At 46.0% G+C, this 56044-nt stretch carries 54 protein-coding genes and 1 pseudogene (2 of these 55 only partly in view); 33 read left to right on the top strand and 22 right to left on the bottom strand.

The window, feature by feature from the left end:
- Positions 1-84, bottom strand: partial view of a cysteine synthase A gene (cysK, locus tag ACIGBN_RS07690; RefSeq protein WP_396664609.1) — the start only. It extends 882 nt beyond the left edge of the window; 84 of the gene's 966 nt are visible here — the first part of the coding sequence; it begins with the start codon at positions 82-84; the stop codon falls past the left edge of the window.
- A gap of 195 nt (positions 85-279) precedes the next feature.
- On the opposite strand from cysK, the gene hrpA reads away from it, so the two are divergent.
- The 3 genes from hrpA to ACIGBN_RS07675 all read left to right on the top strand — a co-directional run bounded on the left by hrpA (position 280) and on the right by ACIGBN_RS07675 (position 6191).
- Positions 280-4155 (top strand): ATP-dependent RNA helicase HrpA, encoded by a 3876-nt coding sequence (gene hrpA, locus ACIGBN_RS07685; RefSeq protein WP_396664607.1) that lies wholly within the window; start codon positions 280-282, stop codon positions 4153-4155.
- 27 nt (positions 4156-4182) lie between these two features.
- The gene (locus ACIGBN_RS07680) at positions 4183-5322 is read left to right on the top strand and encodes an MlaA family lipoprotein (RefSeq protein WP_396664605.1); all 1140 of its coding nucleotides are present in this window, start codon (positions 4183-4185) and stop codon (positions 5320-5322) included.
- A gap of 173 nt (positions 5323-5495) precedes the next feature.
- Complete coding sequence (locus ACIGBN_RS07675) at positions 5496-6191, top strand: aspartate/glutamate racemase family protein (protein ID WP_341566991.1); 696 nt, start codon at positions 5496-5498, stop codon at positions 6189-6191.
- A 13-nt stretch (positions 6192-6204) separates the two neighbouring features.
- Here the strand turns inward: ACIGBN_RS07675 and ACIGBN_RS07670 are convergent, their stop codons facing one another.
- From ACIGBN_RS07670 to dusA, 3 genes are all read right to left on the bottom strand, one after another.
- Entirely contained in the window at positions 6205-6762 is a 558-nt protein-coding gene (locus ACIGBN_RS07670; protein WP_133003534.1) for a sugar O-acetyltransferase, read from the bottom strand.
- A 62-nt stretch (positions 6763-6824) separates the two neighbouring features.
- On the bottom strand, positions 6825-7775 hold the full coding sequence (tal, locus tag ACIGBN_RS07665) for a transaldolase (RefSeq protein WP_133003535.1): 951 nt from the start codon (positions 7773-7775) through the stop codon (positions 6825-6827).
- A gap of 5 nt (positions 7776-7780) precedes the next feature.
- A complete protein-coding gene (gene dusA / locus ACIGBN_RS07660) occupies positions 7781-8818 on the bottom strand; it encodes a tRNA dihydrouridine(20/20a) synthase DusA (RefSeq protein WP_133003536.1) in 1038 nt (345 codons plus the stop codon).
- 395 nt (positions 8819-9213) lie between these two features.
- Here dusA and umuD (ACIGBN_RS07655) point away from each other — a divergent pair, with 395 nt between their 5' ends.
- A complete protein-coding gene (umuD, locus tag ACIGBN_RS07655) occupies positions 9214-9660 on the top strand; it encodes a translesion error-prone DNA polymerase V autoproteolytic subunit (protein WP_133003540.1) in 447 nt (148 codons plus the stop codon).
- Positions 9660-10931, top strand: a complete 1272-nt coding sequence (umuC, locus tag ACIGBN_RS07650; RefSeq protein WP_396664602.1) for a translesion error-prone DNA polymerase V subunit UmuC — start codon at positions 9660-9662, stop codon at positions 10929-10931. The genes umuD (ACIGBN_RS07655) and umuC overlap by 1 nt, the downstream gene beginning before the upstream one ends.
- A gap of 4 nt (positions 10932-10935) precedes the next feature.
- Here umuC and ACIGBN_RS07645 read toward each other — a convergent pair.
- A pseudogene (locus tag ACIGBN_RS07645) lies at positions 10936-11208 on the bottom strand (lecithin retinol acyltransferase family protein); the annotation flags it as partial.
- 652 nt (positions 11209-11860) lie between these two features.
- Here ACIGBN_RS07645 and ACIGBN_RS07640 point away from each other — a divergent pair.
- The 3 genes from ACIGBN_RS07640 (at position 11861) to umuD (ACIGBN_RS07630) (ending at position 13147) form a co-directional block, all read left to right on the top strand.
- The gene (locus ACIGBN_RS07640; protein ID WP_165942992.1) at positions 11861-12019 is read left to right on the top strand and encodes a hypothetical protein; all 159 of its coding nucleotides are present in this window, start codon (positions 11861-11863) and stop codon (positions 12017-12019) included.
- A gap of 104 nt (positions 12020-12123) precedes the next feature.
- Positions 12124-12540, top strand: coding sequence for a hypothetical protein (locus ACIGBN_RS07635; RefSeq protein WP_396664600.1), 417 nt, complete (start codon positions 12124-12126; stop codon positions 12538-12540).
- A gap of 157 nt (positions 12541-12697) precedes the next feature.
- The gene (gene umuD, locus ACIGBN_RS07630) at positions 12698-13147 is read left to right on the top strand and encodes a translesion error-prone DNA polymerase V autoproteolytic subunit (RefSeq protein WP_396664598.1); all 450 of its coding nucleotides are present in this window, start codon (positions 12698-12700) and stop codon (positions 13145-13147) included.
- A gap of 115 nt (positions 13148-13262) precedes the next feature.
- On the opposite strand, the gene ACIGBN_RS07625 is transcribed toward umuD (ACIGBN_RS07630), so the two are convergent.
- The 4 genes from ACIGBN_RS07625 to ACIGBN_RS07610 all read right to left on the bottom strand — a co-directional run bounded on the left by ACIGBN_RS07625 (position 13263) and on the right by ACIGBN_RS07610 (position 18316).
- Positions 13263-13523 (bottom strand): hypothetical protein, encoded by a 261-nt coding sequence (locus ACIGBN_RS07625; protein WP_133003544.1) that lies wholly within the window; start codon positions 13521-13523, stop codon positions 13263-13265.
- A 180-nt stretch (positions 13524-13703) separates the two neighbouring features.
- The gene (trmJ, locus tag ACIGBN_RS07620; RefSeq protein WP_133003545.1) at positions 13704-14474 is read right to left on the bottom strand and encodes a tRNA (cytosine(32)/uridine(32)-2'-O)-methyltransferase TrmJ; all 771 of its coding nucleotides are present in this window, start codon (positions 14472-14474) and stop codon (positions 13704-13706) included.
- A gap of 6 nt (positions 14475-14480) precedes the next feature.
- Positions 14481-15791 (bottom strand): J domain-containing protein, encoded by a 1311-nt coding sequence (locus ACIGBN_RS07615; RefSeq protein WP_396664596.1) that lies wholly within the window; start codon positions 15789-15791, stop codon positions 14481-14483.
- Between the two features lie 86 nt (positions 15792-15877).
- On the bottom strand, positions 15878-18316 hold the full coding sequence (locus tag ACIGBN_RS07610) for an EAL domain-containing protein (RefSeq protein WP_396664594.1): 2439 nt from the start codon (positions 18314-18316) through the stop codon (positions 15878-15880).
- Positions 18317-18477: 161 nt separating this feature from the next.
- Here ACIGBN_RS07610 and moaC point away from each other — a divergent pair, with 161 nt between their 5' ends.
- From moaC to ACIGBN_RS07595, 3 genes are read left to right on the top strand one after another with little or no spacing between them, the layout of a single operon-like run.
- Positions 18478-18960 carry a cyclic pyranopterin monophosphate synthase MoaC gene (gene moaC / locus ACIGBN_RS07605; RefSeq protein WP_133003548.1) on the top strand — a complete coding sequence of 161 codons (483 nt, stop codon included), beginning with the start codon at positions 18478-18480 and terminating at the stop codon, positions 18958-18960.
- On the top strand, positions 18953-19207 hold the full coding sequence (locus ACIGBN_RS07600; RefSeq protein ID WP_133003549.1) for a MoaD/ThiS family protein: 255 nt from the start codon (positions 18953-18955) through the stop codon (positions 19205-19207). The genes moaC and ACIGBN_RS07600 overlap by 8 nt, the downstream gene beginning before the upstream one ends.
- Position 19208: 1 nt before the next feature.
- A complete protein-coding gene (locus ACIGBN_RS07595) occupies positions 19209-19655 on the top strand; it encodes a molybdenum cofactor biosynthesis protein MoaE (RefSeq protein WP_133003550.1) in 447 nt (148 codons plus the stop codon).
- A gap of 25 nt (positions 19656-19680) precedes the next feature.
- On the opposite strand, the gene ACIGBN_RS07590 is transcribed toward ACIGBN_RS07595, so the two are convergent.
- Entirely contained in the window at positions 19681-20928 is a 1248-nt protein-coding gene (locus ACIGBN_RS07590) for a site-specific integrase (RefSeq protein WP_133003551.1), read from the bottom strand.
- Positions 20929-21622: 694 nt separating this feature from the next.
- Between ACIGBN_RS07590 and ACIGBN_RS07585 the strand changes: the two genes are divergently transcribed.
- From ACIGBN_RS07585 to ACIGBN_RS07575, 3 genes are all read left to right on the top strand, one after another.
- Positions 21623-21871, top strand: a complete 249-nt coding sequence (locus ACIGBN_RS07585; protein WP_396664591.1) for a hypothetical protein — start codon at positions 21623-21625, stop codon at positions 21869-21871.
- Between the two features lie 460 nt (positions 21872-22331).
- Positions 22332-22613 (top strand): hypothetical protein, encoded by a 282-nt coding sequence (locus ACIGBN_RS07580; protein WP_133003553.1) that lies wholly within the window; start codon positions 22332-22334, stop codon positions 22611-22613.
- Between the two features lie 84 nt (positions 22614-22697).
- Positions 22698-22985, top strand: a complete 288-nt coding sequence (locus tag ACIGBN_RS07575; RefSeq protein WP_396664589.1) for a hypothetical protein — start codon at positions 22698-22700, stop codon at positions 22983-22985.
- Positions 22986-22994: 9 nt separating this feature from the next.
- On the opposite strand, the gene ACIGBN_RS07570 is transcribed toward ACIGBN_RS07575, so the two are convergent.
- Complete coding sequence (locus ACIGBN_RS07570) at positions 22995-24410, bottom strand: M48 family metallopeptidase (protein WP_396664587.1); 1416 nt, start codon at positions 24408-24410, stop codon at positions 22995-22997.
- A gap of 33 nt (positions 24411-24443) precedes the next feature.
- Here ACIGBN_RS07570 and ACIGBN_RS07565 point away from each other — a divergent pair, with 33 nt between their 5' ends.
- Together ACIGBN_RS07565 and ACIGBN_RS07560 are read left to right on the top strand one after the other, a co-directional pair.
- Positions 24444-24689, top strand: coding sequence for a sulfurtransferase TusA family protein (locus ACIGBN_RS07565; protein ID WP_133003556.1), 246 nt, complete (start codon positions 24444-24446; stop codon positions 24687-24689).
- Positions 24690-24699: 10 nt separating this feature from the next.
- The gene (locus ACIGBN_RS07560) at positions 24700-25767 is read left to right on the top strand and encodes an AI-2E family transporter (protein WP_133003557.1); all 1068 of its coding nucleotides are present in this window, start codon (positions 24700-24702) and stop codon (positions 25765-25767) included.
- A gap of 89 nt (positions 25768-25856) precedes the next feature.
- Here ACIGBN_RS07560 and ACIGBN_RS07555 read toward each other — a convergent pair whose 3' ends face one another.
- Entirely contained in the window at positions 25857-27482 is a 1626-nt protein-coding gene (locus ACIGBN_RS07555) for an alpha-glucosidase (RefSeq protein ID WP_396664584.1), read from the bottom strand.
- Between the two features lie 163 nt (positions 27483-27645).
- Here ACIGBN_RS07555 and ACIGBN_RS07550 point away from each other — a divergent pair, with 163 nt between their 5' ends.
- Positions 27646-28806, top strand: a complete 1161-nt coding sequence (locus ACIGBN_RS07550; protein WP_396664582.1) for an MFS transporter — start codon at positions 27646-27648, stop codon at positions 28804-28806.
- Here the strand turns inward: ACIGBN_RS07550 and ACIGBN_RS07545 are convergent.
- Positions 28775-29677 (bottom strand): LysR family transcriptional regulator, encoded by a 903-nt coding sequence (locus ACIGBN_RS07545; RefSeq protein ID WP_396664580.1) that lies wholly within the window; start codon positions 29675-29677, stop codon positions 28775-28777. The genes ACIGBN_RS07550 and ACIGBN_RS07545 overlap by 32 nt on opposite strands.
- 93 nt (positions 29678-29770) lie before the next feature.
- Here ACIGBN_RS07545 and leuC point away from each other — a divergent pair, with 93 nt between their 5' ends.
- The 5 genes from leuC to hpf all read left to right on the top strand — a co-directional run bounded on the left by leuC (position 29771) and on the right by hpf (position 35357).
- Positions 29771-31198 (top strand): 3-isopropylmalate dehydratase large subunit, encoded by a 1428-nt coding sequence (gene leuC, locus ACIGBN_RS07540; protein ID WP_133003561.1) that lies wholly within the window; start codon positions 29771-29773, stop codon positions 31196-31198.
- A 31-nt stretch (positions 31199-31229) separates the two neighbouring features.
- On the top strand, positions 31230-31880 hold the full coding sequence (gene leuD / locus ACIGBN_RS07535) for a 3-isopropylmalate dehydratase small subunit (RefSeq protein ID WP_133003562.1): 651 nt from the start codon (positions 31230-31232) through the stop codon (positions 31878-31880).
- A gap of 111 nt (positions 31881-31991) precedes the next feature.
- Positions 31992-33083 carry a 3-isopropylmalate dehydrogenase gene (leuB, locus tag ACIGBN_RS07530; protein ID WP_133003563.1) on the top strand — a complete coding sequence of 364 codons (1092 nt, stop codon included), beginning with the start codon at positions 31992-31994 and terminating at the stop codon, positions 33081-33083.
- 75 nt (positions 33084-33158) lie between these two features.
- Positions 33159-34277 carry an aspartate-semialdehyde dehydrogenase gene (gene asd, locus ACIGBN_RS07525; RefSeq protein WP_133003564.1) on the top strand — a complete coding sequence of 373 codons (1119 nt, stop codon included), beginning with the start codon at positions 33159-33161 and terminating at the stop codon, positions 34275-34277.
- A gap of 687 nt (positions 34278-34964) precedes the next feature.
- A complete protein-coding gene (hpf, locus tag ACIGBN_RS07520) occupies positions 34965-35357 on the top strand; it encodes a ribosome hibernation-promoting factor, HPF/YfiA family (protein ID WP_133003565.1) in 393 nt (130 codons plus the stop codon).
- A 305-nt stretch (positions 35358-35662) separates the two neighbouring features.
- Here hpf and acnB read toward each other — a convergent pair whose 3' ends face one another.
- On the bottom strand, positions 35663-38263 hold the full coding sequence (gene acnB / locus ACIGBN_RS07515; RefSeq protein WP_133003566.1) for a bifunctional aconitate hydratase 2/2-methylisocitrate dehydratase: 2601 nt from the start codon (positions 38261-38263) through the stop codon (positions 35663-35665).
- A 262-nt stretch (positions 38264-38525) separates the two neighbouring features.
- Positions 38526-40268, bottom strand: a complete 1743-nt coding sequence (locus ACIGBN_RS07510) for a formylglycine-generating enzyme family protein (RefSeq protein ID WP_396664576.1) — start codon at positions 40266-40268, stop codon at positions 38526-38528.
- Between the two features lie 88 nt (positions 40269-40356).
- On the opposite strand from ACIGBN_RS07510, the gene ACIGBN_RS07505 reads away from it, so the two are divergent.
- Positions 40357-40971 carry a tRNA-(ms[2]io[6]A)-hydroxylase gene (locus ACIGBN_RS07505; protein WP_396664574.1) on the top strand — a complete coding sequence of 205 codons (615 nt, stop codon included), beginning with the start codon at positions 40357-40359 and terminating at the stop codon, positions 40969-40971.
- A 117-nt stretch (positions 40972-41088) separates the two neighbouring features.
- A complete protein-coding gene (locus ACIGBN_RS07500; RefSeq protein WP_341567023.1) occupies positions 41089-41388 on the top strand; it encodes a hypothetical protein in 300 nt (99 codons plus the stop codon).
- Positions 41389-41475: 87 nt separating this feature from the next.
- Here the strand turns inward: ACIGBN_RS07500 and ACIGBN_RS07495 are convergent, their stop codons facing one another.
- From ACIGBN_RS07495 to queC, 4 genes are all read right to left on the bottom strand, one after another.
- The gene (locus ACIGBN_RS07495) at positions 41476-42255 is read right to left on the bottom strand and encodes a UDP-2,3-diacylglucosamine diphosphatase (RefSeq protein WP_396664572.1); all 780 of its coding nucleotides are present in this window, start codon (positions 42253-42255) and stop codon (positions 41476-41478) included.
- The gene (locus ACIGBN_RS07490) at positions 42255-42758 is read right to left on the bottom strand and encodes a peptidylprolyl isomerase (RefSeq protein ID WP_133003571.1); all 504 of its coding nucleotides are present in this window, start codon (positions 42756-42758) and stop codon (positions 42255-42257) included. Before ACIGBN_RS07490 ends, ACIGBN_RS07495 begins: the two co-directional genes overlap by 1 nt.
- 49 nt (positions 42759-42807) lie before the next feature.
- Positions 42808-43458, bottom strand: a complete 651-nt coding sequence (gene queE / locus ACIGBN_RS07485) for a 7-carboxy-7-deazaguanine synthase (RefSeq protein WP_396664570.1) — start codon at positions 43456-43458, stop codon at positions 42808-42810.
- Positions 43459-43584: 126 nt separating this feature from the next.
- On the bottom strand, positions 43585-44244 hold the full coding sequence (gene queC / locus ACIGBN_RS07480) for a 7-cyano-7-deazaguanine synthase QueC (protein ID WP_396664568.1): 660 nt from the start codon (positions 44242-44244) through the stop codon (positions 43585-43587).
- Between the two features lie 244 nt (positions 44245-44488).
- Between queC and ACIGBN_RS07475 the strand changes: the two genes are divergently transcribed.
- From ACIGBN_RS07475 to cysS, 4 genes are all read left to right on the top strand, one after another.
- On the top strand, positions 44489-45223 hold the full coding sequence (locus tag ACIGBN_RS07475) for an AzlC family ABC transporter permease (RefSeq protein ID WP_396664566.1): 735 nt from the start codon (positions 44489-44491) through the stop codon (positions 45221-45223).
- On the top strand, positions 45220-45546 hold the full coding sequence (locus ACIGBN_RS07470) for an AzlD domain-containing protein (protein ID WP_341564374.1): 327 nt from the start codon (positions 45220-45222) through the stop codon (positions 45544-45546). Before ACIGBN_RS07475 ends, ACIGBN_RS07470 begins: the two co-directional genes overlap by 4 nt.
- A gap of 106 nt (positions 45547-45652) precedes the next feature.
- A complete protein-coding gene (locus ACIGBN_RS07465) occupies positions 45653-47326 on the top strand; it encodes a glutamine--tRNA ligase/YqeY domain fusion protein (RefSeq protein ID WP_396664564.1) in 1674 nt (557 codons plus the stop codon).
- A gap of 5 nt (positions 47327-47331) precedes the next feature.
- The gene (gene cysS / locus ACIGBN_RS07460) at positions 47332-48714 is read left to right on the top strand and encodes a cysteine--tRNA ligase (protein ID WP_396664562.1); all 1383 of its coding nucleotides are present in this window, start codon (positions 47332-47334) and stop codon (positions 48712-48714) included.
- 51 nt (positions 48715-48765) lie between these two features.
- Here cysS and ACIGBN_RS07455 read toward each other — a convergent pair whose 3' ends face one another.
- Positions 48766-49203, bottom strand: coding sequence for a universal stress protein (locus ACIGBN_RS07455; RefSeq protein ID WP_133003578.1), 438 nt, complete (start codon positions 49201-49203; stop codon positions 48766-48768).
- A gap of 60 nt (positions 49204-49263) precedes the next feature.
- Between ACIGBN_RS07455 and ACIGBN_RS07450 the strand changes: the two genes are divergently transcribed.
- Positions 49264-49746, top strand: coding sequence for a hypothetical protein (locus tag ACIGBN_RS07450; protein WP_396664560.1), 483 nt, complete (start codon positions 49264-49266; stop codon positions 49744-49746).
- 1 nt (position 49747) lies between these two features.
- On the opposite strand, the gene ACIGBN_RS07445 is transcribed toward ACIGBN_RS07450, so the two are convergent.
- Complete coding sequence (locus ACIGBN_RS07445; protein ID WP_133003580.1) at positions 49748-50533, bottom strand: DNA topoisomerase I; 786 nt, start codon at positions 50531-50533, stop codon at positions 49748-49750.
- Between the two features lie 205 nt (positions 50534-50738).
- Between ACIGBN_RS07445 and topA the strand changes: the two genes are divergently transcribed.
- From topA to ACIGBN_RS07430, 3 genes are read left to right on the top strand one after another with little or no spacing between them, the layout of a single operon-like run.
- On the top strand, positions 50739-53369 hold the full coding sequence (topA, locus tag ACIGBN_RS07440; protein WP_133003581.1) for a type I DNA topoisomerase: 2631 nt from the start codon (positions 50739-50741) through the stop codon (positions 53367-53369).
- Positions 53366-53836 carry a DUF6586 family protein gene (locus ACIGBN_RS07435; RefSeq protein WP_396664557.1) on the top strand — a complete coding sequence of 157 codons (471 nt, stop codon included), beginning with the start codon at positions 53366-53368 and terminating at the stop codon, positions 53834-53836. Before topA ends, ACIGBN_RS07435 begins: the two co-directional genes overlap by 4 nt.
- Positions 53837-53838: 2 nt before the next feature.
- Positions 53839-54105, top strand: a complete 267-nt coding sequence (locus ACIGBN_RS07430) for a hypothetical protein (RefSeq protein ID WP_133003583.1) — start codon at positions 53839-53841, stop codon at positions 54103-54105.
- A gap of 47 nt (positions 54106-54152) precedes the next feature.
- Here ACIGBN_RS07430 and lexA read toward each other — a convergent pair whose 3' ends face one another.
- Entirely contained in the window at positions 54153-54773 is a 621-nt protein-coding gene (gene lexA, locus ACIGBN_RS07425; protein WP_133003584.1) for a transcriptional repressor LexA, read from the bottom strand.
- 70 nt (positions 54774-54843) lie between these two features.
- On the opposite strand from lexA, the gene dinG reads away from it, so the two are divergent.
- Positions 54844-56044 carry the 5' portion of an ATP-dependent DNA helicase DinG gene (gene dinG / locus ACIGBN_RS07420; protein ID WP_133003585.1) on the top strand. Its footprint extends 923 nt past the window's final position, so the window shows 1201 of its 2124 coding nt (coding positions 1-1201); it begins with the start codon at positions 54844-54846; the stop codon falls past the right edge of the window.

Below are 56044 nucleotides of genomic sequence, written 5' to 3'. Positions count from 1 at the left end.
ATTTCCGTTGCCAATTTTGTTTAGGCGTACAAGCGGCGTATTGCCAATGGTCAAAGAGTTATCTTCGAATACTTGCTGAGACATATCATTTCCTTATTCGTTGATCTATTGAGGGGCGCTACACGTTAAAACTCGCACAGCAGATTGCGTTCACTATAACCCCTTGATAGGGATTAATGTTAGAATTTCCAACTATATAGATAGAAACGGTGCGCCTTTTTCTCAGTTTTTACATACCTCTTATTAGCACCAATTGACTAGGATATTAGTTTACTTACTATGCCAATTACCGATGTGATGACGCGAGACCGTCATGTTATAGCTCGCAAACAAGAGCAATTAGCCAAACGTAAGAAAGACGGTTTGCCGTTTGATCGCATGGCCTCTGAGCTTGAGGTCATGGTGGAAAAATCTGCGGCCTTGTATCAGGCTCGATTAGGTCGCTTACCCAAGATCACCTATGATGAAAGCTTGCCTGTTGCGGCGCGATCTGAAGAAATTATCAAGGCGATACAAGACAACCAAGTCGTGATCATCGCGGGGGAAACCGGCTCGGGTAAAACCACACAGCTGCCTAAAATGTGTCTTGAGGCGGGGCGTGGTATTGCAGGGCTGATTGGTCATACCCAGCCGCGTCGTATTGCGGCGCGCAGCGTGGCCGATCGTATCAGTGATGAGATGCAAGTTAAGCTTGGTGAACAGGTTGGTTTTCAGGTTCGATTTAGCGATGAGAGCAATGAAGAAACGCTGATTAAGTTGATGACAGACGGTATTTTGTTGGCGGAAATTCAGCAAGACAAATTGCTGTATAAGTACGACACCATCATCATCGATGAAGCCCATGAGCGTAGCCTAAACATTGATTTCTTATTGGGTTATTTAAAGCGCGTGTTGGCTGCAAGGCCCGATTTGAAGGTCATAGTGACCTCTGCCACCATTGATGTTGAGCGTTTTTCTGCGCACTTTAACAGCGCACCCATTATTGAAGTATCGGGTCGAACTTACCCAGTTGAAGTACGTTATCAGCCTTTGTTGAGCAAATCTGACTCCGAAGCGCTGGACGAAGATCAAAGTATGGAGCAAGGCATCTTGGATGCCGTCGAGCTACTGATTCAAGAAGAAAAGCAATCGGGCTATCGCGGTGCAGGCGACATTTTGGTGTTTTTGGCAGGAGAGCGAGAAATTCGTGAAACCGCCGAGATTCTTCGTCGTGCTGAACTGAGAAATACCGAAGTCTTGCCCTTATATGCGCGCCTCAGCACCAGTGAGCAGCAGCGGATTTTTAAGTCTCATTCTGGGCGTCGCATTGTGCTGTCGACCAACGTGGCTGAAACCTCGTTAACAGTGCCAGGCATTCGTTATGTGATTGACCCAGGGTTGGCGCGAATGAGTCGCTACAGTGTGCGCTCTAAAGTGCAGCAGTTACCGATAGAGAAAATCAGTCAGGCGAGTGCCAATCAGCGTGCTGGGCGTTGTGGTCGAGTGGCGGAAGGGGTCTGTATTCGTTTGTACGATGAGGCCGATTTTGCGGCTCGCTCTGAGTTCACCGATCCGGAAATATTTCGTACTAACCTAGCGTCGGTTATTTTGCAGATGGCCAATCTACGCTTAGGCCCGGTTGAGAAGTTTCCGTTTGTAGAAATGCCAGAACGTCGCATGATCAACGACGGTTATCGTGCGTTGACAGAGCTTGGGGCATTAAAAGGTGAGCAGCTAACGCCGATTGGCCGTCAGTTGGCTAAGTTACCGATCGACCCTAAATTGGGACGTATTCTGATCGCGGCTGAAAAGCAATCCGTGTTAAAAGAAGTGGCGGTGATTGTCAGTGCCTTGTCTGTTCCTGATCCGCGTGAGCGCCCCCAAGATAAGAAAACCCAGTCAGATCAAGCTCACGCTCAAGACAAGGACGAAGATTCTGACTTTGTGGTGTTCCTCAATTTGTGGGAGCGTTTTGAAGAACAACGCCAAGCCTTGTCACAAAACCAGTTGCGCCAATATTGTCGTAAGCAATTTTTGAATTTTATGCGGATGCGAGAATGGCGTGATATTCACCGTCAAATCTTGATCGCCTGCAAGCAGTTGGGCTTTAAAGAAGTCGACCATGAGAATCGTAATTACGAAGCGATTCACCGTTCCTTGTTGGCTGGCTTGTTTACCCAAGTTGCGAACAAAATGGAAGACAGCAAAGAGATGCTGGGCTGCCGCTCTCGTAAAGTGTCTATTTTCCCAGGCTCCATGTTGTTTAAAAAGCCACCGCAATGGGTGATGGCGGCTGAGTTGGTGGAAACCAGCAAGCTTTATGCGCGTGTTGTGGCGCGTATTGACCCTGAATGGATTGAAGAGTTTGCCGAGCCATTTGTGAAAAGACAGTATTTTGATCCGCACTTTGAGCGCAATCAAGGTCGTGTCATGGCTCAGGAACAAGTCTCTCTGTATGGGTTGATTATTGTTGCCAAACGACGCGTAGATTATGGTTTGATTGAGCCTGAAGAGGCGCGTGAAATATTGATCCGCAGTGGTTTGGTTGAAGGGCAGATGCGTACCAAGCAGGCTTTCTATCGTAAAAATAAAGCCTTAGTAGAGACCCTTGAAACCCAAGAAGCCAAATTGCGAAAGCGTGATATTTTGGTCGACGACGAGGCGGTCTTTGCCTTCTACCATCAGCGAATTCCGCAAGATGTTCGTAATCAAAAAAGTCTTGAGTACTTTGCTAAAAAATCCCCTGATGCCTTGTTGATGACCCGTGATGATTTGATTAATCAAGACATCACTGTGGACGACATGGCGTTTCCAGATTCTTATGGTTTGAACGGTGTGGCGTTACCGATAGATTACCGTTTTGAGCCGGGCAAAGCGACGGACGGCGCCACACTGAAAGTCCCCGTTGGCTTGTTGCGTCAGCTCAGTCTTGAGGATTTAGGGTGGGCGGTTCCAGGCTTTATCAAAGAGCGTTGTGAAGCTTTGTTACGGGCTTTGCCGAAAGCGTTGCGCCGTCGTTTTGTGCCCATTCCTCAGTTCGTCGATCGTGTTTACCCAAATCTCTCCAAAGAGAAAGGGGACTTACTTGAGCAGTTAAGTTTGCAGATTAAGCGCGAAACCTTGATTGAAATTCCGCTGAATGAATGGACACCAGAGCGTTTAGAAACCCATCTGACTCTGACGTTAGAGGTGGTGGATGAACGCGGCAAAGTATTGGGCACAGGCAAAGACCTTGCTCAGCTTCAAACCCAGTTTAGTGACATGGTGGAAGAAAGCTTCGCTAAATTTGGCACCAAAGAACACGAGCAAGACGATTTAAGTCAGTGGCCAGATCAAGACATTCCAGAGCGCCAAGAAATCCAGCAGGCGGGCATTAAAGTCACTGCGTTTCCTGCTTTGGTGGCGGTGGGTGAGTCTGTGTCATTGAAGATGTTCGATGACCAAAATACGGCCTTAGAGTCACATCGTAAAGGGGTGATTGCGCTGCTAAAAATGGCGTTGCAAAAAGACATTCGTTATTTGCAGAAGAATTTACCGCACCTGAAAGAGTCCATGTTGATTTTTTCTCCGCTTGGGCAAAAAGAAGTGCTGCTCAATGATTTGCTTAATGCGATTTTAGATAAGGTCTTTCTCGATGGCCGTGATCTACCGCGCAGTAAAGCAGACTTTGAACACTGCATAGTGACGCACAAGCCTCAACTGGTGACGGTGGCCAACGAGATGGCGAACCAACTGTATCGTGTATTGTCTTCTTATCAGGGTGTGGCCAAAAAAATGAAAGGCAGTATACCTTTGCCTTGGACACGGGTTTATGGGGATATTAAACTCCAATTAGAAAATCTAATTTATCCTGGCTTTATTGGCAGTACGCCGCTCTTCTGGTTAGGGCAATTACCGCGCTACTTTAAAGGCATTGAAGTGCGCTTAGAGCGTTTTCAAAACCATTTAAATAAAGAAAACAGCTATGTAACCCAATTAGAAGGTCTTTGGCAGACGTATTTAAAGCAGAAAAAAGCCCATGATGATAAATCTCTTTATGATCCTGAGCTGATAAAATACCGCTGGATGCTAGAAGAGTATCGAATTTCACTGTTTGCGCAATCTGTTGGCACGTTAGAGCCTATCTCAGACAAACGACTGAGCAAACAATGGCAAGGCGTCAAAAAACTTGTTTAGGAAACATAATTAATGAAGGCAATGTTTATGAATAGGTCGACGACCTGGTTAGTGGCTGCGTTACTCAGTGTCACCTTGAGCGCTTGTGCGAGTAAGTCCCCTGATGGGGCTCAATCGTCAGAAGTCGCTGCACCGGTAGCGGAAGTGCCCAGCGAAAAAGTGAATGGACAGGATCATCAAGCAAAGGATGTTGCAAGCAACACCGCCAAAGGCGCGGCAGACGATGAAGGGTCATGGGACGATGATTCGACCGATGATAGTGTGGTAACAGACCCAGCAGATCCATGGGAGGGTTTTAACCGCGCTATGTTCTCCTTTAATGACACCTTGGATGTGTATTTTTTGAAGCCGATTGCGAAAGGCTATAAAAATGTCACCCCGGAATTTATGCAAACAGGCGTGAGTAATTTCTTCTCTAATATAGGCGAGATCTCGAACCTGACCAACAGTGGTTTACAAGGTAAGAAGAATGCTTTTGTGGCTTCCACATGGCGCTTTGTTATCAACTCAACCGTCGGTATTTTTGGCTTATTTGACGTGGCTTCCTCGTTAGGGGTACGCAAATACGATGAAGATTTCGGTCAGACGTTGGGCTATTGGGGCGTTTCTTCCGGGCCTTATTTGGTGTTGCCTTTCTTAGGCCCCTCTACGGTTCGTGATGCGGGCGGTACGGCTGTCGACTTCTTCAATTATGACCCTGTGGATGAATTGGACCTTAATCGGGATCAAAATATCGGTCGTTGGTCTTTGTACGTGGTGCAAAAACGCGCCAGCTTCCTTTCTGCTGAATCGCTTATTATTGGCGATCGTTACAGTTTCATTCGTGATGTGTATTTGCAAAATCGAGAGAATGAAGTGTATGACGGGCATCCACCCTCTAAAGCGGCGAAAAAAGCGCACGCTGACAGCGGCGATAGCTGGGGGGATGACACGGGAGCTGACAGCTGGGGAGACGATGATAATACCGACAGTTGGGGCGATGACACAGGTACAGACAGCTGGGGGGATCCAAGCGATGACGCGCCCGCGGTTGAGGCTAGTGTTAAGGCCGCGCCTGCTGATACTCAACTCGAGGCCAACAGCACAGGAACCAAGGTGGTGCAAAAAACCGATGACTCGGTGACGGACGACGCACTTGAGAGCGGCGAGAATAAGACGCAAGATTAATCTTTTCGATTCAGTCAAATGAACCTAATACGAAGCCTGACGAGTGATCCTCGGCAGGCTTTTTTATGCTTTTTTATGCTTGTTGATGCTGTCTTCTGTGCTTTGCTGTGTGGCATCGGCCGCTAGAATTGAGTTACAGTGATTCGTCTAAATAAGGTGAACAAGGAACGGGTATGAAGACGATTGGTGTGATTGGTGGGATGAGTTGGGAGTCAACCGCAAGCTATTATTCTGCGTTGAATCAAGGCGTGGCTCAGTCGTTAGGGCAATGGCATTCGGCTAAAGTCATCATTAACAGTGTTGATTTTAAAGACATCAAAGAGCAGCAGCAAAATGATGAGTGGGACCAGATGGCGATGACTTTGTCACAGGCGGCCATCTCGCTAGAAAGAGCAGGCGCGGACTTTTTTCTGATTGCGACCAATACCATGCACAAAATAGCCGATGCGGTCGCGAACAGTGTGTCGATTCCTTTTATCCATATCGCAGACTCCACTGGTGAAGCCTTGGCCGCCTCAGGCGTGACAAAGGTTGGTTTGTTGGCAACGCGATTTACCATGGAAGAAGGCTTCTATAAAAATCGCCTTAGAGAGAAGTTCGCCATTGAATCACTGGTGCCAAACAAGCAAGATCGGCAGTTTGTGCATGAGGTGATTTACAACGAACTGTGTCTAGGGAAAATCAACGACGCCGCTCGCCAAGAGTATCTTCGTATCATCGACGATTTGGTTGCAGAGGGTGCTCAAGCCATTATTTTAGGCTGCACTGAAATCGCTTTATTAGTAAAACAGGAAGACACAAGTATTCGGCTTTTTGATACGGCACAGTTGCATTGTGATGCGGCGGTAAAATGGGCGCTGCAAGACTGACAGTGCGAATCAATCAGCCAAGATAGCGCTCGTCTTTTGCCACATTTCGCGTCACAACAGCGTTGGCGCCGATAATAGCGTTGTCGCCAATGCTGATGCCGGGGAGGATTTTTGCTCCGCCGCCAATCCAAACCTTGTTGCCGATGGAAATAGGCTTGGCGTGGCATTCGCCTAAGGCTCTGGCTTCGGCTTCCCGTGGGTGATCCACCGTATAGAGATGCACGCCAGGTCCTAGTAAGACATCGTCACCAATGGTGATGCTGGCGCTGTCTAAGAAAACGCAGTTAAAGTTAATGTAGCAGCGCTCACCGATGTGAATTTGCGTGCCGTAATCGCATTGGAAGCCAGGTTCTATGACTAGGCTGCCAAATGCTGCAAAGAGTCGTGTTATATGGCGTAGATTGCCTTTGCTTGGGTGGGCGTTGTATTTGGCGCACGCCAAGCGCGCGGCTTCACGTCTTAGGCGTAAATCGGTGTCTATGCCATTGAAGGCGTGTCCTTGGCGCATTTTGTCGAATTCGGTGATGTTATCGCTCAATGGGGTTCTCTCAATCGCTTGCTTTGAAGGCATAAAAAACGCGACCTAGGCCGCGTTTTTATCGTGATTATCTGTTCGCTAAGCGTGTTAGCTTATTACAGCATCGCCACTAACGTTGTTTCTAGTTTGCGTTGGTCAGCGGCAAAGTTGCGAATGCCTTCAGCAAGTTTCTCAGTGGCCATTGCGTCTTCGTTCATTGCCCAGCGGAAAGCTTGTTCTGTGATTGCTTCTGGAGCAGGTTTCACCTCAGTAGCAGGGATCAGTTTGCGCTCTAGTGGACTTTCGTCTTTTTTCAGTTCTTCAAGCAGTGCAGGGCTGATTGTTAGGCGGTCACAGCCAGCAAGTTGCTCGATTTCACCGATGTTACGGAAGCTTGCACCCATTACCACAGTGTTGTAACCGTGCTCTTTGTAGTAGTTATAGATTTCAGTAACAGACACAACGCCTGGATCAGTTTCTGCTGTGTAGTCTTCGCCTGTTGATTTTTTGTACCAATCAAGAATACGACCAACGAATGGAGAGATCAGGAACACACCCGCTTCGGCACAGGCTTGCGCTTGAGCGAAAGAGAAAAGCAGTGTTAGGTTACAGTTGATGCCATCTTTTTCTAGTTGCTCTGCAGCCTTGATGCCTTCCCATGTAGAAGCGGCTTTGATCAAGATGCGGTCACGAGAAACGCCAGCTTCTTCGTAAAGCTTGATTAAACGGTGGGCTTTTTCGATCGTACCTTGAGTGTCGTATGACAAACGTGCGTCTACTTCAGTAGAGATGCGGCCTGGAACGTATTTAAGAATTTCAGTGCCGACGATTACCGCTAGTTTGTCACTTGCGTCAATCAGTTGCTGGTCTTTGTCGTTACTCTGTTCTTTGGCCCAAGCAACCGCTTGATCTAGGAAAGGAGCGTATTCAGGGATTTGTGAAGCTTTAAGCATCAAAGAAGGGTTTGTGGTCGCATCTTCTGGCAAGAACGCTTTGATTGCCGTGATATCGCCGGTGTCAGCCACAATGGTAGTGAACTCTTTTAATTGAGATAACTTGTTGCTCATTGCTCTTATCCTTTACGTTGATGATTTTTGACCAATTCAATGGCCTCTAATAATACGTCTATCTTAGCGTCAATTTTATGACCTTTTTCTGAAAGATAGCGTCGGAATTGTTTGCCGCCAGGCTCGCCTTGGAAAATACCCAAAATATGGCGAGTAAGGTGAGACAGTCGGGCGCCTTCTGCCATTCTGCCTTCCATGTGTAAGACAAATTTTTCGAGTGCCTCAAAACGGTTGGCAACCAAGGGGTGTCCACCAAAAATTTGCGCGTCTATTTGGCTTAAAATCCAAGGGTTGTGGTAGGCCTCACGACCAACCATAACACCGTCAACATGAGTGAGTTGCTCTTGGCACTCCGCTATTGTCTTAATGCCACCGTTTATAATGATTTCAAGGTCTGGAAAGTCTCGCTTTAACTGATGTACGTAATCGTATTTCAGTGGCGGTACTTCGCGGTTTTCTTTCGGGCTCAAACCTTGAAGAATGGCTTTTCGAGCGTGCACAATAAAGGTGTTGGTGCCAGTGGTAGCTATGTCACCAACAAAGTCTCGAACAACACTGTATTCTTCTTGGTCGTCAATGCCAATACGATGCTTGATGGTCACAGGAATACTGCAAGCGTCCTGCATCGCGCGCATGGCGTCTTTGACTTTGTCTGGGTGTTCCATCAAACAAGCGCCAATCATACTGTTTTGTACGCGATCGCTTGGGCAACCTACATTTAGGTTGACTTCATCAAAGCCTGCTTGCTCCGCCAATTTTGCGCATTTACTCAAATCGACCGGATTAGAGCCACCAAGCTGCAAGGCAATAGGGTGCTCGCATTCGTCATAATGTAAGAAACGTTCAGGATTGTTGCCATACAGCAAGGCGCCTGTTGTCACCATCTCGGTATAAAGCAAGGTGTTTTTGCTTAACGTGCGAGCGAAGACCCGGTAATCACTTGTCGTCCAATCTAGCATGGGTGCTACTGAGAAGCGTCGATCGAGCTTAGTGCTTGATGTTAAAGGTGTTTCGCTATGATTGATGGTATCTGTTGCTGTCATTAATTTAGTCTTTCGTGATCGAATATGGGGGTTGTTGGCATGAAAATAGAACAATGCCGAGTAACAAAATGGCAGCAATTGCCTGGTTGCGTTACTTCGGTGACGCCACGAACCTTAAACACTGATTATGTCATAAAATTACAGGATTGTGGTATGGCTACCTGCACTATAGAGAAAAAGAACACTTGAACTCCGCTATTGCTGCGCAATGTTGGATTGAGAGTGGTAGGAGGGGAAGATGTTTGTTTTCTTCATGACTTTATATAAATTACTAAGTGAAAGTTAGGAGTAAGAGAGCTGTAGATTATTTTGATCTCTCCATGACCAAATTTCACTTGGTCATTCATGATGGTTAAAACTATACTGTATGAATATACAGTATTCTGGGTGTGGCTATGCGAGTGACTTATCTTGGGGTGTCTCAGTCCCAATCTTTTATTGATGCGAACAGTGTGCGGATTCCGCTTTATGTGGAGTCTGTGTCGGCGGGCTTTCCTTCGCCTGCTCAGGATTTTGTTGAAAAATCCTTAGACTTAAATGAGTTCTGTGTGGCGCATCCGATGGCGACCTTTTACGTGCGCGCTCAGGGGGATTCGATGATCGATGCGGGCATTCATTCGGGCGATGTCTTGGTCGTTGATCGATCATTAACGGCGCGCCATGGGGACATTGTGATCGCCTGCATTCATGGGGAAATGACAGTGAAGATGCTGGAACTTAACCCCAATGTGCTGCTTCGCCCAAAGAACAAAGCTTATAAAGCGATTCATATCACCGAAGAGTCTGAGTTGGAAATCTTTGGTGTGGTCGTGGGTGTTGTCCGTAGGTACGAGCGCGGTTGATGAAGACAGCATTTGCCTTGGTCGATTGCAATAATTTCTATGTGAGTTGCGAAAAGTTGTTCCGACCAGATTTAAAACACACGCCTGTTGTGGTGTTATCGAATAACGATGGCTGTATTGTCGCGCGTTCCAAAGAGGTAAAGGCGCTGGGTATTAAGATGGGCGTGCCGATGTTTCAGGTTCAGGACGAGATAAGACAGCACGGCATTGTGTGCTTCTCGTCCAATTATGCGTTGTATGCGGATATGTCGAATCGGGTGATGACGATTCTTGAAGAGGAAGCCCCCCGGCTTGAGGTGTATTCCATCGATGAAGCTTTTATGGATTTATCCGGTGTTGATCATGTAGTGGATTTGCTGGAATTTGGTAAGCAAGTAAAAGCCAAGGTTGATCAATGGGCGGGCATTACGGTAGGAGTAGGTATTGCCCCCACCAAAACGTTAGCGAAGTTGGCAAATTATGCGGCGAAGAAATACCCAGCAACCGGCTCGGTGGTGGATTTGATGGACCCAGAAAGACAAAAGCGTTTATTGGCACTTGTTGAAGTAAGCGATGTTTGGGGCGTTGGCCGTCGTACCACGGCAAAACTAAAAGCCAGAGGCGTTCATACGGCGTTAGATCTTGCCAATGCAGACCCGAAAACCATCCGAAGTGAGTTTTCTGTGGTGTTGGAGCGGACCATTCGAGAGTTGAATGGGGTGTCATGTTTGGATTTGGAATTGGTCAGGCCAACAAAGCAGCAAATCATTTGCAGTCGGTCGTTTGGTCATAAAGTGACAGACAAGCGAGAACTGCGGGAAGCGGTCGCCAAATACACAACCAGAGCCGCCGAGAAACTACGCGGAGAAAAGCGACTTTGCCGTGTGGTGAGTGTGTTCGTTCGTACCAGCCCTTTTATTCCAAACGAACCGCAATACTCGAAAACACTCTCTGCAGGGCTGCCCAACCCAACCGACGACACGCGAGACTTATTAGAAGTAGCAAATGAGTTGTTTAAGCGAATTTATCGTGCTGGTTTCCGCTACGCCAAAGGCGGCGTAATGCTCGCTGACTTCTACGAACAGGGCGCCTTCCAACAAGATTTATTTCGAGCAGACAATCCAAAAATCAACTCTAAAGCCTTAATGAGCGTCGTGGACAAAATCAACCACAGCGGTCTCGGCAACGTCTTCTTCGCCTCGCAAGGTGTGTCACCACAATGGGCAATGAAACGAGAACACCTATCGCCAGGGTACACGACCAGGTGGGATGAGCTGCCCAAGGTTTGGTGAGATCTTAATCTTCTTTTTTAGTGGCGCTTCCAAGCTGTGTTCCAGCCCATAAGCCTAATTTTAAAATGCCTAAACCAACATTCCATTTAGGTTTTTCTGATATTAATAAATAAGTTGCAGTCAGAGCTGTTCCTGTTGTGATGGCATCAAAAACTTGTTTTGATGTGGCATTTTGATTGGCTACCCAATTAGAAAAATGTTCGCAATTATTACTTATAGCCGAGTAGCCCCATTTGCCTATTTGAGGTCTTGCCCTTTTAAGTAGTTCAGTTACAGGTACCGTGTGTTCAGTAACAACACCCCCTGTTTTTTCCCGTCAACATGCGCCAGCGGGTTGCTCTAGCTCGTTGCTCTAGCTCAAGAAATACAAGCCTTTCACTATAAAATATCGCTTTCATAAGAAGAGAGCGACGTTTGTTAATCTCGCGTGTAGGGCTTGCGAGTCTGGGCGTTGGTCGTTAAGGTTTATTCAGGTCATTAGTGTTATGGTGTCGGCTACACGAGTCATTGAAGCTTCGCCAAGTCAGGGGGGGTGTCGGTTCTAGGCCTTAAAACGGCGCTTGTTTGTTTTTAGGGTGGGGGGCTTATGAAGCCCCTGTCAGATGAAATGCCATAAATGGCTTGGCTTGGCCTGGTTTGAGTTGGTCGGTGTTGGGTTTGGTGGCTGAGGATTTTTCAAGCTTTATCATGAACTTGGCGCTGATACCGGAAGATTACAGGGTGTTGGTATGGTGTTCAAAAAAACGTTTGATCCCCTTTGGCTCATCTTTAGAGATGTGTCATGTCTGCTTTAGAGAGGGTTTCTGTGGTTAGGGGATCAAGATCATCCTTTTGAAAGTATTGATCACAGATAAAGCGCACTGATAATCTAGTTTCTAGAAATGAAGCTGATTAGAATGATTTATGACAATACGTTCATGGAGGAGTATATGGAGCAATTTAGACAACTACTCACGGATCTCGAGTGTATTTCTCTTCAGGATATTTCAGAGATACCTGAAGACCTACAGCACGAGATTGCTGAGCAGATAGAGCAGTTGCAAGACAAACTCAAGCGCTTAAATGAAAGCAGCTGTTCCGTTAAGTGACCTGTGATGATAAGGCTGCCTCTTTTTGCGTTTATGAGTGCGATAAAATTCGAGCTTGCTAAGGCATCAATCAAGTCGGTTATTTCAAATGCTGGGGTGTCGGCATGAGTTATCCTATTAAGGCGTTGATGTGTTGTTTGGCGGCGCTCTTGTTATCGGGTTGCGCTGCTGACTCAGAGCGAATGCTTGGTAAAGCGCGTACGCCAGTTGCGGTGTCTGAGGTGCAGGTTTTGATGCAGCCGCCCAGTGTTGCCTATGAAGCAATTGCGCAAATAAAGGTAAGAGTGCAAGAAGGGTTTGATCAGCAGGCTCGTTTGAAAAATACCATCGCTGTGTTGGTCGCCAAAGCGGCTAAGTTGGGGGCGAATGGCGTGATAGTGGCGGATACCAAAGAGTTTAATGCGGCTTACAATCGCATCAGCACAGGCACGGCTTTTACTGAGGGTGCTTCATTTACTTTGTCGCCAAGCGCTTTTAGTCGGGTAAAGCTAAGTGCCACCGCCATTTACTTGGCTCCGTAGACATCTGGTGGAGCTTGCCAGTGTTATTTTAAATATTAAATAAAATAATTATTTTAATTATCTAATACGATTATTTCCTCTATTTATCGCTATATTTTGTTAGGTGATAGTGGGCTTCCGCTCTATACTGTATACATATACAGTCAGGAATGTTTTTATGCGAGTTTCCTATCTCGGCGTTGCCAAATCGGCTTCTTTTATTGCTGCCAACAGCGTTCAAATCCCTCTTTATGAAGAGTCAGAGTCTACTGTGCTGCCTTCCTCTGATCAGGATGCGAAGCAACCGGCGTTTGATTTGAATACGCTTTCTATCCAGCACCCAGCCGCGACCTTTTTTGTCAGAGCGCATGGTGATTCCATGGTTGAGGCGGGCATTTATGCGGGCGATGTATTGGTAGCGGATAAGTCGCTCAATGCTCGTCACGGCGATGTTGTGATAACGTACATTGATGGCGAAATGACGGTGAAAATATTGGAATTAAAGCCTGATGTCGTGCTTCGCCCTAAAAATAAAGCCTATGCGGCGATGCCAGTAACAACAGAGCCTAATGTAGAGATTTTTGGGGTGGTTATTAGCGTTATCCGTCAATTAGCGCGAGCCGAATAAAAGACTCAAAAAAGCGCCTTGTCATCCATAAAGGCGCTGATTATCCAATGCTGTTTCTCAGTGTTGCTTCTTACCTTAATGATATTCTCTCGTACTACAGCAAAGTAAAACTCGCTTACTGGCATACCGTCTCGGTTTGGCTTAACAGTGTCGCTGTGTAATGGCATTGATACGTTTTATCTAACACGGACGCGGTAAATTGTACTCGTTCACCGTCGGCTTTTTTATTGCTGATCACAATGTTGTCAGGGTTGGCGTGAATTGCCGCGCTGGCTTTATTTTGCAGTGTTTGTTCAGTTGTGAGTGTGTTGTTCATAGAAACGCAGCCAGTTAATGCGCTCGCTGTGATTAGAGTGGCGATGGTTAAGGTCTTCATCAGTTTATTGCTCCTTGCTGTGAATGTGCCAAATGTGGGGCGATTATAGTCATTTTGAGCCGTGTTTTGCGCGAGTTTACGAGGACTTTACTCAGTGTCACTAAGGTTTGTAGGGCAATAAAAAACACAACCTAGGTTGTGTTTTTTTGTTTAAAGCGAGTGTAGTGTTTCTAACGAGAACTACTCTTGCTCGGGTGTTTTTTTGGCTTTTTTCTCAGGGTGGTTGTTGGCATCTGTTAGCCCTGCTTCACGCTGAACCGCCGCCAGTACGCCGCGTAAGATGCCCAGCTCTTGTTTTTCAGGGCGAGAGCGGTTGAAGAATCTATGGAGTTTATCAAGTACTTTGCCTGGGTGGTTGCGAACAATGAAGTTGATCCCATAGAGAGTATCTTCTAGGTGTTCGTAGAATAAATCCATGTCTTTTTTACGTGGGTATTCTGCCACTGTCTTGTCATACGTGGTCTGGTCTTGATTGGCCATCCAGATTTCATATGCCACGATTTGAACCGCTTGAGAGATGTTAAGTACTGGGTATTCATCATTGGCATCGATGTAAACTTGACGATGGCATTGCGCAATTTCTTCGTTTAATAGCCCTGTGGTTTCTCTGCCAAAAACAATGGCCACATCGTGCTCTTTTGATTCAGGAATGACCGTTTGAGCGCATTCACGAGCGTTCATGATTGGCAACTGAAAGGTGCGATGACGTGCGCTGGTGCCAATCACGAGACTGCAATCGCTGATGGCTTCTTCTAGTGTGCTCACAATAGTGGCGTTTTCCAACAAATCGACAGCACCGGCGGCACGGCTGGTGGCTTCCTCTGAAGGGTAGTCGTTTGGGTCTACCAAATACAAATTGGTGAGTCCCATATTTTTCATGGCACGGGCAATGGCGCCCACATTTCCAGGGTGAAACGTGTTGATTAAAACAATTCGAATGTTACTCAGCATGGGCAATTAATTACTCAGTGTTTGATCGTCTTGGCGTCTGGTTTTTAGCGTGAGCGATTGCTCTGTGCTGGCAAACTCTACATCGTTCAAGACGACTTGGTTGGTGTCGTTGAATAGGAATTGGTTACAGGCCTGATGATACAGGGAACCGGTCTCTAACACCAATCGATAGCGACCTCTAGGGATGAAGTTAGCGGCGTAGGCTTGACCTGCTTTTAGGTAAATAGCGAAAGGGGCTAAGCCGTCATAAGACTGGAAGCTGAGCACGCTGGCTTGTTGAAGGTGGTTGAGAATGCGCAGTCGACTTTGGCCGTCTGCGTTCCCGATTAACTGACCGTGTCTTGGCGCCAGACCAGGTTGGCCAATACAGCCGGTTTCGAGCGCATTTTGAGCGCTGCCAAAACCGATGTCTTTGGCTTGTACCCACCCATTAACACCTTGATATCGAACGGTAAGCCAATCGCCTTGTGCTTTAATGCTTTGTATATCGGTGAGCGCAGGAAGACTCATCAATTGTTGGGTGTGGGTGTCGGGCTCTGCAAACAGTTTGGTGGTCACTAGCGTGTAGTTGGTGCCAATTCGATATTGTGGATACAGACCTGAAATATAACTGCTAGCGTGCGGTTCAACGGCTTTTGTATGCGAATCTTGCCAATATAAGGTGGCGTATATGCCAGCGGCAAAACACGCTAAATAGGTTGCCGTTCGAAACGCGGCTTTGGCAGCGTACAGGCGAATCGGAGTGCCGGCTCGGTGTTCTTTGGGAGCGTCTGGTTCATCGACAAAGGTTTGATAAGGTGGAATATCAAACTCAGTGAAACGAGGAGGTTCTTCAGTATCGGATGTTTTGTAACCTTGAGAGGTAAAGCCCTTGGAAGCTTTGAAGGCTTCTTCGTATATGGCTTTTACACGTTTTTCATTAAAGGTATTTCTTGCGGACTTGATGGCGTCATTGCGCGTTTTTTCTTGCTGGGCGCTATTGCGCTTCATTTCTTCGTAAGCCCGCTGTCGCTCTTTGATAAAAGCGGCTTGTTCTTTGTCTGATGTGGATGAGTAATTACGATAGCGAGGGTCAGCGGTCTGAGTCGCTTGAGTGAATTCGTAAGGTTTCCAGTGGGTTTCTGATGTGCCTTGTTTGATGGCATCTAGTACATTTTGGTAAGCGGCCTGAAGTCGTTGAAAGAGCTCAGTGGTATCAACACCTGGATTTTTGTCAGGATGATAGAGTCTTGCCAAGCGACGAAAAGCGGTTTTAGCTTCATGAGCGCTGGCATTGGTAGGGATCTCTAACAGTCGATAATCGTCTATAAGGCTCATGCTATCCTAGAAAATAAGCGTTTAGGCAAAAAAGAGGCGGCCGCATAGCATTATGCATGATTTGTAAGTTTCGACAAAGCGGCAATTTAGGACCCTAATAAGGAAAGGTAATCCTCACACGGCATCGGTCTATAAAGGTGATAACCTTGCCCAATTAAGCAATGCCATTGCTCAAGCTGTAAGGCAACTTCTTCGCTTTCGATGCCTTCGGCGACGCTGATAATGCCCATTTCTGAGCTGAGCTGAATCATATTTCGGCAAAGAATGGCGCTGCTTTTGTCGGTCAAACTTTGGGCGACAAAAAAACGATCCACTTTCAGTTCGTTAGTCTGCAAAGCGATGAGGTTTTGCATAGAACTGTAACCCACGCCAAAATCGTCGATGGAGAGTTTGAATCCGGCTTTATGAAAGCGATTGACGTTGTCAAACATCACCTGACTGTTTTCAAAAATACTGGTTTCGGTGATTTCAATGACCAGTTGTGACGCAGGCAGTTGATAGTATTGCTGTAAGGAAATCACGCGGGCGGCAAAGCCTTCATAGAGCATGTCCAGTGCGGAGATGTTTAAAGAGAGCGTTCTATTTTTAAGCAATTTTGGGTGCTGGGCAGCCCATTTAAACACTTTAAAAATTACAAAATCCGTCAGTTTACAAATCAGTCCAGCTTGTTCCGCTAAGGGAATAAATTCACCAGGGGAGACTTGGCCTAGTTGTTTGTTGTTCCATCGTAAAAGGACTTCTCCTCCAGTGATCTCCCGTGTGGCTAAGTTTACTTGAGGTTGGATTTCAAAATACAGGCAGCCATTTTTTAGATCCTGAGTTAAGAGTGTGAGTAGGTGCAATTGATGGGCGTAATTTTGCTTAAGTGTTTGGTTAAAAGGTTGCCAGGTGTCTATGTCCACTCGACTGTGATTGCAGGCGATGAGTGCGTTTTGATACAGGGAGTCAAGTGTGTTGCTTTGCGATGGATAAAGTGCGCTGCCGATGTTGTATTGGTAATGAAAATCCAGATGACCGATTAAAATAGGGGTGTCTAAAAAACGTTGAACGGACTCAACCTGATAGCCCAGCTCCTGCTTAGATACGCAAATAAACGCCACCTTGTTGGTGGAGATGCGAACCAGCTTTCTTGTGGTGTTATTTGGCAGTGACAAAGACAGCACAGAGTCCATCTCGGCTAGGCTGTTATCCAAATTTTGTATCAAGGTTGATGTGGCTTGTTCGGCCTGATTGGGGCCGTAAGCTTGGCTGAGTTGCGAGTGGCTGGTGATTTCTATCATGACGAGGGCGATGTCGGGGTGACTCATCGACGCGAGTTTAGCTTGCAGCACTTCAAAATAATAGTAGCGATTGGGCAGGCCTGTGCTGCCATCCGTTTGAATCTTTAATGTGGTGTTGAGCTCTATTTGTTTGGCCTTATCGGTAAAAGCGATAGCAAAACCAAGTAACTCCAGGAAGTTGCAAAATGGGAGCGCGGCCTTGGTGATGTCATTAAAGGGGACGATATTCCAGTACATCATGGAGTTGATGGAGCTGCCAATGCTGACCATTATGATAGCGAAAAGGTAAAAGCGCGCCGCAATGAACCCTTCTCGGTAAGATTTTAGACCATATTGAAGGCAGAAAATGATCATTGAAATCTGCATGATAATGAACAAAATGGCGGATATTTTTTCTGAAAAAAACACGCTTATAAGCAGGTAGGCGAAAAAGATGCAGTCGACCCAATAACGCCTACGGGTAGGCGTCTTCACCCTCGCAGTAGGCAAGAAGCCAATCGTAAAACGATACAAGCTCCAAGCGGCGAGCACAAACAGTGTGACCTTGCTCTCTATTAACCAGTGATGTACGAATTCAGGGAAAAACCAACGACTCGCGCCCATCATCATCGCCAGCGACAATAAAATAAAGCAGTGAAAAGCCAGATAATAGCCAAACGCCGCATAACGAAACTGCAAAAAGATGATGAAGTTAAACGCAAGCAAAACCAAGACGCTGGTAAGGGCGATGGTCCAAAATAACGTCGTTGATAGTTTCGTGATGGCAGTGTCTGCATTTTGATGGAGCTGCAATGGTGTTAATAGTGGGCCACGGCTTTGCTTGCGAATATACAAGGTGTTGTCTTGTTCGGGTTGCAGGGTGAGTTGTATCCATATTCCATTGTAATAGGCGACTTGATTTTGCCAGGTTTGGTTCGCACCGCGACGCCAATGTTGGGTTTGTTTGCCATTCTGAAGAAAATAGAAGTCTAGGTCATCGATCAAATAATTGTTCATTTGAAGGTCAACTGTGACGGCTTTATTGGGTGTAGGGAAGTGTATTTTGTGCCATATGACATGGTCAGAAAAGCGTTGCGACGCCTTGTAATTGGCTTTATCAAAGGGGGCTTTGTTGAAAATAAAGGGCAGTGAATCCTTGTCTTTCTGCACATAAGTGGGCAGGGAAGACAAAACCACTTTGTCTACATCATAGGCTTGTGCGTACGAGCCAAAAAGCAACGCAAATAAAAAGAGAAAAAACTTCATCCAATTGGGTCCCAAAGATCCTTATGCTGTGAAATACGTGGTTCTTATCGCAAAACCCTTTACCGATTATTCTTTTTGAGAAATGAATCTTCTTGCATTCCAATCCTGTTTCTTAAACCATAGTAGATATATCGCTATTTGCTTTAAAAATTGGACAAATTATGAACGACACACTTACTCATTTAGATCAACAGGGCAATGCCCATATGGTTGATGTGTCTGAGAAAAACATCACTAAACGTACAGCAACAGCGCAAGCTATTGTCACCATGAAACCAGAAACCCTGACTAAAATTGTGGAGGGAGGGTTGCCCAAAGGCGATGTGATCGCTACGGCGCGCATTGCAGGTATTCAGGCTGCGAAAAAAACCTCGGATTTGATTCCTTTGTGTCACCCTTTGATGTTGAGCAAAGTCAGTGTAGACATCGCTATTTTGAATGACACCGACATTCAGATCTTGTGTACTTGCGCACTGAGTGGCAAAACCGGCGTTGAGATGGAAGCCTTAACTGGCGCCAGTGTAACAGCATTGACCCTATACGACATGTGTAAAGCGGTCGACAAAGGCATCGTAGTGAAAGAAATCTGCTTGCTTGAAAAGCACGGCGGTAAAAGTGGCGACTGGAGCAAAAGTAATGACTAAGCTGACCGTGGTCTTTTTTGCGTCTCTAAAAGAGTCGTTGGCAATCGGTCAGTATCAGGTGGTTGGTGACTTTCCTATGTCAGTAAAGGCACTTAAGCAAATGTTAGCGTCTGAGCTTGAAAATGGCGACGCGCTGCTGGCTGCCGGTATTCAGTCGTCTGTCGATTATGAATTTGCTCGTGATACTGACATGATTTCAAACACCGCAAAAGAAGTGGCTTTTTTCCCACCTGTTACGGGAGGGTAAAATGATTTCTGTTCAAGAAGAAGATTTTAACGTCGCTGAACTGTATCAAGCACTCCTGGTGGCAAATAAAACCGGCGCTGTCGCCATGTTTGTGGGTTTGGTGAGGGAGTTTTCAGATCTTGCTCCTGAAGACTGTGCCTTTGAGCTAGAGCATTATCCAGGCATGACAGAACACAATTTGCAAAGCATAGTGGATGACGCTAAGTCACGCTGGGCATTGCAAGAGGTTCGCGTGGTGCATCGTGTTGGACGCTTGTCGGTAAATGATCAAATTGTGTTTGTTGGGGTGAGTTCATCCCATCGTGCTGAAGCCTTTCAAGCGTGTGACTTTATTATGGATTATTTAAAGAGTCGTGCCGCTTTCTGGAAGAAAGAAACCCAAGGTGATCATGCTCAGTGGGTTGAAGCCAATGAAAAGGACAGTGCAAGCCTAGATCGTTGGTCATGATCTAGGCGGACGCTCACTGATTAGCCTAGTGTGGTCGCAATGTTTTCTTGCGGCCACTGGCGTGTCTTTCTCGATACTCTGTGTCTATGTAGCGGTCGGTTGTCGCCATGCTGGCGTGCCCCGCATCTTCTCGAACGTGTTCCTTCGGTCGTGTTTTTACATCTTCTGAGATGCCTGTGTGACGCAGCCAGTGAACCGTTGCAACGCGAAGGTCATCGGCGTCTGTGCGCATGCCATCTTCACACATTCTTTCATAGGCTTGATCGAAGCAGAACTGAACAATGTTTCTGACTTGCCGTGAGCTGGTCATTGGGCCTTGTCCGCGGTTTTTAGGAATCAGAGGGGTGTTTTCGGCAATCGTCGGCATGTCAGGCAAATCTCGAAAGCGACGGTAACGAACCAGTGCCGTTAACATGTCGTCGGAGACGGCAATAAGCCTTTCTTTGTTGCCTTTAGAAAGGACTTTAAACCACCAATGACCGTCTGTGTCCTTGGTGAAGTCTCCCATGATGGGCGCTGAGCGTTCATCGGCCACCAACTCAGAAATTCGCAGATACATGCCCAAGAGCGCGTTCATAATGAACAGGGTGCGTTCATGCATGTTGGGGTCTTCTTCTGCGAGCAATTCCGCGGTTTCAATCACATAGTCCCACTGCAAATTCGAAATGCGGCGCACTTGACGGCGTGTCACTTCTTTTTTGACGAATTTACTTTTCTGGCGGATCAAGGCCACTGGGTTTTGTTGCACGGCTTCTTCTTGCATAAGAAAGCCATAGTACGAGGATAAAATGGAAAAGGTTGCTCGTATCGCTGCTTGAGAGAGGGAGTGCTGTTTTGTTACCGGTACTTCGCCATTCTTAAACTCAAGCTTGCTGATGTGGCTAACAAAGGGTCTCCATTGCTTGTTTGGCACTCGTGTTCCCATGTGCAATTTAAAGCGAGCGACGTTTTTGGTGCCAATCCACTCTTCAGGAGGGGAGATACAAAAATGAATAAATTCTTCTATTTGATCGCGACGTAAATGCGTAGTCGGTGAAGATTGAACGTACCATGACCACAGTAAAAGGCGTTCTACTTCTCTACGGTAAGCGTTAAACGTCGCCTGTGAGCCGTTGTAGCTGTAGATAAAGCAAAGGGCGAGTTGTAAGTCTCGCTTAAAGTCGGGGTTTTTAAGTAGCGGTGTCCCAGCTGTCATCTCAGCCGCAATGCTGTCGAACTGTGTGAATGGGTTGGGAAGGTGTTCTAAATTGTCTATTAAAGCAGCTGGCGTCATGATTTTACTTTATATGAAAGTTGTCGTAAGCGTAGCAAAAAAGTTCTTCTTAACATCATAAATGACTCTCTTTTTGATTCCTATACTATTTCCAACAATTACTTTATGGATGGGCTGGCTGATGGCGATGTTTGCACAGGCCGCTGTTTTATTAAGCAGGGGTTGTGTAGAAAATCTAAAAAGGAGAGGGTGTTTTTAGCGGGTGTGTTTTATTTTTTACATTGTGCAATAACGATGACAAATAAGGATGAAATTTTTAAAAAAGATGATCTCATTTTCTTTTTTTTTTGCCTGTACCTAAGGGACATTTTTGTCAGTGTTAAGGCGTTCTTATGTGCCTAATAATGTGCCCAGATCGGTATTTCTAGGGAAATGGTCATGAATGTTGCGTTTCTGTCTTGCGCGCGCGTTTCTTTTATGGGTACGAAAGAGTGAGTTGGCTTCAATAGATTCTCAATGGGCGGCAAGAGCGCACTATTTATCAAATGGTCAATCTGCTTTTTCTTTTTGTGTGTGTCTGCGGCGGTCTTTTCTGATCTTATTTTGCACAATCTTGCACGTTAATGTGAATAGTTGAATGTAAAAAGAAACCCACTGTCGCGACCTATTTATTTCTTTTGGTGATGGTATTATCTCGCTTATAGAAATTAGGCATTCAGATATGCCGTATTGAAGAATATCGAAGGAGAGACAAGTGACTACTTTTACTAAAAGCGCATTCGCTTTTTTGGCGGCCTCTGCAATGGCGTCCGCCGCTTTGGCATCCACTGGTGATGTAGGTTACGGCAGTGTCCACCGTGCACAAGCGGACATTGGCTCTTTAGAAGCAAAAATTTCCAACATTGAAGTCAGCGTAGACACCAATGCTGCTTTTACTTTAAGAGACGATATGCCTTTGCATATGAATGGGAAAATTCAATTTGTTCAGAACCAGCTGAACTAATACCGCCGTTTAGAAAAAGTGTTTATTTTAAAAAGGTTTGATCTTGAAAAGGATTGAGCCTTTTTTATGTTCGCTTCCCCTCTATTTCACATCGCTCTGCATGTTTAACTTGTTTTAGATTTATTATTTATTCTGCTGATGCGGTTTTTATAAATCTTGCGAATTTAAATGTGCCTTTGATTTTTTGTAAAAATACCCTCCTTTCTAAATGTGTCATAAATGATGCAAGAAATTACATTGTTTATTATTTTCTTACTTTTCGTGTGCACTTTTTTATATTGTAAGAAGCTAGATCAAAAAGTGCTCATTTCTATAGAAATTTCAGATTAGTTTGAATAGTTGAATGTAAAGTGACACCGTTCTTTCGTCTCTATTTATTTTTTTATTTGATGATATTATTTACCACATCGAAACACAGTGAATATTAATCACTTAATAGAATGTATCAAAGGAGATATATATGAACACTTTTACGAAAAGCGCACTGACTGTTCTTGCTGCCGCTTCCATTGCTTCTGTTGCTGTCGCAGCACCAGGTGACAGTACTTATGGCAACATCACTAAAGCACAAGCGCAAATCAACTCTCTTGAGTCTCAGCTAAGCAGTGAAGGCGTTGCTGTCGAAATGAATGCAGATACTAACGCTGCGATTTCTCCTACTGAGAAAGCCGCTGACTTGAATAAACAAGTGAGAAGCCTACAGCATCAACTAGATGCGTTGAAAACTCAGCGTTCTGAATAATAGCGTTTAGAGTAAGGGGTCAGGAAAGAGCGAGATGTAGGTTCTTTCCTGATGTCATTCACGGCATATATTATGGGGCTTTTAATGCAGATGAAAAAACTATTATTACCAATGCTAGCATTAGTGTTGAGTACTAATTTATATGCATCAAACAGCGCGCAATATAATGATCGCCTTATTCAGGATCGTGCGCAGCTTAAACAGCTTGTTATGCAATTAAAGCAGTTGGGTGTTCATGTTGAATCGACGGTTCAACCTGGTGCATTGACGTCAAAAATGGAAGAGCATGCTGTGCTGCAAGCCAAAATCGTACATTTCCAAAAAAAACTTAGAGAGGTAATGAACGCACCTCATATCGCTTGTATTGAGTGATCTTCGTTATCAATCATTAATGTCCGCGTTTTTTTCCACCTCTTTAATTCGATCAAAATATTCTTGAGTGTTTTTCAGTATCTCTTTGTCTTGTAACGAGATATCCTTTTCTGCGCGTTTTAATAATCGCTCTGCTTGTTTGTCTTTCCCTTGGCTAAATTCAAATTGCGCCTTGTAATTAAGCGCCATTGGTATGTTGTTAATGCCTTGGTAATAATTCATATAGGCTTGCCACATCAGCTTACGTTGATACAAATAAGGCGTTTTTCTCTCTTGTGGTTTGCTGTGCGTCAGTTCGGCATACAGGGTTGAGAACAAAATATCTTTCGGCGCTAAATTAAGTTGTGCACGTGTTAGTGCTAGCGCCTTGTCATCCTGGTTGTCTGCCTTTAGCGCACTGACTAATAAGTATTGGGTGAAGCGATTGTGCGTGCTTAGCTTTGTTAAATACGTCAGCGCTTTTTTAGGGGATTGATCCAAGTAATTCAATAACGCAAAAGCAAAGTTAGCGATGTCTGAGCCAGCATCAGGAACAGAGTGAGCCAAATACTGATAAGGGTCGTCTGCTAGGGTGGCTCGATAGGTTAGTAGTGTGGCTCGAAAGTAATTAAAGTCATCATCATGAGTGCTTTCAAGAATGCTTTTAGGGGACTCCATTGACAAAGAATCGGCCATTCGAGTCTGTGGCAAAGGATGGCTTGAGAGAAACTCTAACTCTGGTCGCCCGATAGACGCTTTTGCTAATCCGTTAAAGAGTTCATTCATGCCTTGAGGGTTCAAACCTGCTTCCACTAAATACTGTCGTCCATGGCGATCTGCTTCCTGCTCTTGGGCACGACTGTAAGTGAGGAGACCATCTGCTTGGTTGGCCATACCGCCGATCCAGAGTGCCGCGCTGGCATCGGGGTCAGCACCCGCCAGTGCGGCCGCAAAGCCTGCACCAATCAGTAGTAAGTTTTTGTTGAATTCTTCGCTAGAGTGCTGCGTTTGTCTTTCGTAATGATTTAAATCTAAGTGAGCCACCTCGTGAGCCAGCAAGCCATAGAGCATGTCTTCATTCGTAATCATTTCCATGATGTCTGAATAAATGAATAAATGGTTCCCTGGAATGACGAATGCGTTGGTTTGCGTGCTGTTGAGTAATGTCATTTCAACCATTTTATTGTATAGGCTGGTTTGGGGCAGGATATGAGATAATGCCTCTTTTAAATAATCATAGGCAGGGGGGAAATTGATAACAGAAGCGCTGCCGTTTAGTTTCCTAAACCAATGCTGTCCAACCACGTAACTTGGGTTGGCTAATGAACGTTCATCTTTGGTGGCCGTTAAGTCTGGTAAGACTGAGTAGGCTGGATTTGAAAAAGTAATAGAAAAAACAACAAACAAGATACTGAACTTAGTTGTAACGTTAGAAAATAGTCTCATAATATGGCACATATACTCATCGTGGAGATGCGAATGGTTGTCAAGAGTTGTTACGAGTATGACGTAATATTAGATGCAAGAGAAGATCGTTGCCCAATGCCGTTGCTAAAGACCAAAATGGCATTGAATAAAATGGCATCGGGTGACTGTTTATGTGTCATGACCGAAGACGCTGGGTCACTAAAAGATATTCCGCATTATTTTACGATTGTTGGGCATACTCTGCTCAATCAAGAAGAGAAAAACGGCGTATTTACCTTTATTGTTCAAAAAAAATAAGACGGACTCTATGTTTAAGATAGTCGACACCTTAATAAAACGTTATTTGTCAAATGAAGAAGTGGTGGTGTTTTTATTGCTGCTTGCTGGCACTTTGGTTGTCTTGGCTTTTTGGGGTGGGATCTTAGCGCCTGTGTTGATTGCGGTTGTGCTTGCGTTTCTACTGCAAGGCTTGGTGGACCGTCTGCAAAAAATAGGCATAGGTCACACCACGTCTGTGTTGTTTGTTTTTCTCACCTTTTTAGCGTGTTGCGCGGCCTTTATCGGCATCATGGTGCCTATTATTTGGCAGCAAGCGGTGCGTTTCATTAATGACTTACCTCGAATGATTACCGGGATTCAAGGAGGGATTGAGCATTTCGCCCAAGGCCACTCTGAATTGGTAAGTCAAAGCGCGGTAGACGAAGTGGTGAATACCCTGGCGACCGAGTTTACGAACCTTGGTCAATGGCTGGTTTCTTATTCCATTGCCAGCATACCCTCGATCTTTTCTTTGATGATTTATTTGGTGTTGGTGCCTTTAGTGATGTTTTTCTTACTGAAGGATCAAAAAAGCATTTTGGCGTATCTGACGTCCTGGTTGCCGCAAGAACGCATGATGATGCGTAATATTGCCCATGAAATGAATGAGCAAATTGCCAATTATATCCGTGGTAAAGTCATTGAGATGCTGGTGGTCGGCATTGTTTCTTATATTGTGTTTGCGGTAATGGGCTTGCGATATGCGGAGTTGTTAGCGCTATTGGTGGGCTTATCTGTGCTGATTCCCTATATTGGTGCCGCCGCAGTGACTATCCCTGTGGTATTGGTGGCGTTTTATCAATACGGCACTGGCAGTGATTTCATTTACCTTGTGGTGGCGTATTTGGTGGTTCAGGGGCTAGACGGTAATGTGTTGGTTCCTTTGTTATTCTCTGAAGCGGTAAATTTGCACCCTGTGGCGATTATCGTTGCCGTGTTATTTTTTGGCGGCATCTGGGGTTTTTGGGGAATATTTTTTGCCATTCCTTTGGCCACATTGGTGAAAGCCATTATTAATGCATGGCCACGACAGGATCGTTTGCCGACCCTTGAATAGATCAATATTGCCATTCAAGAAAATACGGCGAGCAATAAGAAAGGCCCTAATCACACAGATTAGGGCCTTTTTTGGTCTTCTATTGAGACTTATTTTATAACGCGTGCTAGCAATACACTGAAAGGTGGCAAAATGACCTGTTGATTTTTTAGGTAACCTGCAGGCAGTGCTTCCGCCAAAACAAGTGGGCTAAGCGAGAGTTCAGGGACAAGGATTTTGGTTTGCTCTGAGGTATTGATCGCAATATAAAGCGAGTCGTCTTGATAGGTGCGGGTGAAGGCGAGGGTGGTTTCATCATCATACAAAAAGGCAATATCACCATGAATCAACTCAAGGTGTGCGTGGCGCAAGTGTAAAAAATCACGATATGCATGCAGCACCGAAGAGCGGTCGCCTTCTTGCTCAGCGACGGCCAATGGCAAGTGGCGAGAGTCGATGGGCAGCCAAGTCTGTGTGGATTGAGAAAAGCCACCATCTTGTGTGTTTTCCCAAGGCATTGGGGTTCGACAGCCGTCTCGCCCCTTGAATTCTGGCCAAAAGTTAATGCCATAAGGGTCAACCAGTTGGTCGTATTCTAGCTCGGCTTCGGGCAACCCAAGTTCTTCACCTTGATACAAGCAAATACTGCCACGCAATGACAGCAGCATCACCATAAAAGCTTTGCTTTTGTTGGCGCAACTGTGATCTCCGCCCCAGCGAGTGGCAACGCGCTCTACGTCGTGATTGCCGATTGACCAGCATGGCCAGCCATCGCCAAGGCCTGCTTCTATGCTTTCCATGGTGTGTCGGATGTGACGCATTGAGGCGTCGTGAGTCAATAGGTCAAAGGAATAACACATATGAAGCTTGTCATTGCCTTGGGTGTATTGCGCCATGGTTTCTAACGAGAAATCACAACCCACTTCGCCTACGGTCGTGGTATTGGGGTATTTGTCCAATAGGGCGCGCAGTTGTTGTAAAAAGGCAATGTTTTCAGGTTGTGACTTATCATACAGGTGTTGTTGATAGGCGTAGGGGTTGTCGAGGCGAACACCAATACCGCCTTCTACAACGTGTTCTTTTGCTGGGTTGTCTTTAAGCTCAACATCATGGAAAAAGTAGTTTGAGGTATCAAGACGGAAGCCATCGACGCCACGCTGTAGCCAAAAATCGACGGTATCTAATAACGTGCTAACAACGTCTGGGTTGTGGAAGTTGAGATCGGGCTGACTGTCTAAGAAGTTGTGCAAATAGTATTGCTTACGGCGACTGTCCCATTGCCACGCTGGACCACCAAAGACCGACAGCCAATTGTTCGGCACTGTGCCATCGGGTTTGGCGTCTGCCCAAATATACCAATCTGATTTGTCGTTATCGTGGCTTTGACGGGACTCTTCAAACCAAGGGTGTTTGTCAGACGTATGATTAAGGACTTGGTCGATAATGACTTTCAAACCGTGTTGATGAGCGGCACCAATAAGAGAGTCAAAATCCGCGAGGGTGCCAAAAATAGGATCAACATCGCAATAATTCGAAACGTCGTAGCCAAAGTCTTTCATTGGAGAGGTGAAGAAGGGCGACAGCCAAATAGCGTCGACTCCCAGAGAGGCGATGTAGCCCATTTTTTCGGTAACCCCAGGCAAATCCCCAATGCCATCATTATTGGCATCATAAAAACTACGAGGATACACTTGATAAATGACGGCGCCGCGCCACCAATCCAAATTGTTTTTCATATTGACCTCATTTAAAGTAAAGCTAGCTAAATAATATGATGGTACATTCTTACTTTGATGCAAGGTTTTATGCACGACCAGTGCCTAAACCGAATAATTCTATGGTCTTTTTTAATACGCTTTTTCTGTTGCCTTGCTAGAGCAGAGTAAGCGGTTCACTGGAATGATTATGTTCGCTGCTAACGCCCGCTCAATTGCGTGGCCATTGTTTGGTTTCTACTTCTTTTTTTGTTGTCTTATTGGCGTCATGATGCCCTATATTTCGATTTACTATAAGTCGATTGGGCTCAGTGCCTCAGAAATAGGCCGATTAATGTCGACATTTACATTGTCTGGCATCTTGGTTCCACATTTTTGGGGGTGGTTGACGGCCAAAGTCGGCCTGCCTAAAAAAGTACTGCAACTGGCGGTATTGGGTTGTTTTCTTTGTCTTATTCCTTTTAATTGGAGCAATCAATTTGAGTCGTTGTGGCTATTAACGTGTGCCATGGCGTTATTTTATTCCGCTTTGATTCCGATGACAGACGCATTGGCGGTGCGCAGTATTCGCAATTTAAATGTGCCTTATACGCGATTGCGGGTCGGCGGTTCTATTGGTTACGTTATCGCGGTCGCCAGTACGGGTTTTTTGATCGGGCATTTTGGCCCCTCTATTGTCATTCCGGTTATGTGCAGTTATTTGCTGCTGACCTTACTCACCACCTTTTTTATTAAAGAACAGGCGTATGACGTCAGCCCGCAAAAAGAAAGTGCGTCTTTTGTGTCTTTATTGCGGGCGAAAGAATCTATTTTGTTTTTTGTGTTGGCGTTTTTGTCTTTTATGTCTCACGCGCCTTTTAATGTGTTTTTTGCGGTTCACCTAGAAAGTGTGGGTTACACCGGACAGCAAATTGGTTTGTTGATTGCTTTGGGCGTCATCATGGAGATTGTGCTGTTTTTGTTTGGTGGCAACCTGGTGAGGAAGTTTCATTTATTTCACATCATGCTGTTGTGTTTTGTGTGTGGTGCGATTCGTTGGTTTTTGGTGGGGTGGTTTGCTGAGATTCTTTGGGTTCTGGTACTGACGCAAATGCTTCATTGCATTACTTTTGCGTTGTTTCATATGGTGTCTATTGAACGTGTACGACGACTTTTCCCTGAACGTTATGCCAGCCAAGGCCAAGCCATGTACAGTGCGTTTGCGATTGGTCTTGGTGGCGGGCTTGGTATGGTTGGGGCTGGCTATTTATGGGAATGGGTAGGGGATGCTTGGGTCTTTACGATAGCCGCAAGCATCAGTGTGCTGGCGTTGGTTATTCTGTGGGGGAGTCAGCATCTACGTTGAGGCTTTCGGTTTGCAGTAACTCAATAAACGCCAGTGCAGCGCGGCTTAATGTTCTTTGTTTGTGATGGATGATCCCCAGCCGTCTTTCCACGTTCAGGTCAGGGTGGTTGAGCACAATTAGCTTGTCGTCTACTAAGGTAGAAGGCAGTAATGACCAGCCCCAGCCGATGCTAACCAGCATGGCTAAGGTTTCTAGGTGGTTGGTGTTCATTCTGACTTGCGGTTTAAGGCCTTGCTTACCAAAGACTTGCTCGGCAATTTGTCGCGTGAAGGTGTTTTCATTGGGCAATACGCAAGGGTGGTTTGCGAGCTCGGCCAAATCTAGGTTCTTCACTTTTGCTAAAGGATGGTCGCGGCTGACGACGCACGTTAATGGGTCAGACCAAATTGGAATGGACTCCATTAAATGGTCGTCTTTATTCGACAAGGTAATAATGCCAATTTCCACCTCCCCCCTTAATACCTGCTGATACGCTTCTTCAGATTGCGTAAAGTCAATGTCGAGCTTTGCTTGTGGGTAGCGTACCTGAAATTTCTTCAAAATGGTTGGCAATCGTCTTAGCCCAATATGGTGGCTGGTGGCCAATCTCAATTCACCACTTACGTCGTCCATTTGCAGCGTCATGCTGTGCTGGATGTCTTTCAAATCGTCGGCGATTTTTTTGGCTTTAGGCAATAGGCGAGTGCCGGCTTCGGTTAAGATAATTTGTCGGCCAATACGATCAAACAGTTTAACCCCAAGGGTGCTTTCTAACGCCGCTATCCGTTTGCTAATCGCAGGTTGTGTGACAAAAAGGCGCAATGCCGCTTCTGAAAATGATTTCGTTTCAGCCACTTTTATAAAGGTGAGTAGTTCTGCAATGTCCATCATTCCAAAAAATTATCCAAAACATGAAAAATATGAATTTGAGTAATTTAAGCGAAAGTTTTAGGATAGCGCAATAGGTTATTTAGGAGAGAAGCTATGTCAGGTAAAACCCTTTACGACAAGTTGTGGGACAGCCACCTTGTTCAGCAACGCGATGATGGTAGTGCATTGATTTATATCGATTTGCAATTGCTTCACGAAGTTACTTCACCACAAGCGTTTGAAGGCCTAAGACTAGCTGGTCGCAAGCCTTGGCGAGTGTCGTCAAGCCTTGCTACACCAGACCATAACGTACCGACAACGCAAAAAGAACGTGTTGACGGCGTGAATGGCATTGAAGACCCAGTGTCTAAAATCCAAGTAACGACTTTGGATGATAACTGCAATGAATTTGGTATCACCGAATTCAATATGAAAGACATTCGCCAAGGAATCGTGCACGTTGTTGGGCCAGAGCAAGGTGCAACGCTTCCTGGAATGACGGTAGTGTGTGGGGATTCTCACACCTCAACGCACGGTGCTTTTGGTGCGTTAGCTCACGGTATTGGTACTTCTGAGGTTGAGCATGTATTGGCCACTCAGTGTTTGGTACAAAAGAAAAGCCGCAATATGTTGGTGCGAGTCGATGGTGAATTGTCACCTTGGGTATCCGCAAAAGACGTAGTGTTGGCCATCATCGGAGCAATTGGTACCGCTGGCGGCACCGGTTATGCCATTGAGTTTGGCGGCACGGGCATTCAGTCTTTGTCGATGGAAGGTCGTATGACCGTCTGTAATATGGCGATTGAAGCGGGTGCACGAGTGGGCTTGATCGCCGTGGATGACACAACGATCGACTACGTTAAAGGCCGTCCTTACGCACCAAAAGGCGCGCATTGGGACATGGCGGTAGAAGCTTGGCGTGACTTGGTGTCCGATAAAGACGCTCAGTTTGATGAAGTAGTGGTATTAAAGTCAGAAGACATCAAACCACAAGTCACTTGGGGAACCTCGCCTGAGATGGTGATTGCGATTGATGAACCGATTCCTCGCGCGGAAGATCAAACGGACCCTGTGAAAAAAGAAGGCTACGCTCGTGCTTGGAAATACATGGGGCTTGAAGGCAAAACGACCTTGGCTGATGTGACTCTGGATCGTGTTTTTATTGGCTCTTGTACGAACTCGCGAATTGAAGATCTACGCATTGCAGCAGACGTAGTGAAAGGTCGTAAAGTAGCGTCTAGCTTGAAGCAGGCGATCGTAGTACCGGGTTCTGGCTTGGTAAAAGCGCAAGCAGAAAAAGAAGGCTTACATACTATTTTTGAAGCCGCTGGCTTGGAATGGCGTGAGCCAGGTTGTTCTATGTGTTTGGCAATGAACGCGGATAAATTAGGCGCAGGTGAACATTGTGCGTCTACCTCAAACCGTAACTTCGAAGGACGTCAAGGTTTTGGCGGACGTACTCACTTGGTGAGCCCTGCAATGGCAGCGGCGGCGGCAATTGCCGGTCACTTTGTTGATGTAAGCGAGTTTGTTAAACACTAGGATTTCTCTCTAGAAGAGAAGGAGAATGTATATGCGTCCTTTTACGAAACACACAGGGTTAGCCGCGCCTTTGGATTTGGCCAACGTTGACACTGACATGATCATTCCAAAGCAGTTCTTGAAATCCATCAAGCGTACTGGTTTTGGCAAAAATTTATTTGATGAACTTCGCTATGAAGACGAAGGTCAGCCTGACCAAGAATGCACTGGTCGCCCTGTTCGTGAAGATTTTGTGTTGAATATGCCTCGTTACCAAGGGGCAAGTGTGTTGTTAGCACGCCAAAACTTTGGTTGTGGATCGAGCCGAGAACACGCGCCTTGGGCATTAGACGATTACGGTTTTCGTTCTGTGATCGCGCCAAGTTTTGCGGATATTTTTTACAATAACTGTTTTAAAAATGGCTTGTTGCCAATTGTCTTGGCGCCAGAAGAAGTGGATCAACTTTTTGCTGAAGTGGCTGCAAAAGAAGGCGCTGAAGTGGTTGTTGATCTTGAGGCTCAAACGGTAACATCGCCATCGGGTGAGGTGTTTGAGTTTTTGGTTGATACCTTCCGTAAGCATTGCTTATTGAATGGTTTGGACGATATCGGCCTGACGCTTCAGCAAGAAGACAGCATCCATCGTTTTGAAGAGAAACGCATGGCGGCAGCGCCTTGGCTGTTTTTGTCTCGCGAACAATAGTATTTATGCGCCGAGTATTTATCGGCAAGCGTTATCGACATCAATTTACGCCACAGAGTTTAGTGTTATCTAGCCTGTGGCGTTACTGTAAAAAGAATGAAGGATTAAGTAATGTCTAAAAATGTATTGGTATTGCCAGGTGACGGTATTGGTCCTGAAATCGTAGCCCAGGCGGTGCGTGTTCTTGATTTGGTAAACACTCAATTTAATTTGGGCATCACTCACGAGAGTGCTTTAGTGGGTGGTTCTGCATACGACGAGACAGGTTCACCTTTGCCTGAAGCGACATTGACGAAAGCCAAAGCCGCGGATGCGATTTTGCTGGGTGCTGTTGGTGGTCCAAAATGGGACGGCCTAGACATGTCTGTTCGCCCAGAGAAAGGCTTGTTGGGCTTGCGCTCTAACTTGGCGCTTTTTGCTAACTTGCGTCCTGCGATCCTTTACCCACAATTGGCGGATGCGTCTAGTTTGAAGCCGGAAATTGTGGCGGGTTTAGACATCCTTATTGTTCGTGAGTTAACGGGCGGTATTTACTTCGGGCAGCCTCGTGGTATTCGTACGCTAGAAAATGGTGAGCGCCAAGGTTTCAATACTTATGTTTACAGTGAATCGGAAATTCGCCGTATTGCTCGCTCAGCGTTTGAAGCCGCTCGTCAACGTGGCAAACGCGTGTGTTCTATCGATAAATCCAATGTGCTTGAAGTGACAGTGCTTTGGAAAGAAGTCATGGAAGAAGTTGCGAAAGAGTATCCTGATGTCGAATTGACGCACATGCTAGTGGATAATGCTGCAATGCAACTGGTTCGTGCACCAAAACAGTTTGATGTAATGGTTACTGGCAACATGTTTGGTGATATTCTATCTGACGCAGCGGCAATGCTAACAGGCTCCATTGGTATGCTTCCGTCGGCTTCTTTGAACGCTGAAGGTCGTGGTATGTATGAGCCTTGTCATGGTTCTGCTCCAGATATTGCAGGACAAGGCATTGCCAATCCTCTTGCGACGATTTTATCCGTGGCAATGATGTTGCGTTATTCTTTAGATGCTAAAGAAGCCGCAGATGCGATTGAAGCCGCTGTTAGTCGTGTTCTTGATCAAGGGTTAAGAACCGCTGATATCGCTTCTCAAGATTGTGAAACAGTCACTACGCAAGCCATGGGCGACGCGGTATTGACTGCATTAGAAGCAGTACTTAAAGCCTAACCATAATGAGTAGGCGTTAACTCGGGATATTGCTCTTGGTATGAGCGACCCCACAAAAAAAAGGTAGAGATAACCATGTCAAAACACACTGTAGGTTTAGTCGGCTGGCGCGGAATGGTTGGTTCCGTGTTGATGCAACGTATGCGAGAAGAAAAAGATTTTGATCACATTGATCCGATTTTTTTCACCACCTCTCAAACGGGGCAAAAAGGGCCAGAAATTGGTAAAGACATTCCATTGCTTCAAGACGCGAATGATATTGAAGCGCTGAAGAAGATGGACATTATAATTACCTGCCAAGGCGGGGATTATACCAAGGCTATTTACCCTCAGTTGCGTAATGCCGGTTGGAAGGGGTACTGGATCGATGCGGCGTCTTCTTTGCGCATGGATAAAGACGCGATTATCGTGTTGGACCCAGTGAACCAAAATGTCATCAAGCAAGGCTTGAAAGATGGCGTGAAGACCTTTGTGGGCGGTAACTGTACCGTTAGCTTGATGCTGTTGGCATTGGGTGGATTGTTTGAAAAAGGTCACATTGAGTGGATGACTTCCATGACGTACCAAGCGGCTTCTGGCGGCGGTGCGCGTCATATGCGTGAGTTGATCAATCAAATGGGCTTGTTGCACAGTTCTGTTGCGTCTGAATTGGCGGATCCTGCTAGTGCTATTTTAGACATCGATCGTAAAGTGGCTGAGCAAATGCGCTCCAACACTATGCCAGTGGATCAGTTTGGCGTGCCTTTGGCTGGGTCATTGATTCCTTACATTGATTCTCAGCTTGATAATGGTCAAAGCCGTGAAGAATGGAAGGCTCAAGCGGAAACGAATAAAATCCTTGGTAATACTGGGTCTATTATTCCTGTTGATGGTTTGTGTGTGCGTATCGGCGCGATGCGTTGCCATAGCCAAGCCTTCACTATCAAACTAAATAAAGACATTCCAGTCGCGGACATCGAAGGTTTGTTGGCTGAGCATAACGATTGGGTAAATGTTGTGCCAAATGACAAAGAAGCGACCATGGCTGGATTGACGCCGACGGTAGCGACTGGCACCTTGAATGTGCCGGTAGGTCGTATCCGTAAACTGAACATGGGGCCTGAGTACATCAGTGCGTTCTCAGTTGGCGATCAACTTTTGTGGGGTGCTGCTGAACCACTACGCCGCATGCTACGCATTCTTCTTGAGGCTTAATTGCTCTAGAAAGGGTGTTTGATGATAAAACGCTGCCTAAGGGGGGCGTTTTTTTTGTCTGCTATTTTTCACAGTGATTTTTCTGGCTGCTAAATGACTAGTAAGTGGCGCGAACTTTATGGGATGAGACCTTTTGGGTTGCACTCTCGTATCCTCGTGACTGTTTTTGGGGTTGAGTGGGTTCTTGCTTCTTGGTTCTGCTTCTTTCTTTTTAGTAAGCGTCTTGAGCGTTTGTGAGGGCGTTTTCTGGTCGTGGTGTGCCATCCGTTAGGGTTGGATCAGGCATGACCTAGGGTGTCGCCTGAGCGATCTGACGGTGGTGGGAGTCATCGCTGACCGGGTTGGTTGTCTGAATTTACCCCAATGTAGGGTGGTGATCGTTGGCGGCTAAGAAAAAAGAGCCTTTATTTATGTCTTCCCTAGACTAAAGTAAGAGTGTGACTGTGTTTTATTTGATCAAATAGGTGCCTTTATAAATTGTTTAGATGTTTATACTTGTTTGTTTTTTAAACGATTATTGGGTTTTTCGGATGATTTAGGTGATTTTTAACAAACTTATGAAAGTATTTACATTTTAAGGATTGAAATTAGATCGATTAGTCCATAGGTTATTAGTATGTTCAAAACGAGGAGGGAATAGAAAATACGTTTATAAAATAATTTTCCAAAAACGAAAGGAAATTCTCTATGTATACATTGAATATTAGTGGTCATCACGTTCAGTCTGGTGAAGAAGTACAAGAGCTAGTTAAAGAAAGAATGGATCGTCTGACTCGTCTGAACGATCAAATCACCAGTATTAAGGTGATTCTAAATACAGAGAAACATGAGATTCATGAATTAATTGTTGAAGCCAGTGTTCATATTCCTGGTCATGATCTATTCGCTACCGTTAAAACAGACAAACAATTGAAACCAGCTGTGGATTTGTTGGTAGGTAAATTGGAAAAACAACTCGTTAAACATAAGGCAAAACACACCGGCCGTCAGCATCAGATTAATGCTCAAGACGTAGAGAGTAGTGTAGAGCGAGAAGAGCAAGCCGAATTCAACGAACTGGTAGAGCGTGAAGTTCTATAGGTAATCACCCTTAGGGAGTGAAAATAAAGAGTAGCCTCGCAGTTGCGGGGCTTTTTTGTGCCTGCGTTTTTTAACGTGGGCAGATGAATGTACTGGTTTATAAGGTGCTCGCTTAATAAGGAGCAAGCTTGAAGAGGCATTGGCTTAATGGACGCTGGCTTGTTCTTGGTGTGGAGGGTGTTGCTGTGGAGATTGTTGTCATGGGTAACCCGCTCTAAGATTGAGCGACGCAAATAAAAAAGGCCTCATATAAATGAGGCCTTTTTACTATGCTACGGTTAGTGCATCAGTCGCTGGGGCAAAGATTATGCCGTTGCGTCAGTGGCAATAACAGTATTGGCTTTCTTAACGTACTCACCCATCTTGTCGAAGTTTAGGTATTTGTAAACTTCAGAAGACATGCTGTTGATCTTGTTTGCGTACTCAAGGTACTCAGCAGGTGTAGGTAGTTTGCCAAGCAATGCCGCAACAGCAGCAAGTTCAGCAGAGGCCAAGAATACGTTAGCGCCATTACCTAGACGGTTCGGGAAGTTACGAGTTGAAGTGGAAACAACGGTAGACTTCTCAGCAACGCGTGCTTGGTTACCCATACATAGAGAACAACCAGGCATTTCCATACGAGCGCCAGCTTTACCGAAGATGCTGTAGTAGCCTTCTGCGGTTAGTTGCTCAGCGTCCATTTTGGTTGGTGGCGCAACCCAAAGGCGGGTAGGAACCACTTTGCCAGCTGCGTCTAGTAATTTACCAGCAGCACGGAAGTGACCGATGTTTGTCATACAAGAACCGATGAAGACTTCATCGATGTGCTCGCCTTGAACATCAGAAAGTAGACGTGCATCATCTGGATCGTTTGGCGCACAAAGAACAGGTTCTTTGATTGTTTCAAGGTCGATCTCAATGATTGTGTGGTATTCAGCGTCTGCATCAGCGCGCATTAGACTAGGGTTTGCTAACCACTCTTCCATTGCGTTAGCGCGGCGCTCAAGTGTACGAGGGTCACCGTAACCTTCAGAAATCATCCAACGTAGCATAACGATGTTGGATTTTAGGTATTCAGCTACAGACTCTTCAGACAAGTTGATGGTACAACCCGCAGCAGAACGTTCTGCAGAAGCGTCGGATAATTCGAACGCTTGCTCAGCGGTTAAGTGTTCAAGACCTTCGATTTCTAGGATGCGACCAGAGAAAACGTTTTTCTTACCTTTTTTCTCAACCGTCAAGTGACCTTCTTTGATTGCTTGGTAAGGGATTGCATGAACAAGGTCACGTAGTGTGATACCTGGTTGCATTTTACCTTTAAAGCGAACCAAAACAGACTCAGGCATATCAAGAGGCATGACACCTGTTGCTGCTGCGAATGCAACCAAACCAGAACCCGCAGGGAAAGAGATACCTAGAGGGAAACGAGTGTGAGAGTCACCACCAGTACCTACCGTGTCAGGTAGTAGCATACGGTTCAACCAAGAGTGGATGATGCCGTCACCTGGGCGAAGAGAAACACCGCCACGGTTCATGATGAAATCAGGAAGAGTGTGGTGAGTCGTTACGTCAACTGGTTTAGGGTAAGCCGCTGTGTGACAGAAAGATTGCATTACTAGATCGGACGTAAAGCCAAGGCAAGCCAAGTCTTTTAGTTCGTCACGTGTCATTGGACCCGTAGTGTCTTGAGAACCAACGGTTGTCATTTTTGGTTCACAGTAAGTGTTCGGGCGAATGCCTGGAAGACCACATGCCTTACCAACCATTTTCTGAGCCAGTGTGAAGCCTTTAGTGGATTCAGCAATCGCACCAGGAACGGTGAATAAGTCTGTTGCGCCAAGGCCTAGAGATTCACGAGCTTTCGCTGTTAAACCACGACCGATGATCAAAGGAATACGACCGCCAGCACGTACTTCGTCTAGAAGTACTTGAGTTTTTAGAGAGAAAGTACTGATGACTTCTTCTGTGCCGTGTTTTTTAACAACGCCTTCGTATGGGAAAATGTCGATTACATCGCCCATTTCCATTTTATCAACGTCCATTTCGATTGGCAGTGCACCAGCGTCTTCCATTGTGTTGAAGAAGATAGGGGCAATTTTATTACCAATACAGATACCGCCAGCGCGTTTGTTAGGGATGAACGGAATGTCATCGCCCATGTGCCATAGCACAGAGTTCGTCGCTGATTTACGGCTTGAACCCGTACCAACAACATCACCCACGTACGCTAAAGGAAAGCCTTTTTCTTTTAGGGAGATGATTTTGCTGATTGGTCCGATTTCGCCATCTAGATCTGGTGTGATGCCATCACGAGCCATTTTAAGCATTGCGTTGGCATGTAATGGGATATCAGGACGAGACCATGCGTCTGGCGCAGGAGATAGATCGTCGGTGTTTGTTTCGCCCGTTACTTTAAAGACAGTAAGGGAGATTTTTTCAGCCAATTTGTTTTTCGCTGTGAACCATTCGCCATCCGCCCAAGATTGGATGATTTGTTTCGCGAATGGGTTACCTGCTTTGGATTTTTCTTCAACGTCATGGAAGGCGTCGAAAATAAGCAGTGTATGAGACAGTGCTTTGGCTGCAATAGGAGCAAGCTCTTCAATGTCTAGGCAAGCGATCAATGGCTGAATGTTGTAACCACCAAGCATGGTGCCAAGCAGTTCAGTTGCCAATTCTTTGGTGATTAGTGGTGATGCTGCTTCGCCTTGGGTGATGGCAGCAAGAAAGCCTGCTTTAACGTAAGCGGCTTCATCAACACCCGCTGGGATGCGATTTTTTAGAAGGTCAAGAATAAACTCTTCTTCACCTGCTGGTGGGTTTTTAAGAAGTTCAACCAAGGCAGAAACTTGTTCTGCATTAAGTGGTGTAGGAGGTATGCTCTGTTCTGCACGTTCCTCAACATGTTTACGGTATGCTTCTAACACAATAGTTCCCCTTAGTTTTCGACATCAACCCTGTGTGTTGATGTGTTGAAGCGGAGGCTTAACCACCCTTAATGAGTGTTCAACGTTAAGCCAAACGATAATCACTGCTTTATTATTGAATTATTTTATATAAAAAACGGGCGAAAGACTCAATTAACCCCATAACAATTTAGAATAGGGGACATTTAGCGGAATTATTCTGATTTAGAATCGCCTTCTCCGCTTGCTGCCTTTGCTTGCGTTTGGTGTGTTTTCTTGCCCTCTATTGTGGTGACTTTGCTGCTGGCTGAATGATGCGAACCACTCTAAAGCCCCAGTTGCTGGCCTTTAGGTTCGGTTCAGCGCGATAACGAGTAGAGCTTCGTCCTACTCTTGGAATGTCAAACCAAGACCCGCCGCGTATCACTCGACTGCTGCATTGGTCTGATAACCATATCTGATTTTTACTTGGCGCGCCCTTGTAAGAATCGTGATAACAGTCTTCAACCCACTCTGCTACGTTGCCGTGCATGTCATACAAGCCTAATGGATTGCTGGCCTGACTGCCAACCGGTGCGCTTGACACCCCATCCCATTGGCTGCCGCAACTGTCACAAACACTGTAACCTGGTTTAACAGAGTTGCCATACCAAAAAGCGCTGTTGCCATTGCCCCGTGCGGAATATTCCCATTCTACTTCCGTCGGTAGTCGATACTCTTGGTTGGTTTGCTCAGATAGCCAAGCGGTATAGGCTTTGGCGTCGTACCAGCTGACGTTAATAACAGGGCGTTTTTGTCGTCCCCAGCCATTATCGGCCGGCAGTTTTCGCCCCGTTGCTTTGGCAAAACGGTCGTATTGATCGAAGGTGACTTCGTATTTACTGATATAGAAGCCGTGGGGAATGTCGACCTCATGAACCGGTTTCTCATTGTCGTCGCCTAGATTGTGTAGGTCGCCCATTTGAAATTTTGCAGGGGCAATTTTCTCTACTTTCGGGGCTTTTCCGCCTGAAGCCAAGGGTTCTTCAAGAACTTGAGGGAGCGCTTCAAAGTGTTCTTTTTCAATCTGCTTAGGAGTTTTTTTCACTGCGAGAGCGACGGCTGGTTTAGGGGTGTTTTCTGGCCATAATGAGACAGCAGCAATTGCTGAGCCTGCGACCACCAGGCCAAGCGCGATATAAAGAGTGCGCCTTGGGTGCGAAGAAAGTCGCTTAGGGCTTGCTTTGGCTTTAGGTTGTTCTGGTTTATAAAGATTGGCACGCAGTGTTCGCATGACTTCTTGTAAGGACTTTGGTCTATATCGATCGTGTTTTCTGCTCCATTTTTGAAGCTTCTTCCAGGTGGCATCGCTCAAATAAGGGTGAGTGCTGGGTAACGCCCCAGGAAGGTCCTTGTCTAAAATGGATTCACCAAGCAGCGCCGCCATAAGAATGCGCATAAAGTTAAAGCGATCTGATGCTGGGGTTCTTTTTTGTGCTTTGCGTTGGTATTCAGGGGGAAAGAGTCTAGGGTCTAGCTCTTTGTCTGTGATCCTGTCCATCCAATGGTGGGCGCCCAAGCCAGTCATAATGCCAAGGCCGTTCACAACATGAATCGCGCTTAAGTCAAGGTGACCGTGAAATAGGCCTTTTTGATGAATCTGATCCAGCGCTTTGGCAATGTTATCAAATAAACTGACGACCACATTAAGCGGCGCGCCATCTGGGTATTTGCCTAAAAAGCTATAGAGATTTTCACCGCCACACACAGCAGAACAAGAAAACACCCATAATTTAGAGTAGAAGGGTGGGTAATTCGGCGTGATGGCCTGGTGTTTAATGCCAGCGTATTTGCGTGAATTTTGTAGGAAGTCTTCTACTTTTCCTCGTCCAGGTTCGTAAAAGCGTACGACAAACGATCTGCCTCCATGGTCGGCCACCCAGGCGGATTTGTGCTGGGAAGCGGGGTAGTTCAGCACGTAAGGGTCTAACTCAACGCCAACGTGCTGGCCTATTTTTAATTTATTAATGTCGTAGAATTCATTCATTACGAATTTGATATCCAAATCAAGACGTTGCTGCCTAAGTGCTTAATAGAGAGTATAATCTCGTTTTTTAAGATGAAAAGGTAGAGTAATGTTATCAGCGTATCCAGAGCTTGTTGATTTTCTTCCCTGCCAGTCGCCTGAAGCATGGGTGAACTGGGCGATTGAGAATCAAACTTTGCTGTTAAATGACCATGCCCATTGTGAAAAAAAGGCCGCGTCAACGGCGATGAGTTTGATGTATCGTTATGTGGATCGTGATAATTTGCTTCATAAAATGTCCCGTTTAGCCCGTGAAGAGCTGCTTCACTTTGAGCAAGTTCATAAAATTATGCGCAAGCGCGGCGTGGCTTATGATCATCTGACGGCATCACGCTATGCAGATGGCTTGCGTAAACACATTCGTACCCATGAGCCAGCGCGTCTGGTTGATACCATGATTGTAGGGGCGTTTGTTGAGGCGAGATCGTGTGAGCGTTTTGCTGCTCTTGCTCCCCATCTGGATGAGGAGTTGTCTAAATTTTACATCTCATTGCTAAAATCCGAAGCCAGACACTTTGAAGATTACCTTGCGCTGGCAACAGAATACGCCGGCGAGCCAATCGATGAGCGCATTGCGTTTTTCCGTGACTTAGAGGAAAAGCTTATTCTTGAGCCAGATACGGATTTTCGCATGCACAGTGGCCCACCTCGTTTAGAGGCCTAGTTCGTTTGCTTACGAAATAAAACGAGCAGGTTACGTTTTTGTAAGGTAACTTCTTGATTAGCTGCTAATATCATTAGTATCAACTCAACAATGGAGGGGGTCGACATGGGTGCGCAGATGAACGATAAGTTGCCAGACGTTACTTACTGGCTGGCGTTACAAATAGCGAAACATGAACATGTTATCGATCTAGACAGTGCTTATCAGGGATCCGCTGAGCTGGATGTTTTGTATCAATTACTGACCAGTAAAGCGCAGCTTTATTGGTGGCGTAATTATGGCATTGAGTTGAGCCCTGTGATGGTGAACAATGCTTTTTTTCGCGCGGTGGCCATGCTTCATGAGCGGCGTTTAGAGTTCAGTCGTTCGCGGCACAGTGCTGATACCGGATGGGTAAAAGAGTTATTGCACCTGTAGCATTCACTTAGAATGACGCTTTACGGGTTTCGCTATTAAAAAAACCATTGCATGTGTATGTAATGGTTTTTTTGTGGCTGGCATGTCTTAAAGCGTAAGGTGATGGGCAGGTTGTAACCCATTCAACCCCTTGGTTAAGAAGGTGTCTACCTCGCAGCTCAATTGACAAACTTGTGTGTCATCAAGGTAAGCAAGCCAGATTTGATCGTCCCAATCTCCCAGTACGCAGCGAGCGTAATGCTCATTAATATGAAACGCCGGTCTGTGAGTGTGACCATGAATGACGACGTTGGTGTGATTCCTAGTCAGAGATTCTTGTACGCTGCTTGGTGTCACATCCATGATGTATTGAGACTTTTCCGCCGACATGCTTTTGCTGTCATTGCGCAACTGTGCTGCCAATGCCATTCTTTTTTCAAGGGGCATTGAGAGTATTTGTTGCTGCCATTCTGGCGTTCTTACCATGGTGCGAAACGTTTGATACTCAGTGTCTTCCTGACAATATTCATCGCCATGAGTGAGTAGGATTGGGTGAGTTGGAGAGTGAATAAGCGTTTGCTCAGTCAGCAAGGTTGCGCCCACTCGCTGGCACCACTCGTTACCAATCAAAAAGTCTCGATTGCCGTGGATGAAAAAGAGTGCGATGCCAGCATCAGACAGCTGACGAAGGCAGGCTTCGATAGGTTGGTTCCAATCAGGCTGGTAATCGTCCCCAATCCAGGCTTCATAAAAGTCGCCAATGATATACAGCTCAGCGTCTTTGTCCGGGTGCTTGTTTGTTAGCTCACCCATCATTTGAACAAACGCCCGGATCAAGTCCGGGCGTTTGTCACTAAGATGCAAATCCGAGATTAAATAACGAATCATTAGTCTTCGTTTTTAACCAATTCAGCGCTTTCGATAATCACGTCGTCAGCAGGAACGTCTTGGTGGCCTGCTTTTGTGGTGGTTTTCACTTCTTTGATTTTGTTTACCACGTCCATGCCTGCGGTTACTTTACCAAATACCGCGTAGCCCCAGCCGTCTGGTGTTTTGCTGCGGTGGTTAAGGAAGGCGTTGTCGGCAACGTTAATGAAGAATTGAGCAGACGCGGAATGTGGGTCCATAGTACGAGCCATGGCCAGTGTGCCTACTTCGTTCTTCAAGCCGTTATCTGCTTCGTTTTCGATTTGAGTGCGTGTTTCTTTTTGTGTCATGCCTGGCTCAAAACCACCGCCTTGAACCATGAAACCATTGATCACACGGTGAAAAATAACGCCGTCATAAAAACCTGAAGTAACGTATTCTTCAAAGTTTTTCGCTGTTTTAGGGGCTTTTTCGTAGTTAAGCTCGACGTGAACATCACCGTAGTTAGTGTGTAGGATGATCATTTTATATTCCTTAAAAGTTATGAATGGCTAAAAGATGGCGTAAGTACGCCTAGTCGATGTTGAGCATTTTATGTGTTTGTAAGCTAAGACGCCACTGTGGATGTGATAAACAAAAATTTAGTGTGGCTTCTTGGGTGTTAACCAAGGGGATTTGTGACTCGCTGAGATAGCTTTGATCCATGGGTTGTAGGTAAAAATGATCAAACGCCAATGCCTCAAATAAAGAAGGGGCAAGGTGGTCTTGGGGGAACACCAACTTAAGCTCATTGCCTTGAGTGACCTTGAGAGGCTTTGTGGTTTTAGGGCTGACACAAATCCAGTCGATACCATGAGGCAGTGGCAGAGTGCCATTGGTTTCTATGGCGATGGTGTAACCGTGGGCTTTCATTTCTTCTATTAGCGCGTCGTCTAGCTGCAAGGCTGGCTCGCCGCCGGTAAATACCACGTATTTATGATGTTGTCCCGCTGGCCACAATGCGTCTATGTGTTTGCATAATTCGTGTGCCGTGGTGAACTTGCCACCATGTTGGCCATCGGTGCCGATAAAGTCGGTGTCGCAAAATTGGCAATCAGACGTTGCTCGTGTTTTTTCTTGGCCTGACCATAAGTTGCAGCCAGTGAAGCGGCAGAATAAAGCTGGACGGCCTGCGTGGGCACCTTCTCCCTGTAAAGAGTAGAAAGCTTCTTTTATTGAATACATGTGTTGCGCCTATTACATCTCGAAAAACAGTTCGAGGTAAGGGTGATCGCTTTAGTTGTCCATTGGGGATCTGTGGAACAGAAGCCAATAAAGACTAAATTGAATGAATGTTTGTGCTTGGTAAATCTATGCTTCGTAAGCGAGTGGGTCGGTTTGACCTTGCTCAGCAAAGGCTTCTAATCTTTCGTTGCACGCGCCGCATTTACCGCATGATTTTTCACGGCCGTTGTAACAAGTCCACGTTTTGCCGTAATCGAGATTCATCGCCAACCCCGCTTTTAAAATCTCGCCTTTTGAGTTGTTCAAAAATGGCGTAACGATTTCAACAGATTGGTAGTTCGCAACCTTAGATACCGCGTTCATGGCGTCGACAAATTCTGGTCGACAGTCAGGGTAAATGTGGTGATCGCCTGAGTGGGCGCCATAGTAAACTTTCCCCGCTTCTAATGACACGGCATACGCAATCGCCATAGACAATAGAACCATGTTGCGATTCGGTACCACGGTGGATTTCATGCTCTCGCTTTCGTAATCGCCTTCGGGAATCTCGCTGTCACCGGTCAGTGAGGAACCTGCCATCAGGCTATTGATCGCGGTGATGTCGACGACTTTATGAGGAATGTTTAATTGCTTGCATGCCTCAGCAGCAACAATAAGTTCCTTACTGTGTTTTTGTCCGTAATTAAAGGACAAGGCGTACACGTCCAATCCTTGTTTGATGGCGGTGTTCAGAACGGTGAATGAATCCATTCCCCCTGAATACACCACAACGGCTTTTTCTGGCATCTTGTGTTCCTTAATGTAGGTCGTTGGGCTGAATAATGCGGCGGATTATAGCAGATGGGGAAGTGGCTTAACTAGGATGATAGAGATTGATTTTGAAGAGGAAAGCCGATAGTTTGAGCGCCACATCTAAGAATGAAAGCGCATAAGAGTATCGCCAGTTTTACTTTTATGCGCAGGCGGTTGCTGCATTCATCGCCTGCAGTGCAGCAAAGCTAACGTGTATAACGAGCAAAAAAGGAAAGGCATGAGCACATTAAAGGAAATGCGACGCGGTGCCGTTGCATCGGTCCCCATGATTATCGGTGGTATTCCGTTTGGATTGTTGTTTGGCTCATTGGCCTCTAGTTATGGTTTGAGTCCTTGGTTTGCGATTGCCATGTCCTCTATAGTGTTTGCTGGGTCTGCTCAGTTTGTAGCCATTGGTTTGATCTCTATTCATGCGCCTTTGTGGGTCATTGTGTCAACTACCTTTATTGTCAATTTAAGACACCTTCTGTACGCCGCTGACATGGTGAAATATGTGAAGCATTTGCCGATGAGGCTGCGCATTATTATGGGGTTTGGCTTGATCGATGAGACCTACGCGGCAGTGCGCCCACTTTACGGCATGGGGATCGTTGATGAAAAAACAGGCCATAAGGCGTATTTAGGGTCATTTTTATCGTTTTATGTGATGTGGAATGTCACCACGATTTTGGGTGTTGTCTCGGGAGAGTTGATCCCCGGGATGAGCGAATGGGGGCTTGAGTTCGCTATGGTGGCGACCTTTATTAGTATTATTACGCCTTATTTAAAAGCCGCGCCTTTTTGGTTTGCTATGGTGAGTGCGGGGATCGCTTCTGTGTTGCTGGTGGATTTGCCTAACAATTTGGGGTTGCTTGTGTCGGCGGTGATCGCTGTGTCGGTCGGCTATTTTAGCGACGCTGCCCTCAACAAAAACAAGCCATCTTTGCCTGGAACCTCTGGGGGTGAGTCATGACATTGATGGATTCGGTGTTGGTCATTGCGGGGATGTTTGTGGTGACATTTGGTGTGCGCTTTATGCTTTTTGCGCGCGCTCACAAGGTGTCCATGCCGGCGTTCCTTGATCGTGCTTTAAAGTTTGTGCCAGTGGCGGTGTTGACGTCCATTATTACGCCTATGATCTTTGTTTCTGAGCATAGAATGAATGTCTCATTTGAAAACCCTTGGTTATTAGGCGCTTTGGCCGCATTTTTCGTCGGTTTATGGAGACAGCAGCAACTGCTTACGATTGTGGTTGGTGTTGTGGTGTTTTTTGCAGCGAAATATGCTTTTTCATAGAGGATTTTTATGCTCTCTAATATCACTATGAAAGCGAAATCGGATATACTTGCTCGTCAAAGTAACAATACTGTTATAAGAAAATTTATCGGGACTTACATCAACCATGTCAGAAACGTCAAAACCAGGTAATTTCATTACCCAAATCATTGATAAAGATAACGAATCAGGTAAACACAATGGCGTTGTTATGACGCGCTTTCCACCTGAACCGAATGGCTATCTACATATTGGCCATGCAAAATCTATTTGCCTAAATTTCGGTATAGCGCAGCGCTACAATGGTCAGTGTAATCTTCGTTTTGACGACACCAATCCTGAGAAGGAAAGTGTTGAGTACATTGAGTCCATTAAACGCGATGTGGAATGGCTAGGGTTTGAGTGGAAAGATGAGCCAAAGTTTGCGTCTGATTATTTTCAGGCGCTTTATGACTTTGCCGTTCAGCTTATTGAAATGGGCAAAGCGTATGTTTGTGAGCTAAATGGCGAACAAATGCGTGAGTACCGTGGCACATTAAAAGAGCCAGGCAAAAACAGCCCTTATCGCGATCGCTCTGTAGAAGAGAACCTTGCTTTGTTTGCTGATATGAAAAACGGCAAGTACAAAGATGGCGAAGTGGTGTTGCGCGCTAAGATCGATATGGCCAGCCCAAATATGAACCTGCGCGATCCTATTATCTACCGCGTGCGTCATGTTCATCACCATCAAACGGGTGATCAGTGGTGTGTCTACCCTATGTACGACTTTACCCATTGTTTGTCTGATGCATTGGAAAACATTACGCACTCTATTTGTACCTTAGAGTTTCAAGACCACCGTCCATTGTACGACTGGGTATTGGACACATTAGGCACTGCGCATCCGCAACAAATTGAGTTTGCGCGTTTAAACCTAAACTACACGGTGACCAGTAAGCGTAAGCTGAAACAGTTGGTCGACGAAAAGCATGTATTTGGCTGGGACGATCCTCGTATGCCAACCATTTCAGGTTTGCGTCGTCGCGGTTACACAGCACAGTCCATTCGTAATTTCTGTGAGCGAATTGGTGTGACTCGCTCTGACGGTATTGTCGATGTGGGAATGTTAGAGCACGCTATCCGTGAAGACTTGGATGCGAATGCAAACCGCGCCATGGCGGTGTTAAACCCGATCAAGGTGACGCTAACCAACTACCCAGAAGACAAAGAAGAAATCTTCACGGTGAACAATCACCCGAAAAATGAAGACGCGGGACAGCGTGAAGTACCTTTTAGTAAGACACTTTACATTGACGCGGCTGACTTTGCCGAAGAGCCACCACGTAAATGGAAGCGTTTGACGCTTGATGGTGCCGTTCGTCTGCGTGGCGGTTATGTGATTACCTGTGACCAAGCCATTAAAAATGACGCGGGTGAGGTGGTTGAGCTTCTTTGTCGCTACGACGAAAACACCTTGGGCGTAAACCCTGAAGGCTATAAGCCAAAAGGGGTGATCCATTGGGTGAGCGCGAAACACGCGGTTGATGCAAGGGTTAACTTGTACGATCGATTGTTTAATAACGATGCGCCTGATGCGAACTACGAAGATAAAACCTTCTTAGATTTCATTAATGAAGATTCTTTGACGGTGTTAACGAACGCCAAAGTGGAGCCGTCGTTGTTGGCGTCTGAAAAAGGCCAAGGCTTCCAATTTGAACGCGAAGGTTACTTCTGTCGTGACCTAAAAGAAGACGGCATTGTGTTCAACCGTACTGTTACGCTGCGCGATTCTTGGGCAAAAATTGAAGCAAAAGGGAAATAATTGAGATGTTGAAGATTTACAACACCCTAAGTGGGAAGAAAGAAATTTTCAAGCCAATTGAAGAAGGCAAAGTCGGCATGTATGTCTGTGGTAACACTGTCTACGACTATTGCCATATTGGTCACGCTCGAGCGATGATTTCCTTTGATGTGATTTCTCGTTTTATTCGTCACCTCGGTTATGAGTTGAACTATGTGCGCAATATCACGGATGTGGATGATAAAATCATCAAACGCGCAGAAGAAAACAACGAATCGACTCAGGCGCTGACTGAGCGAATGATTGCGGCGCAGCGTGAAGACGAATTGCGTCTTGGCAACAAAATGCCAGACCGCGAGCCGAAAGCCACAGAGTTCATGCAAGAAATCATCGACATGATTCAAGTGCTTATTGATAAAGGGTTTGCCTACCATGGGGCGTCAGGGGATGTGTATTACCGCACTGAAGCCTTCAAAGAGTATGGCAAGCTAAATAATCGTAAGCTTGAAGACATGTTGGCGGGGGCGCGCATCGATGTTGAAGTGGCAAAAGAGCATCCGGCCGATTTCGTTTTGTGGAAGCAAGCGAAAGAAGGCGAAGTGTCTTGGCCATCTCCTTGGGGGATAGGTCGTCCAGGTTGGCACATCGAGTGTTCTGCCATGTCGACAAATTGCCTAGGCAGTCATTTTGATATTCATGGTGGCGGCCCCGATCTTAAGTTTCCGCATCATGAGAACGAAATTGCTCAGTCTGAAGCGGCAACGGGCAAGGATTACGTTAATTACTGGGTACATTGTGGCGCGGTTCGTGTTAACAATGAGAAAATGTCAAAATCGCTGGGTAACTTCTTTACCGTGCGCGATGTGTTGGCAAAGTACAACCCTGAAGTGGTTCGTTATTTGATGGTGTCTAGCCAATATCGAAGCGCGATTGATTATTCTGATCAAAGCCTCAATGAGGCAAAAGTTGCATTAGAGCGCCTTTACACCGCATTGCGAGGTCAAGCGGCCTCTGCTGAGTATGTTCCTACGGAATTTACTGAGCGCTTTGAAACGGCGATGAAGGACGACTTTAATACGGCGGTTGCTGTGTCTGTGTTGTTTGAATTGGTTCGTGAGCTGAATAAAGCGAAAACGGACAATGTTGCTCAGGCGGAATTGTTGGCGGCAGAGTTGTTGGCATTGGCCGATTTGCTTGGTTTGCTTAAGCAAGATCCAGAGTACTTCTTACAGAACAGTACGGTTTCTGAAGGATTGGACGAAGCGGGCATTCAAGCCTTGATTGATGAGCGTACTCAAGCTCGTAAAGATAAAAACTTTGCGCGCAGTGATGAAATTCGTGATGAATTAGCGGATCAAGGTATTGAGTTGCTGGACAGCCGAGAAGGGACTTCCTGGACTCGACGCTAACGTTAGTAGAATAAAAGGCGATACCTGCACATATCAGGTATCGCCTTTTTTTTATTGCTCTTTTTGCACTCGTACTGCCAGCACGTCGCAAGGCGCGCCATGCAGAACGCCATTGGCAGTGGAACCAAGAAGCAATGCGAGGCCATGTCGTCCGTGGCTACCGACAGTGATAAGGTCTACGTGTTTTTCTTCCGCAATGCGGTGAATTTCACTTTCAATACCACCTTGTGTGACGCATGTTTCAGCCACTGTGATGTCAAGTTGCTCTTGTAGCATGGACATGCGCTCTTTAGCGGTGTCTTGTAGCTGTTTTTGAATGTCGGTTATGTCAATGGGTACGTCACCGCCATAGGCGTAGTTTAATGACTCTATGACGTGTACGATGATCAACTCTGCTCCTAGTGAAGAACATAGGGACGCGGCTTTGTTGGCCACCTTGATGCTTTCATCAGTGAGATCGACTGCAAGTAAAACTCGTTTGTACAACATAAAAACCTCCAAATTCAACGGTATAATTAATTTTAGTCCAAAAATATAAAGAGACGCTTAATGACTGCGCTAATTGTTGTGCTTATTACACTATCCCTTATGGGTTCCGCGTTGTGGATCATGCCTCCGAAGCAAGAGCGACGTCGGATGGCACTAAGGATGCTTGCAAGACAGCATAATCTTATTGTGCAGCTTACATCAATCGGGCTGCCAGACAAGTGGGATAAATCAAAGGAAGCGCATAAAGTGTGTGGTTATGCGCATTATCGCGCCAAACCCTTGGAGCAGATGACCGATAAAGTGCTCTTGCTTACCTACGATGTGTGGAAATATCAAGAAGTTACTGCTGGCTGGTGGTCTAACCAAATACTGCCGTTAAGTGACCAAGATAAGGCCAATTTGGCGTTATTGTTGAACTCGGTAATGGCGATAGAAATTTCGCGCGAATCTGTCGTCGCCTATTGGCAAGAGGCGGGAGGAGAGGAAATGGTCGACGTGATGGCGAAATTACTGCCTTCCTTAGCAGAAATGCCATTGAAATAAATCAGTGGCGCTCAGGTTTATCGTTGATCAAATCGGAAGCGCCTTCGTTGCTGTTCAGATTTTGAAGGAGTTGGCTTAAGGCTTCTTCTTGGTTTTCTGTGTCCTGTATGGCTTCAATTTTAGGGGCGATGATTTGTTTCATCTTGTCGGTGACAAAGGTCTGTAAAGCTTTCTTTTCCGGCCTTTCGATGGGGTCGGATTTAAGGTGAGACAAAATCACACCATACAAGGTCTGCGCGACACGAACATCGCCACTTTCGAAGTTTTTATTGGCTTGCACAATTTGGCGATTGAGTTGCACCCACAAGTTTAACCAGCGCAAATAGTCGTAACATGCCTTATAGTGTGCGTTGCTAAGGCGGCCTCGACGTCTTAAGAAAAGCAACATTTTGGCTACTTTTGTTAGGCGCTCTTTGTAATTGGCTTTTTGCTGAAAACTCAGAGGGCTAGGTGTTGGGTTGAATTCAATGGGTTCTGCATTGCGATCGTCTTCTGCTTTGGCAATGCGAACTTCTGTGCGTTCGACGTCGTCTGTGTATTGTAATAATTCGCGCAAGGTATCAATGTAATAATCGTACAGGGCGTCACTGGCAATGGTGTCCGTATCAATGTCTTTTAGACTTTGTAAATGGTACTCCACGCGATCCGCTCGATTGGATAACTGAAGTTGTCTAAAACGACGTTCGGTCTGTTCTTTTTCTTTTTGGTGCGCGCGTGAACCAATGACGACGGAAAGCACCACAATAATCATTAAAATAGCAATTGTAAGAATTTGTAGGAGTGCCATGATTGTCCTTAAGCAATGAATTCAGTATGTTAAATAAGAAATACTGGATTCAGCAAGCGATAATGTGAGAAACAATACAGTGATCGCTTGTCATATAAAAGGTGTTTGCTTAATATCAGCGCCCCGAAAGGCTAAACTACACTCACGTAGATTTGCAGACGTACATACATTTTGCAGACGGACTTAATAAGGCTTATACAGTTCAATGGGAAAATCACTGGTTATCGTGGAATCGCCCGCTAAGGCGAAAACCATCAATAAATACCTAGGCAACGATTATGTTGTTAAATCGAGTGTGGGACACATTCGAGACTTACCTTCGGGTACAACAGCAAAATCAACTCCGCAGGAGCGCGCAAAACAAGCGGCCCTGACGCGAAAGATGAGCCCGGAAGAAAAGGTTGAGCACAAGCGTCGCAAATCTCGTCAGCAGTTGATTTCGCGCATGGGTGTCGACCCTGAAAATAACTGGGAAGCGCATTACGAAGTGCTTCCAGGTAAAGAAAAGGTGGTGGATGAATTACGCCGCCTTGCTAAAAATGCTGACACTATTTATCTCGCAACCGATTTGGATAGAGAGGGTGAGGCCATTGCATGGCACCTTCGTGAAGCCATCGGTGGCGACGACAGTCGCTATAAACGCGTGGTGTTTAACGAGATTACTAAAAAAGCCATTCAAGCGGCGTTTGAAACCCCATCCGAACTGGATATGAACCGTGTAAATGCACAGCAAGCGCGTCGTTTCTTAGATCGCGTTGTTGGCTTCATGGTCTCGCCATTATTGTGGGCGAAAGTGGCTCGTGGCTTGTCCGCAGGTCGCGTTCAGTCGGTTGCGGTGCGCTTGATCGTAGAGCGAGAAAAAGAAATTCGTGCTTTTGTTCCTGATGAATTTTGGGAATTGGACGCAGAGCTCACCACGCCAGCCAAAGACACAATCAAATTTGCCGCGGTAAAATATCAGGGCAAAGAATACCGTCCTGAAAGCCAGGCGCAATCTGATGAGCATGTCGCGCGTTTGAACGGCGCTCAGTATCTGGTCAGCAATCGCGAAGACAAGCCGACTAGCAGCAAGCCTTCCGCTCCGTTTATTACCTCGACGTTGCAGCAAGCCGCCAGCACTCGTCTTGGTTATGGCGTGAAGAAAACCATGATGTTGGCTCAGCGTTTGTACGAAGCGGGTTACATCACTTACATGCGTACCGACTCGACCAATTTGAGTTTGGAAGCGGTTGATGCCTTGCGTGGTTACATTGTTGAGAAGTTCGGCAAAGACTATTTGCCAGAAGAACCGATTCGATACAGCAGCAAAGAAGGCGCTCAAGAGGCCCACGAGGCGATTCGTCCTTCTGATGTCAGTGTGCGTCAAGAAGACCTGCTAAGCATGGAGAAAGACGCTCACCGCCTGTATGAGTTGATTCGTGCACAGTTTATGGCGTGTCAGATGACTCCAGCGCTTTACACCTCCACCACGGTGACGGTAACCGCCGGCGATTATGAGTTTAAGGCCAAAGGGCGTATTTTACGTTTTGATGGTTACACTCGTGCGATGCAGGGTGTTGTGAAAAAAGGCGATGACAATATTCTGCCTGATGTATCAAAAGGCGAGACCTTGTCTCTTGAGTCCTTGTTGCCAGAACAGCACTTTACTAAGCCGTCAGCGCGCTTTAGTGAAGCGAGTTTGGTAAAAGAGCTTGAAAAGCGTGGCATCGGCCGACCATCTACCTACGCCTCGATTATTTCTACCATCCAAGATCGTGGTTATGTTCGCGTTGAAAACCGTCGTTTTTATGCCGAAAAAATGGGCGACATTGTCACCGAGAGGCTAGTAGGGAGTTTCCACTCCTTAATGAATTACAGTTTTACCGCGCAAATGGAAGAGCAGCTTGATGAAGTCGCAGAAGGTCGCGAGAACTGGATTGAAGCGCTGAATGCCTTTTATCAAGGATTTAGCAGTGTGTTGGCGAAAGCAGAAGACCCAGAAGAGGGGATGCTGCTGAATGCACCAACACCAACGGACATCGAATGTCCGACTTGTTCACGTCCAATGCAGATTCGTACCGCGAGTACGGGTGTGTTTATGTCGTGTTCTGGTTACGCATTACCACCGAAAGAGCGTTGTAAAGCAACGATCAATCTAACTCGTGGTGAAGAAGCCGTGGCCGTTGATGACGACGAAGCGGAATCTAAAGCACTGATTAACAAGCGCCGTTGTAGTATCTGTAGTTCTGCAATGGACAGCTACTTGATGGACGAACATCGTAAGCTGCATGTCTGTGGTAATAACCCGACTTGCCCAGGTTACGAAGTGGAAGAAGGTACCTTTAAAATTAAAGGCTACGATGGTCCTGTGCTTGAGTGCGACAAGTGTGGCTCAGAGATGCAGCTTAAAACTGGACGATTTGGTAAGTATTTTGGCTGTACCAGCGAAGATTGTAAAAACACGCGTAAGTTGCTGAAAAGCGGCGAAGCGGCGCCACCGAAAATGGACCCTGTGCCTATGCCTGACCTTGCTTGTCAGAAAGTAGAAGACCATTATGTGCTGCGCGATGGGGCAACTGGTCTGTTCTTGGCGGCGAGCCAATTTCCACGTAAGCGAGAAACTCGAGCACCCTTGGTGAAAGAGTTGTTGCCTTACATGGAACAAATTGACCCTAAATATCACTTTTTCTCTACTGCGCCAGTGATGGATGCAGAAGGACGCCCGACCATTGTTCGTTACAGTCGTAAAACCAAAGAACAATACGTGATGACCGAGGAAGAAGGCAAACCAACGGGCTGGAAAGCATTTTATGTTGGTAAGCAGTGGGTGATCGAAGAAGGGAAGAAAAAGAAATGAGTGCGGCGACTCCGGCGAGTCTCACCAACCAAAAATTAGATTCGGCGCGTCGCTTCCTACGCCAAAGCCAAGACGGAAATGAGTCTTGGTTGAGCGTAGGGCTAGAAAGCGCGGCCATCTTTCATTTGCGAAGTGCGCTGAATGGTTTGTTGCAAGAGGTGAGTCTGGCGTACCAGCTCGCCTCTGGCTTGCAGCTAGAGAGTTTACTAAGAGAAGCGCAAGCTAACGGTGTTGTGGTGCCTGTATTAGCAGAATTGCAAGACTTGTCGTCACAGCCAAATTCTTGGTTAAATCAATTGGAGCAAGCTTACTTGGTTCAATTCGAATGTCGTTCATCGATGTTTGCGAAAGCCAGTGAGGCAAATTTGATTGGTCGTGGTGGAGATGACGGCGCATCGATTAATTTGTTTTTATCAAAGCTGACGGAGTTGGTGTTGCGTTTTAGAGAAGAGTCCTCAGAGTATTAAATATGAAAGAATCTTATCTCGAAATAGTTGAGCTGGATAACGGTGATATTGTGTTACGTCCGGTGGGCGACGAAGGCGAGACGACCGAGCCTTTGGCCACATTGAGCATTTCGGACGATACTAAAGATTATCTTAAAGAACGTTATTTTGAATTGGCTAAATGTATGTTTCATGCCGGCATTGATTTTGTTTATTCAGAAGAGCCAACGTTTGGCGATGAAACAGAACATCTAGACGATATGGATCTAAGGCCAAAAATTCTCCATTAAAAAAGGCGAAGTGTTTGCTTCGCCTTTTTTGTGTTTTGCTGGCTTAGTTAGATGGTTTGGCGAATGACGCCAACGGAGAGTCCTTCAATGGCAAACTCTTCGCTTTCTAAGTCCACAATGATGTCGTCAAAATCTTCATTCTCTGGTGCTAAGCGGATAATGCTGCCTTTTTGAAAGAAGCGTTTTACAGTGACTTCTTCTCCAATGCGCGCAACAACGATTTGCCCGTCTCGTATGGCGGTTGTTTTGTGCACGGCAAGTAAGTCGCCTTCCATAATGCCAATATTTTTCATACTGGTGCCTGAGACAGACAGAAGATAGTCTGCTTTAGGTGAGAACATGGCGGCAGGAACATTGACGTGAGACGCAATGTTTTCTTGGGCAAGAATCGGGAAGCCGGCGGCGACTTTACCAATAACAGGCAGCCCAGGCTCGATGTTTTCGGCGGGGGCTGGCTCTTCAAGTAAGCGGATGCCGCGTGATGCCCCAGAAAGCATTTCGATTGCGCCTTTCTTGGCAAGAGCCTTCAGGTGTTCTTCAGCGGCATTAGGGGATTTGAATCCTAGGCGGCTGGCGATTTCTGCGCGTGTCGGAGGAAAGCCAGTCTCGCTAATAAATTCGCGAATGGTTTCTAGTACGTCAGATTGTCTGTTGGTTAATTTAATCATAGCGCCATCTGGTTGTTTATACAGTAACTGTTATTATATACAGCATTATTCAAGATACTCAATAATTTAAATGCTTTCAGACGAACTAAAAACACAAATTCATCTTGCTTACCGCGCCTCACTGGAAGCAAAGTCCCATAAACCTAGGGTTGGTCAGCGTCAGATGATCGGCGCGATCGCTCGCACCTTGGGGAATATTAAACAAGACAGCGAAGGTGAACGCTTAGGTGAAAAGCACGTGGCTGTGGTTGAGGCCGGTACGGGTACGGGTAAAACTTTATCCTATTGCCTTGCGGCGATTCCGATTGCGAAGGCGCGTGGCCTCAAGTTGATTATTTCGACGGCTACCGTGGCGTTGCAAGAGCAGATTCTGCACAAGGAATTGCCTAATTTACTGGAACACACGGCTTTAAGCTTTAAATACACCTTGGCAAAAGGGCGTGGGCGCTATCTTTGTTTGAATAACCTTGAAGGGTTTTTGAGCACAGAAGAGCAGGGCATGGAAGACATGTTTGCCGGTTTGTTTGAGCAGCATTTGCAGGTTGATGATGTGAATACGCCGCTTTATCAAGAGATGGATCTTGCCTTGTCTAAAGGTGAGTGGGATGGCGACAAAGACAACTGGGAAGGCATTATCCGCGATCAGGATTGGCGCCGTCTGACCACGGATCATCAGCAGTGTACCAATCGCAATTGTGCGAATTATTCTGCTTGCCCATTTTTCAAAGCCCGCGGTGAGATTGAAGATGCCGACGTGATTGTTGCTAACCATGATTTGGTGTTGGCGGATCTTTCCCTTGGTGGCGGTGCTATTCTAACGCCGCCTAAAGAAACGATTTATGTTTTTGATGAAGGACATCACCTACCAGATAAAGCCATTGGTCATTTCCGTCATGAAGTGCGCTTGCAGCAAAGTATTACTTGGTTACGACAGTTAGAAAAAAATCTGGTGAACTTAAAGCAAGAGTTGACCGACGATGTCAGTTTGACCGGGCAGTTGTTGCTTAAAATTCCTCAGCAAATCCAAGCCATTGTGAATTTTATTCAGTATGCACAACAAGGTTTAGCGCCTTATATTCAAGGTTTGGGCTTGGATCAGGATAACAATCAGCATCGCTTTGAATTTGGGGTTATTCCCGATGAGTTGCGCCAGCTGGCGTATAGTTTGCAGACCTCATACCAAAAACTCTTCAATAATATTGAAAGTATTCAGGATGAGTGTAAAAAGACCAAACAAAATGAAGGGATGGGAGTGACGCCCGAAACGGCCG

It is taken from the genome of Marinomonas sp. NPDC078689 (assembly GCF_044542435.1).
Classification (GTDB): Bacteria; Pseudomonadota; Gammaproteobacteria; order Pseudomonadales; family Marinomonadaceae; genus Marinomonas; species Marinomonas arenicola.
This window is presented reverse-complemented; position numbering and strand designations above follow the sequence as displayed.

What these genes read in the sequence shown, in the direction of transcription:
- hrpA (WP_396664607.1), top strand. Translation starts at nt 280, where the DNA reads ATGCCAATTACCGATGTGATGACGCGAGACCGTCATGTTATAGCTCGC.
- ACIGBN_RS07680 (WP_396664605.1), top strand. Translation starts at nt 4,183, where the DNA reads ATGAATAGGTCGACGACCTGGTTAGTGGCTGCGTTACTCAGTGTCACC.
- ACIGBN_RS07675 (WP_341566991.1), top strand. Translation starts at nt 5,496, where the DNA reads ATGAAGACGATTGGTGTGATTGGTGGGATGAGTTGGGAGTCAACCGCA.
- ACIGBN_RS07670 (WP_133003534.1), bottom strand. Translation starts at nt 6,762, where the DNA reads ATGCCTTCAAAGCAAGCGATTGAGAGAACCCCATTGAGCGATAACATC.
- tal (WP_133003535.1), bottom strand. Translation starts at nt 7,775, where the DNA reads ATGAGCAACAAGTTATCTCAATTAAAAGAGTTCACTACCATTGTGGCT.
- dusA (WP_133003536.1), bottom strand. Translation starts at nt 8,818, where the DNA reads ATGACAGCAACAGATACCATCAATCATAGCGAAACACCTTTAACATCA.
- umuD (WP_133003540.1), top strand. Translation starts at nt 9,214, where the DNA reads ATGCGAGTGACTTATCTTGGGGTGTCTCAGTCCCAATCTTTTATTGAT.
- umuC (WP_396664602.1), top strand. Translation starts at nt 9,660, where the DNA reads ATGAAGACAGCATTTGCCTTGGTCGATTGCAATAATTTCTATGTGAGT.
- ACIGBN_RS07640 (WP_165942992.1), top strand. Translation starts at nt 11,861, where the DNA reads ATGGAGCAATTTAGACAACTACTCACGGATCTCGAGTGTATTTCTCTT.
- ACIGBN_RS07635 (WP_396664600.1), top strand. Translation starts at nt 12,124, where the DNA reads ATGAGTTATCCTATTAAGGCGTTGATGTGTTGTTTGGCGGCGCTCTTG.
- umuD (WP_396664598.1), top strand. Translation starts at nt 12,698, where the DNA reads ATGCGAGTTTCCTATCTCGGCGTTGCCAAATCGGCTTCTTTTATTGCT.
- ACIGBN_RS07625 (WP_133003544.1), bottom strand. Translation starts at nt 13,523, where the DNA reads ATGAAGACCTTAACCATCGCCACTCTAATCACAGCGAGCGCATTAACT.
- trmJ (WP_133003545.1), bottom strand. Translation starts at nt 14,474, where the DNA reads ATGCTGAGTAACATTCGAATTGTTTTAATCAACACGTTTCACCCTGGA.
- ACIGBN_RS07615 (WP_396664596.1), bottom strand. Translation starts at nt 15,791, where the DNA reads ATGAGCCTTATAGACGATTATCGACTGTTAGAGATCCCTACCAATGCC.
- ACIGBN_RS07610 (WP_396664594.1), bottom strand. Translation starts at nt 18,316, where the DNA reads ATGAAGTTTTTTCTCTTTTTATTTGCGTTGCTTTTTGGCTCGTACGCA.
- moaC (WP_133003548.1), top strand. Translation starts at nt 18,478, where the DNA reads ATGAACGACACACTTACTCATTTAGATCAACAGGGCAATGCCCATATG.
- ACIGBN_RS07600 (WP_133003549.1), top strand. Translation starts at nt 18,953, where the DNA reads ATGACTAAGCTGACCGTGGTCTTTTTTGCGTCTCTAAAAGAGTCGTTG.
- ACIGBN_RS07595 (WP_133003550.1), top strand. Translation starts at nt 19,209, where the DNA reads ATGATTTCTGTTCAAGAAGAAGATTTTAACGTCGCTGAACTGTATCAA.
- ACIGBN_RS07590 (WP_133003551.1), bottom strand. Translation starts at nt 20,928, where the DNA reads ATGACGCCAGCTGCTTTAATAGACAATTTAGAACACCTTCCCAACCCA.
- ACIGBN_RS07580 (WP_133003553.1), top strand. Translation starts at nt 22,332, where the DNA reads ATGAACACTTTTACGAAAAGCGCACTGACTGTTCTTGCTGCCGCTTCC.
- ACIGBN_RS07575 (WP_396664589.1), top strand. Translation starts at nt 22,698, where the DNA reads ATGCAGATGAAAAAACTATTATTACCAATGCTAGCATTAGTGTTGAGT.
- ACIGBN_RS07570 (WP_396664587.1), bottom strand. Translation starts at nt 24,410, where the DNA reads ATGAGACTATTTTCTAACGTTACAACTAAGTTCAGTATCTTGTTTGTT.
- ACIGBN_RS07565 (WP_133003556.1), top strand. Translation starts at nt 24,444, where the DNA reads ATGGTTGTCAAGAGTTGTTACGAGTATGACGTAATATTAGATGCAAGA.
- ACIGBN_RS07560 (WP_133003557.1), top strand. Translation starts at nt 24,700, where the DNA reads ATGTTTAAGATAGTCGACACCTTAATAAAACGTTATTTGTCAAATGAA.
- ACIGBN_RS07555 (WP_396664584.1), bottom strand. Translation starts at nt 27,482, where the DNA reads ATGAAAAACAATTTGGATTGGTGGCGCGGCGCCGTCATTTATCAAGTG.
- ACIGBN_RS07550 (WP_396664582.1), top strand. Translation starts at nt 27,646, where the DNA reads ATGATTATGTTCGCTGCTAACGCCCGCTCAATTGCGTGGCCATTGTTT.
- ACIGBN_RS07545 (WP_396664580.1), bottom strand. Translation starts at nt 29,677, where the DNA reads ATGATGGACATTGCAGAACTACTCACCTTTATAAAAGTGGCTGAAACG.
- leuC (WP_133003561.1), top strand. Translation starts at nt 29,771, where the DNA reads ATGTCAGGTAAAACCCTTTACGACAAGTTGTGGGACAGCCACCTTGTT.
- leuD (WP_133003562.1), top strand. Translation starts at nt 31,230, where the DNA reads ATGCGTCCTTTTACGAAACACACAGGGTTAGCCGCGCCTTTGGATTTG.
- leuB (WP_133003563.1), top strand. Translation starts at nt 31,992, where the DNA reads ATGTCTAAAAATGTATTGGTATTGCCAGGTGACGGTATTGGTCCTGAA.
- asd (WP_133003564.1), top strand. Translation starts at nt 33,159, where the DNA reads ATGTCAAAACACACTGTAGGTTTAGTCGGCTGGCGCGGAATGGTTGGT.
- hpf (WP_133003565.1), top strand. Translation starts at nt 34,965, where the DNA reads ATGTATACATTGAATATTAGTGGTCATCACGTTCAGTCTGGTGAAGAA.
- ACIGBN_RS07510 (WP_396664576.1), bottom strand. Translation starts at nt 40,268, where the DNA reads ATGAATGAATTCTACGACATTAATAAATTAAAAATAGGCCAGCACGTT.
- ACIGBN_RS07505 (WP_396664574.1), top strand. Translation starts at nt 40,357, where the DNA reads ATGTTATCAGCGTATCCAGAGCTTGTTGATTTTCTTCCCTGCCAGTCG.
- ACIGBN_RS07500 (WP_341567023.1), top strand. Translation starts at nt 41,089, where the DNA reads ATGAACGATAAGTTGCCAGACGTTACTTACTGGCTGGCGTTACAAATA.
- ACIGBN_RS07495 (WP_396664572.1), bottom strand. Translation starts at nt 42,255, where the DNA reads ATGATTCGTTATTTAATCTCGGATTTGCATCTTAGTGACAAACGCCCG.
- ACIGBN_RS07490 (WP_133003571.1), bottom strand. Translation starts at nt 42,758, where the DNA reads ATGATCATCCTACACACTAACTACGGTGATGTTCACGTCGAGCTTAAC.
- queE (WP_396664570.1), bottom strand. Translation starts at nt 43,458, where the DNA reads ATGTATTCAATAAAAGAAGCTTTCTACTCTTTACAGGGAGAAGGTGCC.
- queC (WP_396664568.1), bottom strand. Translation starts at nt 44,244, where the DNA reads ATGCCAGAAAAAGCCGTTGTGGTGTATTCAGGGGGAATGGATTCATTC.
- ACIGBN_RS07475 (WP_396664566.1), top strand. Translation starts at nt 44,489, where the DNA reads ATGAGCACATTAAAGGAAATGCGACGCGGTGCCGTTGCATCGGTCCCC.
- ACIGBN_RS07470 (WP_341564374.1), top strand. Translation starts at nt 45,220, where the DNA reads ATGACATTGATGGATTCGGTGTTGGTCATTGCGGGGATGTTTGTGGTG.
- ACIGBN_RS07465 (WP_396664564.1), top strand. Translation starts at nt 45,653, where the DNA reads ATGTCAGAAACGTCAAAACCAGGTAATTTCATTACCCAAATCATTGAT.
- cysS (WP_396664562.1), top strand. Translation starts at nt 47,332, where the DNA reads ATGTTGAAGATTTACAACACCCTAAGTGGGAAGAAAGAAATTTTCAAG.
- ACIGBN_RS07455 (WP_133003578.1), bottom strand. Translation starts at nt 49,203, where the DNA reads ATGTTGTACAAACGAGTTTTACTTGCAGTCGATCTCACTGATGAAAGC.
- ACIGBN_RS07450 (WP_396664560.1), top strand. Translation starts at nt 49,264, where the DNA reads ATGACTGCGCTAATTGTTGTGCTTATTACACTATCCCTTATGGGTTCC.
- ACIGBN_RS07445 (WP_133003580.1), bottom strand. Translation starts at nt 50,533, where the DNA reads ATGGCACTCCTACAAATTCTTACAATTGCTATTTTAATGATTATTGTG.
- topA (WP_133003581.1), top strand. Translation starts at nt 50,739, where the DNA reads ATGGGAAAATCACTGGTTATCGTGGAATCGCCCGCTAAGGCGAAAACC.
- ACIGBN_RS07435 (WP_396664557.1), top strand. Translation starts at nt 53,366, where the DNA reads ATGAGTGCGGCGACTCCGGCGAGTCTCACCAACCAAAAATTAGATTCG.
- ACIGBN_RS07430 (WP_133003583.1), top strand. Translation starts at nt 53,839, where the DNA reads ATGAAAGAATCTTATCTCGAAATAGTTGAGCTGGATAACGGTGATATT.
- lexA (WP_133003584.1), bottom strand. Translation starts at nt 54,773, where the DNA reads ATGATTAAATTAACCAACAGACAATCTGACGTACTAGAAACCATTCGC.